This is a genomic window from Stappia sp. G46H5W (assembly GCF_058448995.1).
Genome location: NZ_JBZFLL010000001.1, coordinates 683346 through 739828 on the forward strand (window position 1 = coordinate 683346; position 56483 = coordinate 739828).

52 protein-coding genes (2 of these 52 cut by a window edge) are annotated in these 56483 nt (G+C 68.5%); 17 read left to right on the forward strand and 35 right to left on the reverse strand.

All coding sequences use genetic code 11. From position 1 onward, the window contains the following. On the forward strand, positions 1-60 hold the final stretch of the coding sequence (locus ACVJ6E_RS02665) for a metallophosphoesterase family protein (protein WP_120269009.1). Its footprint begins 807 nt before the window's first position; only the last 60 of its 867 coding nucleotides appear in the window; its start codon lies beyond the left edge, outside the window; its stop codon occupies positions 58-60. Here the strand turns inward: ACVJ6E_RS02665 and ACVJ6E_RS02670 are convergent. Next, positions 18-842 (reverse strand): 4'-phosphopantetheinyl transferase superfamily protein, encoded by an 825-nt coding sequence (locus ACVJ6E_RS02670; RefSeq protein ID WP_120269008.1) that lies wholly within the window; start codon positions 840-842, stop codon positions 18-20. The genes ACVJ6E_RS02665 and ACVJ6E_RS02670 overlap by 43 nt on opposite strands. On the opposite strand from ACVJ6E_RS02670, the gene ACVJ6E_RS02675 reads away from it, so the two are divergent. Then, positions 841-1806, forward strand: coding sequence for an acyltransferase domain-containing protein (locus ACVJ6E_RS02675; RefSeq protein WP_120269007.1), 966 nt, complete (start codon positions 841-843; stop codon positions 1804-1806). The genes ACVJ6E_RS02670 and ACVJ6E_RS02675 overlap by 2 nt on opposite strands. 12 nt (positions 1807-1818) lie before the next feature. Here ACVJ6E_RS02675 and ACVJ6E_RS02680 read toward each other — a convergent pair whose 3' ends face one another. The 4 genes from ACVJ6E_RS02680 to ACVJ6E_RS02695 form a co-directional block, all read right to left on the reverse strand. Then, positions 1819-2268, reverse strand: coding sequence for a type II 3-dehydroquinate dehydratase (locus ACVJ6E_RS02680; protein WP_097175560.1), 450 nt, complete (start codon positions 2266-2268; stop codon positions 1819-1821). 4 nt (positions 2269-2272) lie between these two features. Beyond that, complete coding sequence (locus ACVJ6E_RS02685; RefSeq protein ID WP_120269278.1) at positions 2273-3565, reverse strand: TRAP transporter large permease; 1293 nt, start codon at positions 3563-3565, stop codon at positions 2273-2275. Continuing rightward, entirely contained in the window at positions 3565-4089 is a 525-nt protein-coding gene (locus tag ACVJ6E_RS02690) for a TRAP transporter small permease (RefSeq protein ID WP_067221757.1), read from the reverse strand. The genes ACVJ6E_RS02685 and ACVJ6E_RS02690 overlap by 1 nt, the downstream gene beginning before the upstream one ends. 87 nt (positions 4090-4176) lie before the next feature. After that, the gene (locus tag ACVJ6E_RS02695) at positions 4177-5163 is read right to left on the reverse strand and encodes a sialic acid TRAP transporter substrate-binding protein SiaP (RefSeq protein WP_120269006.1); all 987 of its coding nucleotides are present in this window, start codon (positions 5161-5163) and stop codon (positions 4177-4179) included. A gap of 285 nt (positions 5164-5448) precedes the next feature. Here ACVJ6E_RS02695 and ACVJ6E_RS02700 point away from each other — a divergent pair, with 285 nt between their 5' ends. Both ACVJ6E_RS02700 and ACVJ6E_RS02705 read left to right on the forward strand, forming a co-directional pair. Next, on the forward strand, positions 5449-6135 hold the full coding sequence (locus ACVJ6E_RS02700) for a GntR family transcriptional regulator (protein ID WP_067221755.1): 687 nt from the start codon (positions 5449-5451) through the stop codon (positions 6133-6135). Positions 6136-6249: 114 nt separating this feature from the next. Beyond that, positions 6250-7113 (forward strand): shikimate dehydrogenase, encoded by an 864-nt coding sequence (locus ACVJ6E_RS02705; protein WP_120269005.1) that lies wholly within the window; start codon positions 6250-6252, stop codon positions 7111-7113. Here ACVJ6E_RS02705 and ACVJ6E_RS02710 read toward each other — a convergent pair. Beyond that, positions 7097-8497, reverse strand: coding sequence for an aminotransferase-like domain-containing protein (locus ACVJ6E_RS02710; RefSeq protein WP_120269004.1), 1401 nt, complete (start codon positions 8495-8497; stop codon positions 7097-7099). The genes ACVJ6E_RS02705 and ACVJ6E_RS02710 overlap by 17 nt on opposite strands. A 138-nt stretch (positions 8498-8635) precedes the next feature. Between ACVJ6E_RS02710 and dctP the strand changes: the two genes are divergently transcribed. The 9 genes from dctP to ACVJ6E_RS02755 all read left to right on the forward strand — a co-directional run bounded on the left by dctP (position 8636) and on the right by ACVJ6E_RS02755 (position 19111). Continuing rightward, complete coding sequence (gene dctP / locus ACVJ6E_RS02715; RefSeq protein WP_120269003.1) at positions 8636-9667, forward strand: TRAP transporter substrate-binding protein DctP; 1032 nt, start codon at positions 8636-8638, stop codon at positions 9665-9667. 99 nt (positions 9668-9766) lie between these two features. Further along, entirely contained in the window at positions 9767-10279 is a 513-nt protein-coding gene (locus tag ACVJ6E_RS02720) for a TRAP transporter small permease subunit (RefSeq protein WP_120269002.1), read from the forward strand. Continuing rightward, on the forward strand, positions 10276-11589 hold the full coding sequence (locus tag ACVJ6E_RS02725) for a TRAP transporter large permease subunit (RefSeq protein ID WP_120269001.1): 1314 nt from the start codon (positions 10276-10278) through the stop codon (positions 11587-11589). The genes ACVJ6E_RS02720 and ACVJ6E_RS02725 overlap by 4 nt, the downstream gene beginning before the upstream one ends. A gap of 25 nt (positions 11590-11614) precedes the next feature. Then, on the forward strand, positions 11615-12892 hold the full coding sequence (locus ACVJ6E_RS02730) for a hydroxymethylglutaryl-CoA reductase, degradative (protein WP_120269000.1): 1278 nt from the start codon (positions 11615-11617) through the stop codon (positions 12890-12892). A 24-nt stretch (positions 12893-12916) separates the two neighbouring features. Next, complete coding sequence (locus ACVJ6E_RS02735; protein WP_120268999.1) at positions 12917-13816, forward strand: hydroxymethylglutaryl-CoA lyase; 900 nt, start codon at positions 12917-12919, stop codon at positions 13814-13816. A gap of 439 nt (positions 13817-14255) precedes the next feature. Next, positions 14256-16460 carry a TonB-dependent receptor gene (locus tag ACVJ6E_RS02740; RefSeq protein ID WP_120268998.1) on the forward strand — a complete coding sequence of 735 codons (2205 nt, stop codon included), beginning with the start codon at positions 14256-14258 and terminating at the stop codon, positions 16458-16460. A gap of 4 nt (positions 16461-16464) precedes the next feature. Beyond that, on the forward strand, positions 16465-17733 hold the full coding sequence (locus ACVJ6E_RS02745) for an MFS transporter (protein WP_120268997.1): 1269 nt from the start codon (positions 16465-16467) through the stop codon (positions 17731-17733). Beyond that, positions 17730-18440, forward strand: coding sequence for a class I SAM-dependent methyltransferase (locus ACVJ6E_RS02750; RefSeq protein WP_120268996.1), 711 nt, complete (start codon positions 17730-17732; stop codon positions 18438-18440). The genes ACVJ6E_RS02745 and ACVJ6E_RS02750 overlap by 4 nt, the downstream gene beginning before the upstream one ends. A 104-nt stretch (positions 18441-18544) precedes the next feature. Next, a complete protein-coding gene (locus ACVJ6E_RS02755) occupies positions 18545-19111 on the forward strand; it encodes a TetR family transcriptional regulator (protein ID WP_158592690.1) in 567 nt (188 codons plus the stop codon). Here ACVJ6E_RS02755 and ACVJ6E_RS02760 read toward each other — a convergent pair. The 14 genes from ACVJ6E_RS02760 to ACVJ6E_RS02825 all read right to left on the reverse strand — a co-directional run bounded on the left by ACVJ6E_RS02760 (position 19086) and on the right by ACVJ6E_RS02825 (position 36281). Next, complete coding sequence (locus ACVJ6E_RS02760) at positions 19086-19937, reverse strand: ChaN family lipoprotein (protein ID WP_208996697.1); 852 nt, start codon at positions 19935-19937, stop codon at positions 19086-19088. The genes ACVJ6E_RS02755 and ACVJ6E_RS02760 overlap by 26 nt on opposite strands. Next, positions 19931-22117 carry a hypothetical protein gene (locus tag ACVJ6E_RS02765; RefSeq protein ID WP_120268994.1) on the reverse strand — a complete coding sequence of 729 codons (2187 nt, stop codon included), beginning with the start codon at positions 22115-22117 and terminating at the stop codon, positions 19931-19933. Before ACVJ6E_RS02765 ends, ACVJ6E_RS02760 begins: the two co-directional genes overlap by 7 nt. Further along, a complete protein-coding gene (locus tag ACVJ6E_RS02770) occupies positions 22114-22848 on the reverse strand; it encodes an ABC transporter ATP-binding protein (RefSeq protein ID WP_120268993.1) in 735 nt (244 codons plus the stop codon). The genes ACVJ6E_RS02765 and ACVJ6E_RS02770 overlap by 4 nt, the downstream gene beginning before the upstream one ends. 12 nt (positions 22849-22860) lie before the next feature. After that, complete coding sequence (locus tag ACVJ6E_RS02775) at positions 22861-24231, reverse strand: HlyD family efflux transporter periplasmic adaptor subunit (RefSeq protein ID WP_120268992.1); 1371 nt, start codon at positions 24229-24231, stop codon at positions 22861-22863. Continuing rightward, the gene (locus ACVJ6E_RS02780; protein WP_120268991.1) at positions 24228-25142 is read right to left on the reverse strand and encodes a VOC family protein; all 915 of its coding nucleotides are present in this window, start codon (positions 25140-25142) and stop codon (positions 24228-24230) included. Before ACVJ6E_RS02780 ends, ACVJ6E_RS02775 begins: the two co-directional genes overlap by 4 nt. Beyond that, on the reverse strand, positions 25139-26071 hold the full coding sequence (locus tag ACVJ6E_RS02785; protein ID WP_147421863.1) for a hypothetical protein: 933 nt from the start codon (positions 26069-26071) through the stop codon (positions 25139-25141). Before ACVJ6E_RS02785 ends, ACVJ6E_RS02780 begins: the two co-directional genes overlap by 4 nt. After that, positions 26068-28413, reverse strand: coding sequence for a nitroreductase family protein (locus tag ACVJ6E_RS02790; protein ID WP_158592689.1), 2346 nt, complete (start codon positions 28411-28413; stop codon positions 26068-26070). The genes ACVJ6E_RS02785 and ACVJ6E_RS02790 overlap by 4 nt, the downstream gene beginning before the upstream one ends. After that, entirely contained in the window at positions 28407-29147 is a 741-nt protein-coding gene (locus ACVJ6E_RS02795) for a hypothetical protein (protein ID WP_120268989.1), read from the reverse strand. Before ACVJ6E_RS02795 ends, ACVJ6E_RS02790 begins: the two co-directional genes overlap by 7 nt. Before the next feature lie 14 nt (positions 29148-29161). Next, positions 29162-30502, reverse strand: a complete 1341-nt coding sequence (locus ACVJ6E_RS02800; protein WP_120268988.1) for a YcaO-like family protein — start codon at positions 30500-30502, stop codon at positions 29162-29164. Next, positions 30499-31410, reverse strand: a complete 912-nt coding sequence (locus ACVJ6E_RS02805; protein WP_120268987.1) for a thiopeptide-type bacteriocin biosynthesis protein — start codon at positions 31408-31410, stop codon at positions 30499-30501. The genes ACVJ6E_RS02800 and ACVJ6E_RS02805 overlap by 4 nt, the downstream gene beginning before the upstream one ends. A gap of 43 nt (positions 31411-31453) precedes the next feature. Then, positions 31454-32476, reverse strand: a complete 1023-nt coding sequence (locus tag ACVJ6E_RS02810; protein WP_120268986.1) for an ABC transporter permease — start codon at positions 32474-32476, stop codon at positions 31454-31456. 2 nt (positions 32477-32478) lie between these two features. Beyond that, complete coding sequence (locus ACVJ6E_RS02815) at positions 32479-33510, reverse strand: ABC transporter ATP-binding protein (protein ID WP_158592688.1); 1032 nt, start codon at positions 33508-33510, stop codon at positions 32479-32481. 33 nt (positions 33511-33543) lie between these two features. Beyond that, on the reverse strand, positions 33544-33771 hold the full coding sequence (locus tag ACVJ6E_RS02820; RefSeq protein WP_120268984.1) for a hypothetical protein: 228 nt from the start codon (positions 33769-33771) through the stop codon (positions 33544-33546). A gap of 113 nt (positions 33772-33884) precedes the next feature. Continuing rightward, a complete protein-coding gene (locus ACVJ6E_RS02825; protein WP_120268983.1) occupies positions 33885-36281 on the reverse strand; it encodes an ABC transporter permease in 2397 nt (798 codons plus the stop codon). Positions 36282-36745: 464 nt separating this feature from the next. Between ACVJ6E_RS02825 and ACVJ6E_RS02830 the strand changes: the two genes are divergently transcribed. After that, the gene (locus tag ACVJ6E_RS02830; RefSeq protein WP_158592687.1) at positions 36746-37879 is read left to right on the forward strand and encodes a hypothetical protein; all 1134 of its coding nucleotides are present in this window, start codon (positions 36746-36748) and stop codon (positions 37877-37879) included. Here ACVJ6E_RS02830 and ACVJ6E_RS02835 read toward each other — a convergent pair. The 6 genes from ACVJ6E_RS02835 to ehuB all read right to left on the reverse strand — a co-directional run bounded on the left by ACVJ6E_RS02835 (position 37876) and on the right by ehuB (position 42986). Then, positions 37876-38868, reverse strand: coding sequence for a cyclodeaminase (locus tag ACVJ6E_RS02835; protein ID WP_120268981.1), 993 nt, complete (start codon positions 38866-38868; stop codon positions 37876-37878). The genes ACVJ6E_RS02830 and ACVJ6E_RS02835 overlap by 4 nt on opposite strands. Continuing rightward, positions 38858-39853: a hydroxyectoine utilization dehydratase EutB gene (eutB, locus tag ACVJ6E_RS02840; RefSeq protein ID WP_120268980.1), complete on the reverse strand. Its 996-nt coding sequence runs from the start codon at positions 39851-39853 to the stop codon at positions 38858-38860. The genes ACVJ6E_RS02835 and eutB overlap by 11 nt, the downstream gene beginning before the upstream one ends. Beyond that, the gene (gene ehuA, locus ACVJ6E_RS02845) at positions 39850-40671 is read right to left on the reverse strand and encodes an ectoine/hydroxyectoine ABC transporter ATP-binding protein EhuA (protein WP_067221695.1); all 822 of its coding nucleotides are present in this window, start codon (positions 40669-40671) and stop codon (positions 39850-39852) included. Before ehuA ends, eutB begins: the two co-directional genes overlap by 4 nt. Continuing rightward, entirely contained in the window at positions 40671-41339 is a 669-nt protein-coding gene (gene ehuD, locus ACVJ6E_RS02850) for an ectoine/hydroxyectoine ABC transporter permease subunit EhuD (RefSeq protein ID WP_120268979.1), read from the reverse strand. Before ehuD ends, ehuA begins: the two co-directional genes overlap by 1 nt. A gap of 3 nt (positions 41340-41342) precedes the next feature. Beyond that, positions 41343-42008 (reverse strand): ectoine/hydroxyectoine ABC transporter permease subunit EhuC, encoded by a 666-nt coding sequence (gene ehuC / locus ACVJ6E_RS02855; RefSeq protein ID WP_067221691.1) that lies wholly within the window; start codon positions 42006-42008, stop codon positions 41343-41345. Positions 42009-42134: 126 nt separating this feature from the next. Beyond that, complete coding sequence (gene ehuB / locus ACVJ6E_RS02860; protein ID WP_120268978.1) at positions 42135-42986, reverse strand: ectoine/hydroxyectoine ABC transporter substrate-binding protein EhuB; 852 nt, start codon at positions 42984-42986, stop codon at positions 42135-42137. Positions 42987-43333: 347 nt separating this feature from the next. Between ehuB and ACVJ6E_RS02865 the strand changes: the two genes are divergently transcribed. After that, positions 43334-44041, forward strand: coding sequence for a GntR family transcriptional regulator (locus ACVJ6E_RS02865; RefSeq protein ID WP_120268977.1), 708 nt, complete (start codon positions 43334-43336; stop codon positions 44039-44041). Positions 44042-44059: 18 nt separating this feature from the next. On the opposite strand, the gene ACVJ6E_RS02870 is transcribed toward ACVJ6E_RS02865, so the two are convergent. Further along, positions 44060-45745, reverse strand: coding sequence for an amidohydrolase family protein (locus tag ACVJ6E_RS02870; protein WP_120268976.1), 1686 nt, complete (start codon positions 45743-45745; stop codon positions 44060-44062). 72 nt (positions 45746-45817) lie between these two features. Here ACVJ6E_RS02870 and ACVJ6E_RS02875 point away from each other — a divergent pair, with 72 nt between their 5' ends. Next, positions 45818-46753, forward strand: coding sequence for a LysR family transcriptional regulator (locus tag ACVJ6E_RS02875; protein ID WP_120268975.1), 936 nt, complete (start codon positions 45818-45820; stop codon positions 46751-46753). Positions 46754-46755: 2 nt separating this feature from the next. Here the strand turns inward: ACVJ6E_RS02875 and ACVJ6E_RS02880 are convergent, their stop codons facing one another. The 7 genes from ACVJ6E_RS02880 to ACVJ6E_RS02910 all read right to left on the reverse strand — a co-directional run bounded on the left by ACVJ6E_RS02880 (position 46756) and on the right by ACVJ6E_RS02910 (position 55050). After that, the gene (locus ACVJ6E_RS02880; protein ID WP_199681174.1) at positions 46756-48627 is read right to left on the reverse strand and encodes a TRAP transporter fused permease subunit; all 1872 of its coding nucleotides are present in this window, start codon (positions 48625-48627) and stop codon (positions 46756-46758) included. 217 nt (positions 48628-48844) lie between these two features. Next, complete coding sequence (locus ACVJ6E_RS02885; protein WP_158592686.1) at positions 48845-49792, reverse strand: TAXI family TRAP transporter solute-binding subunit; 948 nt, start codon at positions 49790-49792, stop codon at positions 48845-48847. A 46-nt stretch (positions 49793-49838) separates the two neighbouring features. Beyond that, positions 49839-50729 carry an alpha/beta hydrolase gene (locus ACVJ6E_RS02890; RefSeq protein ID WP_120268973.1) on the reverse strand — a complete coding sequence of 297 codons (891 nt, stop codon included), beginning with the start codon at positions 50727-50729 and terminating at the stop codon, positions 49839-49841. A 284-nt stretch (positions 50730-51013) separates the two neighbouring features. Beyond that, complete coding sequence (locus ACVJ6E_RS02895) at positions 51014-52294, reverse strand: TRAP transporter large permease (RefSeq protein ID WP_097175518.1); 1281 nt, start codon at positions 52292-52294, stop codon at positions 51014-51016. Between the two features lies 1 nt (position 52295). Continuing rightward, positions 52296-52847: a TRAP transporter small permease subunit gene (locus ACVJ6E_RS02900; RefSeq protein ID WP_067221677.1), complete on the reverse strand. Its 552-nt coding sequence runs from the start codon at positions 52845-52847 to the stop codon at positions 52296-52298. Positions 52848-52852: 5 nt separating this feature from the next. Further along, positions 52853-53935, reverse strand: coding sequence for a TRAP transporter substrate-binding protein (locus ACVJ6E_RS02905; protein ID WP_120268972.1), 1083 nt, complete (start codon positions 53933-53935; stop codon positions 52853-52855). Between the two features lie 68 nt (positions 53936-54003). Further along, on the reverse strand, positions 54004-55050 hold the full coding sequence (locus ACVJ6E_RS02910) for a glutamate cyclase domain-containing protein (protein ID WP_067221673.1): 1047 nt from the start codon (positions 55048-55050) through the stop codon (positions 54004-54006). Between the two features lie 167 nt (positions 55051-55217). Here ACVJ6E_RS02910 and ACVJ6E_RS02915 point away from each other — a divergent pair, with 167 nt between their 5' ends. After that, positions 55218-56138 (forward strand): LysR family transcriptional regulator, encoded by a 921-nt coding sequence (locus tag ACVJ6E_RS02915; protein WP_083202414.1) that lies wholly within the window; start codon positions 55218-55220, stop codon positions 56136-56138. Here ACVJ6E_RS02915 and ACVJ6E_RS02920 read toward each other — a convergent pair. Continuing rightward, positions 56128-56483: the 3' portion of an NAD/NADP-dependent octopine/nopaline dehydrogenase family protein gene (locus tag ACVJ6E_RS02920; protein WP_120268971.1), read on the reverse strand. The gene runs 679 nt beyond the window's last position; only the last 356 of its 1035 coding nucleotides appear in the window; the start codon falls outside the window, past its right edge; the stop codon is at positions 56128-56130. The genes ACVJ6E_RS02915 and ACVJ6E_RS02920 overlap by 11 nt on opposite strands.

A 56483-nucleotide genomic window follows, 5' to 3' on the forward strand; every position in this document is an offset into this window, starting at 1 on the left:
GTGCTGCCCGGCCCCGATCAGGTCGAGGACGAACTCGCCGCGCCGAGGTTCCGCAAGTAGTCGAGGGGCGCTTCGCCGATCTCCATCGACAGGCGCTCGGGATGGGGATGGCGCACGCCGACGGCGAGCTTGTGGCGGTCCGTTGGGCGCAGGTGCCGGAAACGCCAGAGCGCTGCATCGTCCGCCTCGATATCGTCGAAGCGGATGACCGGCGGCTCCAGGGTGAAGGCGAAGGCATCGAGCGGCTGCGACAGCCCCTTGCCGATGGCCTTCACATAGGCCTCCTTCAGCGTCCAGAAGGTGAGGAAGATCTCGGTCTTGCGCTCGCTCGGCGTTGCGGCCAGCAGCGCGCGCTCATCCGCAGCGAAGACACGTTTCGCCAGCTGATCGACATCGTTGACCCGTTCCAGCCACTCGACATCGACGCCGACGTCGTTGTCGACCGTCAGGGCGACGGCTGCCAGTTCCCGCGTGTGGGACAGGTTCACCCGAAGACGCGGCAGGCCGGGCGGCGGCGTCACCTCGGGCTTGCCATGATCGCCAGCGGTGAAGCGCCAGTCGCGTGCCGGCAGGTCCGTCCACCAGGTCAGGAGGCCGCGCGTCAGCGCATGGGCGGCGATGTAGACGTCCCGGTCGCGGTCGAAATGGAAACGGGTCGAGCGCTCCAGTTCGCTGTCCTCCAGCAGGCTTTCAAGCAGCTGCCAGTCGTCCTCGCGAATGCTCTTCAGGTCCAGCCACCAGACGGTGACGTGATCGACGCCCGCCTCGAGCTTGTCGCGAAAGGGCGGGCCGTGCGAGATAGAACTCTCCTGCTTCGCACCGCCCTGCCAGGATTCCTGCATGCCGCCTGCTCCGTCGTCCCTGCCGCTCGTCTTCTGCTTCGCCGGCCAGGGCTCCCAGTACTACCACATGGCCGCCGACCTTCTTGCCGAAGAACCGGTGTTCAGGCAATGGATGGAAATCGGCGACGCCATCGTGCGCGACCGGCACGGCGTCTCGCCGCTCGCCGAAATCCATGCGAGCGGACGGCGCGCCAGCGAGCCCTTCGACCGGCTGGAGCACACCCATCCGGCGATCTTCATGACCCAGTTCGCCATGGCCAAGCTGCTGCAGCACAAGGGGATCCGCCCCGATATGCTGCTGGGCGTCAGCCTCGGGGAATTCGCCGCCATGAGCGTTGCCGGGATGGTGCCGTTCGAGACGGCGCTCGCCGCCGTCGCCCGCCAGCCGCGCCTGTTCCTGGAAAGCTGCGCGCCCGGCGCGCTGATCGCCGTCCTCGGCCCGCCGTCCTTGCGCGAGAGCGAAGCCCGGCTCGGCGCCTTGAGCGAGCTTGCCGGCATCAACGCCGAACGCCACCATGTACTGGCGATGCCGACCGAGAATGTCGCCGAGGTGGAGGCGATCCTCACCCGGCTCGACGCGCCGTTCCAGCGGCTGCCGGTTCCCTTCGCCTTTCACTCGAGCTGGATCGAGCCCGCGCGCGCCGCCGTCATCGCCGATGCGGCGGCCGAACGGCTGGAAAGCCCGTTCTGGCCGGTCTGGTCCGCCTGCCTCGGTGCGCCGGTGAAGCCCGGCGTTCCGGATCTTGCCTGGCGGATCGTGCGCGAGCCGATGCGCCTCGGCGCCAGCATTGCGGCCATCGAAGCGCAGGGCGGCGCCCACTACATCGACCTCAGCGCCACGGGAAGCCTTGCGGCCATCATCCGGCAGGACCTCGACGAGGCGTCGCCCTCGCGCATCAGCGCGGTGCTGTCGCCCTTCGGCGGCAACCTGCGGCGTCTCGCGAAGCTGCTGGAAACGGCCTGAGCTGTCGACGGCTCAGGCGGCCTTGCGCCGCGCGGCGAGCTCCAGCACGGCCCCGACCGCGACCGGGTAGCCTTGCGCCCCAAGTCCTGCGATGACGGCTGTCGCCGTGCGCGAGACCAGCGAGCGGTGATAGATCTCCTCGCGCCGGTGGACGTTGGAGATGTGCAGCTCGATGAGCGGCCCGGGAAACATCTTCAGCGCATCGAGAATGGCGATGGAGGTGAAGGTGAAGGCGGCCGGATTGATGACGATGCCCGCCGCCTCCCGGTCGATCGCCTCGTGGACCCAGTCGATGATCTCGTATTCGCGGTTGGACTGGCGGAATTCCAGCGGATGACCGCCGGCCGCCTCGCGGCACATCGCCTCGACCTCGGCGAGCGTGGTGCGACCGTAGATTTCCGGCTCGCGCGTGCCGAGACGGTTCAGGTTGGGACCGTTGAGGACGTAGATCGGTGCAGACATGGTATCAGCCCTGGTATCCGAAGAGGCGTGGCAGGAAGAGAACGAGATCGGGGAAGAGCGTGATCAGCCCCAATGCGAAGAGCAGCGCGTAGAGGAACGGCATCACCTCGCGCACCAGCGCGCTGAGGCTCACCTTGCCGATATTGGTCATGATGAAGAGCAGCAGGCCGTAGGGCGGCGTGATCAGGCCGATCATGATGTTGACGACGCTGACGATGCCGAAATGCACCAGATCGATGCCGAGCGCCTTCGCGGTCGGGATCAGCACCGGCAGCACGATCAGGATGATCGTCGTGCCCTCCAGCAGGCAACCGAGCAGCAGCAGCAGGATGTTGACGAGGATCATGAAGGCGAGCGGCGACAGGTCCAGACCCTGGATGAACACGGTCAGGGTGCGCGGGATGTTCTCCACCGTCACCACGTAGTTGAAGACCAGCGCACCGGCGATCAGCATGCCGATGGAGGCGGTGGTGCGGGCGCTCGACAGGACCGAGCGATAGGCGCTGGCGGGCGTTACCGTGCGGTACACAACCGCCGAGATCAGGAAGGCATAGGCAGCGGCGATGGCGGCGGCTTCCGTCGGCGTGGTCATGCCGGAATAGATGCCGCCGAGCAGCACCACCGGCATCATCAGCGCCGGCAGCGCCCTGAAGGTGATGCCGGGGATCTCGCGCAAGGGGACCGGGGTCTCGACCGGAAAGGCGCGCCGGCGCGCGGTCAGCATCACCAGCAGCATCAACGTGCCGCCCATAAGCAGGCCGGGAACCATGCCGCCGAGGAACAGGTAGCCGATGGAGGCATCGGAGACGAGCGCGTAGAGCACCACGGGGATCGAGGGCGGAATGATCGGTCCGATCACCGAGGTCGCGGCCGTCAGGGCGGCCGCAAAGCTCGCCGGATAGCGCCCGCCCTCGGTCATCATCTTCTGCATCATCTTGCCGACGCCGGCCGCATCGGCGATGGCCGAGCCGGACATGCCGGCGAAGATGATCGACTGGATGACGTTGACCTGCGCCAGGCCGCCGCGGAACCGGCCGACCAGCGCATTGCAGAAGTCGAGCAGGCGCAGCGTCATCGAGCCGGAATTCATGATCTCGGCCGAGAGGATGAACAGCGGCACCGCGAGCAGCACGTAGCTGGTGTACATGCCGTTCAGCAGCTGCTCGGCCGCCGTGCCCATGTCGAGGCCGGCGAGGTAGAGATAGAGGATCGAGCCGGCGATCATCGAGTGGCCGATGGGCAGCCCGAGCAGGGCAAGCCCGAGGATCGCAACGATGCAGGCGGCAAAGGGATCGATCACGCCTGCCCCTCCGATGTCGGCGCGGCACTGTTGCCGTCGCGGTCCCTGCCGTCGCTGCCCGAAACGGCGCGCCAGAGGATCCACAGGTAGCGGACGAGCACGGCCACCGCGAAGACCACATATATCGAGAACAGGTGGTCGAAGCGGATCTTCAGATAGGCGGTCGACTGCACCTTCATGAAGGTCACGTAGTCGACGACGGCCGGCAGCGACAGAAGATAGAGCCCGATCAGGGCGAGAGCGCCAAGGGCCGTCATGATCCGCCGCGCCCGCGGTCCGACGCCGGAATGCAGGAGGTCGAAGCGGATCTCCTCATCCTCGCGCAGGACGAAGGCCGCGCCCCACAGCACCAGCCACAGCCACATCACCACGGTCAGTTCCGAGGTCCAGCCGGTCGGCAGGTTGAGGAGGTAGCGGAAGGCGATCTGCAGCAGGAAGGCGATGAACATCACCGCCAGCATCAGGGCGAGCAGGTTTTCCGCGCGGCGATACAGGAAGCGGCCGATCTGGGCGATCCGCATGCGGGCCTCCGGAGCGTTCGGGGCAAGGGTCGTCAACGGCGCGGCAGACAGGCGGGGGAGGACACGTGCCCTCCCCCGCAGCACCGGTCAAAGTGCGTTGATACGATCGATCAGGCCCTCGGGCCAGTCCTTCGCCAGGTCCGATTCCAGATACATCTTCTGCGCATGGGTGCGGAAGGCATCGACATTCGGCTTGTAGATCTGCAGGCCCTGCTCCTTGAAGAAGGCTGCCAGCTCCTCCTCGCGCTTGATGTGCTCGGCGGTGCTCCAGGCGATGGCCGCGTCGGCGGCTTCCTGCACCTTCGCCTGCTGTTCAGGCGAAAGAGCATTCCAGGTGTCGAGCGAGATCGTCAGCAGGTCATAGCCGACCAGATGCGAGGTCAGGACGATCTGCGACATCACCTCGTAGAACTTCATGTTCTGGACGTTCGGCAGCGGGTTGTCCTGGCCGTCGATGGCGCCGGTCTGGAGGCCCGTATAGACCTCGGCATAGGCCATCGGCGTCGGGTTGGCGCCCAGCGCCTGCCCCAGGAACTGCCAGGCATCGCCGCCGGGCATGCGCAGCTTGATGCCGGCCATGTCGGCGGGCGTCTCGATCTTCTTGTCGACGCGCAGGCCCACCTGCCGCGAGCCGAAATAGGTCGGGCCGAGGATCTTCACCTTCAGCCGCTCCTCGACCATCTGCGACATCTCCTTGCCGACATCGCTGGCGAAGAAGGTGCGCAGGTGATCCGCGTCACGGAAAAGATAGGCCGAGGTCAGCGCCGACCACTCGGGGATCTGGTTGGAGATGTCCTGGGGGGCGATGTTGCCCATCTCCAGGTTGCCGCGCTGCAGGGCGACGAGCTCGGTGCCCTGCTTGAACAGCGTGCCGCCGTAGTAGCCCTGGTAGTCGAAGCCGTCGCCGATACCGTCGGCGAAGCGCTGCATCATCCCGGCCCGGATGTCCTGGTCCGAGAAGACGGCGGAAAAGCGAAGCTGGACCTTGTCCTGGGCCATTGCAGTGGTGGCAAACCCGGCAATCGCCAGCGCAGTGCCGGCCGCGATCAGCGACCGTCGTGTCAAAGTGAACATGGCACTCCTCCCAAGCCATTTTCGTTGACGGAGGCCCGCGTCGCCGGCCCGTCGTAAGGGATTCATGCCACTAGAGGGACGCCGCATCAATAGTCGATTGCAAAAATCTATGATATTTTCGATTACATCATTTATCGAACCGACCCTAAACCTCCACACTGGCGCGCAGATGGCTTTCCTGGGAACCGCAGTCCGCCGCCGCCTCGCGCCTTGCGGCCCCGACCTTCCACCTCCCCGGGCGGCAACCGCGTTGCCTTGCAGGCGATCCGACATTATCACGATCCTATGAAACACGACGCTTCCGCCACAGACGGCGACCAGACCCAGACGATCGGCGAGAACGCCTATCGCCGGATCCGCACCGACATCATCTTCGGCCGGCTGGCTCCGGGCCAGAAGCTCAAGCTCGACCGGCTGCGCGATGCCTATGGCGCCAGCATCAGCACCCTGCGCGAGATCCTGAACCGCCTGTCGTCGGAAAGCCTCGTCATCGCAGAGGGTCAGCGGGGGTTCGAAGTCGCCCCGGTCTCCGTCGAAAACCTCAAGCAAATCGCGGAATTGCGCCTGCTTCTGGAGAGCCATGCGCTGGTGCTGTCCTTCGCCGGCGGCGACATGGAATGGGAAGGCCGGGTGGTCGCGGCCCATCACAAGCTGGCGACGCTGGAGCAGCGGATGCAGGGCGGAGACCGCAGCCAGACCGAGGTCTGGAAGCGCTACGACTGGGAGTTCCATCAGGCGCTGATCTCCGCCTGCGGCTCGGCCGTGCTGATGGAGACCCATGCCGGCGTCTTCGACAAGTACCTGCGCTACCAGATGATCGCCCTGTCCTTCCGCGGCGAGATCGCCGCCGAGGAGCACCGGATCCTGCGCGAATGCGCCATTTCCCGCGATGCCGAGCAGGCCCGGGCAGTGCTCATCCGCCATGTGGAAGGCGGCGTCGAACACGCCCTGGCGACCGGGACGATCCGATAAACACAACCAACGAAACTTAAAATATCGGATAAAAACAAAAACACTCGTTGATAGCTCGCTCACCAGCGACTAACCTCCGGCCATTCGTCACAGACAGCGCCAGAGGGAACCACCATGGCCGTCATCAGGCTCGGCCTCATCGGCGACAACATCGCCCGCTCTCACTCACCCCGCCTGCATGTGGAGGCCGGCCGGCTTTGCGGGCTCGATGTGACCTACGAACGGCTGGTTCCCCGCGATCTCGGGCTGTCCTTCGACGCCGTGTTCCGGCGCTGCGTCGAGGAGGGCTATCGGGGCATCAACATCACCTACCCCTACAAGGAGCAGGTGGTCGTGCAGCTTGTCGTGCCCGACGCGCGCATCCGCGCCATCGGCGCCTGCAACACCGTGCTGTTCGGTCCTGGCCGACCGGAGGGACACAACACGGACCATTCCGGCTTCATCTCGGCCTTTCGCGCCGGCTTCGGAGCCGCCTCGCCCGGCCGCGTGGCGATGATCGGCGCCGGCGGGGTCGGCAAGGCCATCGCGTTCGCGCTTTCAACGCTGGGTGCCGGGGACCTTCGGATCTTCGACCGGGACAGCGCACGCGCGGCGGCTCTTGCCCGCGCCTTGCGCGAGGGCGGCATCCTGCCCGGCGCGCGCCATGTGGAGACGGCGGAAGAGGCGGCGGAGGGAGCCGACGGCTTCCTCAACTGCACCCCCGTCGGCATGGTCGGCAATCCGGGAAGCCCCATCGACACCGGCCTGATGCGCGGCGCGTCCTGGGCGTTCGACGCGGTCTACACGCCCATCGACACCGCCTTCCTGGCGGGTGCGCAAGCGGCCGGCGCGACGATCATCAGCGGCTACGAGCTGTTCTTCCACCAGGGAATCGACGCGTTCCGCCATTTCACCGGCGCCGAAGTCGACCCGAGGGCCCTGCGTGATGCGCTGGCCGCGCAGGACGCTGCACCGGAGACCGTCAGCGCCCGGCCATAATGTCCCGCAGGAACTCGATGAAGCGCGGATTGGTGCCGTAAGCGACATTGATGCGGATCGCCGCCCGTCCGCGCCCTGCCCGGTCCGGCGCCGAACGATCGGGCGTGAACACGCTTCCGGGCGCCAGAAAGATGCTGCGCTCGGCCGCCTTGCGGCAGAGCTCCAGCTCGTCGATGCCTTCGGGAAACTCCGTCCAGAGATAGAAGCCCGGCGTCACGCTGGCGCGCACCGTCAGCCCCAGCGCCTCCATCTGGTCGAGCGAGGCCTTGTGCGCCTCCTCCACGCGCGCCCTCAGCCGGCGCAGGTGCCGCAGATAGTGGCCGTCCTGGATCAGCTTGAAGACGAAGCGCTCGACATAGTCGGACGTTGCGACCGTCGTCAGCATCTTGAGATTGCCGAGCGAGGAGATGATCGACGGGTGCCCGGCGACGAAGCCGCAGCGCAGGCTCGCCGACAGGGTCTTGGAGAAGGTGCCGACATAGAGCACGCGGTTGAGCTGGTCGAGCGCGGCAAGGCGCGGCAGCGTCGCCGGCAGGATGTCGCCGAGCACATCGTTCTCCACCAGCAGGAAGCCCCAGCGTTCGGCAAGCCGCATCAGCCCGAAGGCCACCGCCGGCGACAGCGAGCCGCCGGTCGGATTGTGGGCCAGCGACTGGGTGAAGAAGATCTTCGGACGGTGGATGGCGAGCTTCGCGGCAAGGTCTTCGAGGTCCGGCCCGTCATGCAGGCGGCGGATGCCGACCATTTTCGCCTTGGCCAGCGTCAGCTTGCCGAACAGCGGGTAATAGCCGGGATCGTCGACGAAGACCGTGTCGCCAGGCTCGATCAGGTGCCGGATGATCAGGTCGACACCGTGATTGACCCCGTGGGTGAGCAGCAATCCGTCCGGCTGCACCGCGATGGCCCGCTCCATGAGCAGGACGCGCAGGCGCTCGCGCAAGGGCGCATAGCCCCAGGAGCTGCCATAGCCGAAATCGACGGAGGCAGGGCCGGCAGCCTTGAACACCGAGAAATAGCGCTTGAGCTCCGAGCCCTCCATCCAAAGCGGCGGCGGGCGGCCGTCGCCGGGGCGCACCTCGTAATGCTGGTCGAGCTGTTCGCGCAGCAGGGAGACCACATCGAAGGCGGCGGCGACATGGGCGGCGGGCGGCACCTGGCGCGGCGGTTGGAACTGGGCGACGTAGTATCCGGACCCGGCCCGCGATTCGAGCAGGCCCCGCGCCACCAGCCGGTCGTAAGCCTCGGCCATGGTGTTCTTCGAAACGCCGTGTTCGCGCGCAGCCTGGCGCACGGACGGCAGCCGCTCGCCTGCCTTGTAGGCGCCGGCGGACAGCAACCCGCTGACATGCTGGACGATCGTGTCTGCTCGTGAAAGCCGCGCCATCTGCCGTTTCCCGACCACTGTCCCAGTACTAAAATTGGGACAGTCATCGCAAAATTGACAGCAACTGTCCCTTGATTGTCCCAGTCATTCTTATGACAGTTCGCGGAGATAAAAAACCAGCTATCCGGGAGGATGCACATGAAGGATGTTTCCAGACGCCGTTTTCTCGCCGCTTCCGCCATTGGCGGTGGCGCGCTTGCCATGCCCGCGGTCGCCCGCGCGCAGGAAGCCGTCACGTGGCGCATGCAGGCTCTGTGGGACGGTGGCACCACGCCTTTCGAATTCGAGAAGGCCTTTGTCGCCCGCGTTGCGGAGCTGACCGACGGCAAGTTCGACATCAAGCTGTTCTCGGCCGGCCAGATGGTCCCGGCGGCGCAGGCCTTCGACGCGGTGCGTAGCGGCGCGTTCCAGATGATGAAGACCTTCGACGGCTACGAGGCCGGCAAGATCCCGTCCTTCGCCTTCACCTCGACCATTCCCTTCGGCTTCCCGAATCCCGACCAGTACGAGGCGTGGTTCTACGAGCTCGGCGGCCTCGACATGGCCCGCGAGGCCTACGGCAAGGCCGGCCTGTTCTACATCGCCCCGACCGTCTACGGCGAAGAGCCGATGCACTCGACCGTCAAGATCGAGAGCATTGCCGACATGGCCGGCAAGAAGGGCCGCTTCGTGGGCCTCGCCTCCGCGGTGATGGGCGACCTCGGCGTTGCCGTGACCCCGATGGCGACCGCCGACGTCTATTCCGGCCTCGAGAAGGGCCTGATCGACTTCGCCGACCGCGGCGACCTGACCGCCAACTTCGAGGCGGGCCTTGCCGAGGTGGCAAAGTTCATCATCCTGCCGGGCGTGCACCAGCCGACGACCGCCACCAGCTACGTGGCCAACACGGCCGCCTACGAGGCCCTCCCGGCCTCGTTCAAGGCCGCCCTTGCGGTCGCGGCCCGCGAGATCTCCGGTTCGCTGCGCCAGCGCATCATCGTCCAGGACACGATCGTCCTCGACAAGTATCGCGAGAAGGGCGTCGAGATCATCCGTCTCGACCCGGCCGACATCGCCGAAGCGCGCAGCAAGGCCGTCACCTCGTGGAAGACCGCGACCAAGGGCGACGCGCTGGCGACCAAGATCGTCGAGAGCCAGACCGCCTTCATGCAGTCCCTGGGGCTTCTCTGAGCCTTTCCTACCGGGCGGGCGGCGCGCTTGCGTCGCCCGCCGTTTTGCTGCGTCCTGCCTGACCCACAGCAGACGGTCACCGACAGCAGGCTTTTCTTCATGACCCCAGTCTTCAACTTCGTCACCGGCCTCAACCGGATCCTCTTCGGCATTGCCGCACTCGCGATCTTCGCCGTGGTGCCGATGCTGCTTTACGAGGTGGTGGCCCGCTACGCCTTCAACGCCCCGACCGTCTGGGCGATGGAGGCGAGCACGCTGCTGTTCGGGCCGCATTTCATGCTGGCCGGGCCGTACCTGTTGCACCTGCGCGGTCATGTCGCCGTCGACATCGTCTCCGAGCGCGCCTCCGCGCGCACCCGGCAGGCTCTTGAAATCTTTGGCTTCCTGGTGATCGCCGTCTTCGCCGCCGTCCTCGGCTGGGTCAGCTGGCCGCTTGCGGTCAACGCCTTCCAGCTCGGCGAGACCAGCTTCTCGGCCTGGAACCCGCCGATCTGGTGGATCAAGTTCATCGTGCCCTTCGCCTTCCTGATGCTGTTCGCCCAGGCGCTCGTCGAAGCCGCCATGGCACTGCGCACGCCGCCCGCGGCCCCGGCCAAGGAGGCACGCCCGTGAGCTCCGAACTCGTTCTCATGGTGATGTTCAGCGGCCTCGTCGGCCTGCTGCTCACCGGCCTGCCGCTCGCCTTCGTTCTCGGCTCGCTGGCGCTGTTCTTCACCGTCGTCCTGTGGGGCCCGTCGGCCCTCACCGTGACGGTGCTGAACCTCTACGACACGATGCGCTCGGAATCGCTGCTGGCGATCCCGCTCTACGTAATGATGGCCAGCGTGCTGCAGCGCTCCGGCGTGATCGAAAGCCTCTACAAGGCGATGGAGATCTGGTCGCGGCGCCTGCCGGGCGGCCTTGCCGTCGGCACGGTGGCGATCTGCACCATCATCGCCGCGATGACCGGCATCGTCGGCGCGGCCGTCGCGGCCATGGGCATGCTGGCCCTGCCGTCTATGCTGAAGCGCGGCTACCAGCCGGAGCTGGCCATCGGCACGATCTGCGCCGGCGGCACGCTCGGCATCCTGATCCCGCCGTCGGTGATCACCATCGTCTACGCCGTTACGGCGCAGGCCTCCATCGGCCAGATGTTCATTGCCGGCGTGGTGCCGGGCCTGCTGCTGGCCTCGCTCTATATCGGCTACATCGTGCTGCGCTCGGCGCTGAACCCGTCGATCGCCCCGCGCCCGACGGACAGCGAGGGCATCACCTGGGCCATGCGGCTCGGCGCGCTGAAGTCGCTGATCCTGCCGATGCTGATCATCGTCGGCGTGCTCGGCACGATCTACATGGGCATCGCCACCCCGACCGAAGCCGCCGCCGTCGGTGTCGCGCTCGCCTTCGTCTCGGCGCTGATCGAGCGCCGGCTCAACGGCGAGCTGGTCACCGGCGTTGCCCTCGACGTGGTCAAGGTCACGACCATGATCCTGTGGATCACCATCGGCGCGCGCGCCTTCGTGGCGATCTTTACCGGCACGGGCGGTGCCGACTTCCTGCTCGGTTTCATCCAGGACCTCGACGCCAACCGCTGGGTCGTGCTGGTGGTGATGCTGGCGATCCTGTTCTTCCTGGGCATGTTCCTGGACGAGATCGGCATCATCCTGCTGTGCGTGCCGGTGTTCCTGCCGGTGATCGACTTCCTTGGATTCGACCGGCTGTGGTTCGGCATCCTGTTTCTCGTCTCGGCGCAGATGGCCTACATCTCGCCGCCCTTCGGCTACACGCTTTTCTACATGAAGGGGGTCCTGCCCGCCGGCATCGGCATGGGTACGGTCTACCGCGCCATCATCCCTTTCATGCTCCTCCAGGCCCTCGGCATCCTGATCTGCGCCATGTTCCCCGAGCTGGTGCTGTGGCTGCCGCGTTCCATGATCCAGTAAGAACTCACCCAGGACAGGACTGACCATGAGCGACGCTCGATCCTCCCGTATCGAAGGTCTTCACAAGATGACGCCGGCCGACCGCCTGCAGGCGGTGGCCGCCAAGGCGGGCCTCGGCAACGAGGCCATCGCCAGCCTCGCCCAGGCGGCGGAAGGGCGGATCGAGCTCGCCGACCGGCTGGTGGAGAACGCGATCTCCAGCATCGCCATTCCCATCGGCGTCGCCACCAACATGATCGTCGACGGCCGCGAGGTCCTGGTGCCGATGGCGACCGAGGAGTCCTCCGTCATCGCGGCCGTCTGCAACGCGGCCAAGCGCTGCCGGCCGACGGGCGGTTTCTTCACCTCCTCATCCGGCCCGGTGATGGCCGCGCAGATCCAGCTGCTGGGCGCCAGCGATCCCGAGCAGGTACGCCTCAAGGTCTATGAGCGGCTCGACGAGATCCGGACCATCTGCAACGAGACCGACCCGCTCCTGGTCAAGTTCGGCGGCGGTTTCCGCGACATCGAGGTGCGGGTGATCGAGACGGCCGAAGGGCCGATGACCATCGTCCACATCATCGTCGACACGCGCGACGCGATGGGCGCCAACGCGGTCAACAGCATGGCCGAGGCGCTGGCGCCGCGGCTGGTGGAGTGGACCGGCGCCCGCAGCCTGCTGCGGATCCTGACCAATCTGGCCGACCGCCGCGTGGTGCGCGCCCGCGCCGTGTGGCCGCTGGAGGAGATCGGCGGTGAAGAGGTCCGCGACGACATGATCTCGGCCTACCATTTCGCCGATGCGGACCCCTACCGTGCCGCGACCCACAACAAGGGCATCATGAACGGCGTCAGCGCCGTGGTGCTGGCCACCGGCAACGACACCCGCGCCATCGAGGCCGGCGCCCATTCCTTCGTCGCGCGCAACGGCCATTACGGCTCGATGTCGCGCTGGGAGGAGGACGCGGACGGCAACCTCGTCGGCATCCTGGAAATGCCGATGGCCGTCGGCCTGATCGGCGGCGCGACCAAGATCCATCCGACCGCTCAGGCCTGCCTCAAGCTGCTGGGCGTCGAGACCGCCGACCAGCTGGCGCGGATCATCGTCTCCATCGGCCTGGCGCAGAATTTCGCGGCGATGCGGGCGCTGGCGACCACCGGCATCCAGAAGGGCCACATGGCGCTGCACGCCCAGAACGTCGCCCTGCTCGTGGGCGCGGTCGGGGACGAGATCGACCAGGTGGCGAGCGAACTCAAGGCGCTCGGCAAGGTTCGCCAGGACGTCGCCGAGGAGATCCTCGCGCGGCTTCGCGCCGGCAAGTAAGCCGGCCGGAGCAGGGAGAGCGGAATGAGCGAGCGCATTCAGATCGTCGAAGTCGGCCCGCGCGACGGGCTGCAGGCCCGCAAGGAGCCCATCGCGACGGCAGCGCGCATCGGCCTCGTCGAGCATCTACGTCGGGCCGGCGCAGGGCGCATCGAGGTCGGCTCGTTCGTCTCTCCCAAGGCCGTGCCGCGGATGGCCGACACCGCCGAGGTGATGGCCGCGACCGGCTCGCGCCAGCGGGACGGCGACATGGTACTCGTCGCCAACGAACGCGGCCTCGGCCAGGCCATCGAGCACGGCGCCCGCTCGGTCGCCGTGTTCACCGCCGCAAGCGACGCGTTTGCGGAAAAGAACATCGGCTGCACCGTCGCCGAGTCGCTCGACCGGTTCCGCCCGCTCATCGAAAAAGCGCGAGATTCCGGGCTTTTCGTGCGCGGCTACGTCTCGACGATCACCGACTGCCCCTATGCGGGGCGGATCGCCCCTGCCCCGGTGGCCGATGTGTCGCGGGCGCTGAAGGAGATGGGCTGCGGCGAGATCTCGCTCGGCGAAACGCTGGGCAAGGCGACGCCGGCGCGCATCGCCGCGGTGGTGGAGGCGGTCGCCAGGCACGTGCCGCTTGCCGAGCTTGCCGCGCATTTTCACGACACCTACGGAATGGGCATCGCCAATGTCGCCGAGGCCCTGCGCCTCGGCATCCGGACCGTCGATGCAGCCGCCGGCGGGCTCGGCGGCTGCCCCTTCGCGCCGGGAGCGGCCGGCAACGTTGCGACCGAGGACGTGCTCTACCTGCTGCAGGGCGACGGCTACGAGTGCGACATTGCGATGGAACCGCTGCTCGACGCGGTCGCCTTCATCGAGCGCGAGATGGGCATCCGCCCGACCAGCCGCGTCTACAAGGCGCTGCGCGGCAGTAGCGTCTGAGGCACCCAAAAACCGGTGTAACGGCCTCTCGAAAATTGAGACGGATTTTGCAAAATTCCGTCTCGAAATCGCGTGAAATTGGGAATCTCGTCTCGAAATCGGCAATCGCCGAGGCGGTGGAGACGGCGGCGTGGCGTTGGCGAGGAGGTCGGCGGAACGGACGGCGCGCGGGGCACTTGTCCCCGCTCAATCCCCGTCTGGCGACACATGTCGGCGGCGTCATCTCGGCTCCGACTCGCGTCCGGCCCCGATTTGGAGATATCCCCGCGCGCCATGCCGGCTTATCCCCGAGCGGCTTTTCCCGATATCCCCGCCTCCCCAAAGGCACGCCCTGCAGCGTGGTTCCCGGTGCTTCGCGATCCGCATAAATATGAGTTTGACTCTCATGTTTGTTGGTTGGTAGACAAACCAAAATCGACCGCCACAAGACAGGATCGCCATGCGGAACCGACACGCCAAGGACCTCACCTGCACGCTCCTCTTCGCGGCCCTGGCCGTCTCGGCTCCCACGGCGTCGAAGGCTCAGGACAGCGACGATGACGGCATCGACCTCTCCGCCGTCGACTTCAGCAGCGCGACCCGGCTGGACACCGTCGTCGTCAAGGCGCGCAAGTTCGAGGAGCCGATCCGCGAGGTGCCGTTCTCCGTCGAGGCGCTGCCGGCCGAGGACATCGCGAGCGCGCGCATCAAGAACACGGCCGATCTCGTCGGGCGGCTGCCGAACTTCAACTTCGCCGACACCGGCCTGACCTACGCCAACACGCTCAACATCCGGGGCATCGGCTCGTCGTCGGCGCTGATCTCGCCATCCGTAAACTACTATGTCGACGGCGTCCCGCTGCCGGCGCGGGTGTTCGACCAGCGCTTCATGGACGTCCGCTCCATCGAGGTGCTGAAGGGGCCGCAGGGCACGCTGTTCGGGCTGAACTCGCAAGCGGGCGCGGTGGTTGTCTCGACACAGGACGCCACGCCGGACTTCGGCGGCGAGATCGGGGTCGAGGTCGGCTCGCACGGCGAGCGCAAGCTCGACGCGAGCGTCGGCGGGGCGATCACGGATCGTGTCTCGGCGCGCCTTTCGGGCACGCTCTACGGGTTCGACGGCGACATCCGCAACATCGTCTTCGACGGGCTGGGCAATGTCGTGCGGGACGACATGTCGGTGCGCGAGCAGTATTCGGGCGCGATCTCGGCCAAGGTCGCCGCCGAGCTGTCGGACAGCACCGACGCGGTGCTGTCGCTGCGCCATTCGCGGACCCGCGAGCGGCCGACGACCGGCGTGTGGCTGGACGACCCGCATTTCCCGCGCAACGCCTTCGCCCCGGTTCCCGAGACGACGACCAAGACCACCGGCGGATCGCTGGAGATCACCCACGATCTCGGTTTCGCGACGCTCACCTCGCTGACCGGCATCAGCCATTACGAGCTCGATCTGGACGCCGACCTGCTGGACGGTTTCATCGGCGGCGCACAGACCGGCCTGCCGCCCTCCGCCTTCGGCGCGGCGGGGGTGAATGTGCGGCGGATCGACGAGACCAGCTCGCAGATCAGTCAGGAGCTGCGGCTCAACGGCGAGTTCGGCCAGGGCGGACAGTGGGTTGCCGGCGTCAGCGGGCTGTACTCCGATCTGGAGAGCACCACCGACATCACCAGCCTTGCCATGGCCAATGGCGCCTATACCGGCCGGCTGAAGAAGACCAACCTTGCCGCCTTCGGCGAGGTGACCGTTCCCGTCACGGAGCGGCTGCGGATCATCGGCGGCGCTCGCTACACCTACGAGCGCCAGCAGTTCGACGGCACCTATGCCGGCCGGCCCGGCGGCGTGCCGGGTGTCGCCGCCTTCGCCGAAAGCCAGGAGAGCACCTTCGGCTTCGTCACCGGGCGCGCCGGCGTCAGCTTCGACCTAGCGCCGGAGCTCACCGTCTACGGCACCATCGCCCGCGGCGAGAAGCCCGGCGGCTACCTGTTCTTCAACCAGTTCGCCTCCGCCGGCATTCCGCTGACGGAGTTCAAGAGCTCCGGCACATGGTCCTACGAGGCCGGGCTGAAGGGCCGCCCCTTCGCCGACTGGCTGGAGATGTCGACGGCGGTGTTCCTGAACGACACGAGCGACGAGCAGCTCTTCACCTTCAACCCGGTGGCCGGACGCTTCGACGTGCAGAACGCCGACACGCGCAGCTATGGCTGGGAGCTGACCGTGACGGCCCGCCCGACGGACAACTGGCACTTCGGCGCCGCGGCCGGCCTGCTGCATGCCGAGATCACCTCCGGCGGCGCGTTGCTCGAAGGCAACGAGGTGCCTTACGCGCCGGAGTTCACCGCCTCGCTGTTTGCCGAGTACCGCCATCCGCTGCAGATCGCCCAGCTGGCGGGCTCTGCCTATGGGCGCGCCGAATACCAGCATGTGGGATCGCGCCAGATCGATCCGGCCAACAGCCGGAGGCTGGATGCGTACAACCTCGTCAACCTGCGCGCGGGCTGGGAAAGCGACAGTTTCGACATCTACGGCTTTGCCGAGAATATCTTCGACGAGAGCTACACGACGTCGGCCTATCGCACCGGCAACGCGGTCGGCGGGGGCGGCGTCTTCGCCGGCATTCCGGGAACCGGCCGGACGCTTGGCCTGGGCGCAAGGGTGAGGTTCTGACGTCATGACACGCCCCCTCCCCTCCTTGCCCGCGCCGGCCCGTTCGGCGCGGATCGCGCTCTTCACCGCCCTCGTTCTGAAGGCTGCAGGCCTCAGCCTGTTCGTGGTCCTGATGCCGCCGCTCGGCAGGCAGATGGGCTTCACCGACATCGAGACCGGCATGATCATGAGCCTGTCGGCCCTTGCCGGCATCGTCGCGGCGCCGGTCTGGGGCTTCCTGACGGAGCGGGCCGGCCGCAAGCCGGTGTTGCTCGCCGGCATGCTGGTGCCGGCCGCCTGCCTGGGACTGACGGCGCTGCTGGTCGAGATGCGCCTGTCGCTGGCGATCTCCGCTGGCCTCGCCCTTGCCGCCGTCTTCGCCGTCAGGGTGCTGCAGGCCGCCTTTTCCGGCAGCGTTCTGCCGGCGGCGCAGGCGCATATGGCCGACACGACCGGCCGTCAGCAGCGGGTCCAGGGCATGGGCTTTCTCGGCTCGTCCTTCGGGCTGGGCGCGATCCTGGGCGGCATGGTCGCCTGGCGCATCGGCGGCAGCGCGCCGACCGTCTCCTTCGCCGTGCTCGCCGCGCTCGCCTTCGCCGCCGGGCTCGCCGTCTGGCTGTGCCTGCCCGAAACGCGTGAGCGCCCGACAGCGGGCGGACGAGAGCCCACAGGCGCGGGCGCGGACACCCGTTCGGCGAGCCTGGCGCGGCTGTGGCCGCATTTCGTGATCACGCTGCTGGCGGTCGCGATCTACGGCACGTTGCAGCAGGTCATGGCCCTGCGGCTGCAGGACTATTACGGGCTCGGCGGGGAGGCCTCCGTCTCCCGCGCCGGCTTCATCCTGGCCGCGGCTGCGATCTGCATGATCACGGTGCAGGGGATCGTCATCCGGCACCTTGCCTGGAGCCCGAGGGCCTTTCTGCTGCGCGGCGCGGTGCTGGCGGCACTGGCGATGGCAGGCTTTTGGGCCGCCACCGGGCCGGTCTCCCTGCTGGCAGCGATGATGGTGTTTGGCGCCGGGCTGGGGCTGCTGTTTCCCGGCAATCTCGGCGCGATCAGCCTCAGCGCCCCGGCGCGTGCGCAAGGCAAGGCAGCCGGGATCAACGCGACGTTTCAGGGCCTCGGCATGGCGTGCGGGCCGCTGCTCGGCGCCGTCCTCAACGCGCACTCCTTTGCCGCCGTTCCGGCCCTTTGCATCGCCCTGCTGCTCGTCGCGGCCGCACTGGCGCGTCTAGGCGCGCCGCATCCCGACACCGCCGACACATTCGCAACGCCCGTGGAGCCCCGCCCATGACCTCTTCCAAAACCGCGGCCAAGACCTCGACGCTGTTTTCCGCCGCCTTCGCCGAAACCTACGAAACGCGCATCGACCGCCTGGTGCCCGGATACCGCCTCGCCCACGAGTTGACGCTGGCGCGCCTTGCCGCCGGGCTGCCGGACGAGGCGACGATCCTCGTCGCGGGGGCCGGCACCGGGACAGAGATCCTGATCCAGGCCGGCCACCGGCCAGGCTGGCGCTTCATCGCCGTCGAGCCCTCGCCCGACATGCTGGCGATCCTCAAGGCGCGCGTTGCGGAGGCAGGCCTCGGCGACCGGGTGGAGATCGTCGAGGGAACGGTGGAGGACGCGGATGCGGGCCTTCGTGCGGACGCCTGTATCGCCCATCTGGTCAGCCACTTCATCAAGGGCGATGCCGACAAGCTCGCCTTCTTCCGTGCCATCGCGGCGCGGCTGGCGCCCGGCGCCGGCCTGTTCCATCTCGACTACCTGCCCGAGGGCGGCACGTTCGACCCGGCCTATCGCGCCTGGGCCCTGCTCGCCGGGCAGACGGACAGCGAAGCCGCGACGATGGAAAAGCGGATCCGCGGCAGCTGGGATGCGGCGGAGGCCGAGCGCCTTGCCGAGCTGCTTCGCACGGCCGGCTTCGACGAGCCGCAGCCATTCTTCCGGGCGCTCGACTATCACGCGCTGGCGAGCTACCGAAGCCCCGAGGCGGAGTAAGGCGGGCGGCGCAGCGGGTTCCGTTCGCCGGGCCGATGGCTTACGTGTCGGTCATCCCGCTTTCGCGCCGACGCGGGTGCGCAGATGCTTTCATGGAGGGGTCCATGGCGGACGATCCAGTACGTGAAAAGATCCTGAGGGCCGCGCTGGACCTGATGCAGACCTATGGGGTGAAGAAGTTCACCCAGCCGCAGGTGGCAAAGGCGGCCGGCGTGCGCCAGTCGCACCTGACCTACTACTTTCCCAAGAAGATCGACCTCATCAAGGGCCTGCTGCAGGGCCACCTGCCGCACCACGCGGAGGCCGGCGGGACGCCGCCCGCGCCCCCCGCCCCCGAGGCGATCCGCAAGGGGCTGGCGGTGCTGACCTCCAATCCCGGCCGGATGCGGTTCTTCCTCAGCCTGATCCTGGAAGCGCAGCTGGAACCGGAGCTGAAAGTCCTGGTCGACGAGCACATGGCCCGGTTCGACGCCAGGGTCGCCGCCTATTACGGCCGGCCGGCGGGCGATCCGGACGTGACGATATTTCTTTCGGCCCTGCGCGGTCTCGGCATGCGGCGGCTGGTCGGGGAGCAGGCGGCGGACGGCAACGCGGATGACGGCGTCGACATCGCCCTGATGGAAGCGCGGTTCGGCCTGGTGCCGGTCACGGCGGCGGCGGCCGGCGACTGAGCTTTCCGGGAGCGGCATCGGCCCGAGGGCGGACGGAGCGCGCGCAAGGATCGGCGCGCGGGGTGGCCGGCACCAGAACCGTCTCGTCGAAGGGGGCCCCGTCCTCCGTCTCGACATAGCCGACCGAGTGGACGGTGACGTGCGGGGCGGCACGCGCGATCAGCCGGGGTACGCCCCAGTCCTTGCGGGCATGGCCATGGCCTGTGATCACCACAACGGGTCCCCCGTGCGCCGCCAACGCGGACAGCGCGGCCTGCGCCAGCGCGGCATCGCGCAGGCGCTGCGCCTCGACGAAGCCGCGCCTCAGCACCGGCGGCAGGGCCCCGCAATGGGTCTGCAGCTTCAGCGCCTCGCGCGCGGCCTGCTCCTCCCGCGGCAAAGGCCGGTCCAGCCCGAAACGCGCGCCCTGCGCCCCGAAGACCGCGCTCGCGCCGAGAAACACCGCCTTGCGCGCCTCGCCGGGCGTCACCGCCATGCCGAAAAGCGCCGCCTCCCGGGCCGCGAGAAACACCGGCGCGTAGAGATCGAAGGGCGGCCAGCGCGTCTCGTGCCAGCGCGTTGCCGCCGCGAGTGCGGCCGGGTCCGTCCGGTCGGCCCGCATGGCGCGGTCGGCGGCATCCGGCGACAGCATCTCGAAGACGACGGCAGCGGGGCGCAGCTCCTCGATCCGGCGTGCCTGGGCCAGGTGGGTTTCCAGGTTGTCGTGCACCTCGCCGAGGATCACGATGTCGGCGGGCGCGGACCGGACGGGTGCTGGCTGGGCGAGCGCGGATTGGGCGAGCGCCAGAAGCAGAGCGGCGATGAGGCCCCGCACCGCGCCTACCATGTCAGGCTCGCCTCCAGATGCAGCTCCACCGCATGCGATCCCCCGCCGGCGCGGGCGAGCCGGTCCTGCGGGCCGGGAAGCACCTCCTGGAACACCACGGTCCGGCTCTCGCGCAGGATCCGGCGCAGCAGGGCGACGCAGACGGGATTGGCGATGTCGATCCATTGCGGCTTGCGGTGGCGGTTGGCCATGGAGTTGCTGGCATGCCAGTCCATGCCAGGCTTGCGGGCGACGAAGACCTGCGCCGGCATGCCGCGCTCGTGGAAATATCGCGCCAGCGCGGTCATCGCCATGGCCGTCGGCAGATGCGCCTCGCCCTCACCCTTCCATACCGCGTCCAGAAGGTCCTGCGAGGTTTCGTACCAGGTCTCGCGAAAGAGCACGCAGTCGCCGCGATACTCGCGCGGCCGGTGGCGGCGGGGCGCGGTCTCGTCGCCGACGAAGCCCTTGTCGAGGCCGGGCCGCATGACGGCGACAGGCGCGGTCAGGTGGATCATCCAGTAGTGCAGGCCCCAGGCTGGCGACGGCAGGACGCTGCCGAAATTGACGAACCGCACCGGCAGTCCCTCGCCGTCCGTCACCTGCAGCCGCCGGCCACCGGGAGCAAGGGAGACATGACAATCGGCAAGCGGCAGGACCGGCGTCGGATCTCCCGGAGGGGCGAAGCCGGCGAGATAGCGCTCGGCAAGACCGCCGTGGCGCTGCAGGCTGCTCACCTCGCCGCCGCGCGACAGCCCGACGAAGCGCTCACTGGTCAGCTCGGTCTGCCGTGCCAGCCATGCGCGCAGGCGGCGGCGCATCGCCAGCGCCTTGCCATCCTCGCCCTGGGTATAGCGGGACAGGAGCCAGACCGGCTCGTCGAAAGTGCCGTTCAGCACCAGCCGCAGCGCGCCGTTCTCGCGGAACGGCTGGACATGGGCGCAGAACGGATGGTGGCCGCAGCCCGGGCCAAGGCCTTCGGCGGCAAGACGCTGCGCCAGCGACAGGTCGGAGAGGCGGGCCAGCAGCTGCGGTGCGGCGCTCTCGATCTCGGCGGCTAGGCGCGGCAGCGGAAGGGAAGCGCCCTCGCCGGGCGCAAGGCTCTGGAAGAGGTCGCGCAGCAACCGGTGCTCCGGCGAGGGCATCGACAGGTCGCGCAAGACATCGCAGACCCGGTCGCGGATCGCGGCAACGTCATAATCCGGCCGGTCGTCCAGCCGCATCCAGCAATCGCGGTAGAGCCGCGGCGCATCCTGCAGCAGCGGGTCGGCGGCAAGGCGCCCGACAAGCGCCGGATCGGGCGCGCCCGCCAGCGCGGCTTCGGCGGCCTCGGCGCCGGCCGGGGCACGGCGCACCAGGCCCCTGTCGACCAGGCCGCGGACGAGCCCGGCCGTTTCCGCCGGCGAAAGCCCCGCCTCGCCGCAGGCCGCCGTCAGCTCCTCCAGCGCGAAGGTCCGGCCGGAAAGCGCACGGAAGATCCGGCCGACCGGCGCGCGCAGGGTGAAGCTCTTGCGGCGCCCCGTGCGCCACAAGGTGCCGCGCGTCAGCATCAGGGTGTGCAGCTCCGCGTCGAGCCGGTCCGCATCGGCGGAGAGCTCTCCGGCGAGCTCGAACAGGCCGCCCTGGCCGAGCGCATCGGCATGGCCGTGCCGCAGCACCGCAATCCACTCCTGCGCCAGGCGCTCGCGGCTTTCCAGCTGGAAGCGGACCGGGCCGCCGGCGCTGGCGGCGCCATCGCCCTCGCAGATGCCGACAGCCATGTAGCGCTGGAAGGGGCTGGTCTTGTGCGAGACGCGCGAGAGATAGCGCAGGGCCCGCATCGCAGCGCGGAACCGCCGGCCGGGCTTTTCCGACGGCTTGCCGAGGGTGCCTGCCAGCCGGTCGAGCCGATCCCGCACCTCGTCCAGCACCCACCGGGCGTGGGCATCGAGCGTCATGGCCCGAAGCGCCGCCAGAATGCGCTCGAGCTCGGCGGGCAAGGCGCCGGCCACCTCCTGCCCCGCGCGGCCGTCTCCCGCGCCGGCGGCGGCAAGCGCCGCACGAAAGGCGGGCGACACCAGCCCCTCCAACGCCTCCGCCGGCAAGGGCGCGAGCCGCAGCACCAGCATGTCGGCAGAGGCCGCACGCGGGCCCGCGCTGTCGCCGTGGAGCGCATCGGCCGGGGGGAGCTCCTGCGCCATTTCGCCGGCAAGCGCGCTCATGTGGCGATCGCCTCGACCCAGCGGCCGGAGGACGCCGGCTGGCGGTTGCCCAGCTCCCCGGCCCGGCCCCGCACCACGTGGCCGCCCTGCATCTCGACGACGAAGTCGCCCAGCTCGGCAATGTCCGGATCATGGGTGACCAGAACGATGGTGGTGCCGCGCGCCCGGCAGGCGAGCAGCGCCTCCAGCACGCTGGCGCTGCTTTCCCGGTCGAGATTGCCGGTCGGCTCGTCGGCGAGGATCAGGTCCGAGCGCATCGCCAGCGCCCGGGCGATGGCGACCCGCTGGCGCTGGCCGCCCGAAAGCTGGAAGGGAAAATGGCCGGCGCGGAACCCCAGACCCAGCTCCTCCAGCGCCTGCTCGGCCCGCTGGCGGCACTCGCGCGCCGGCAGCGACATGTAGCGCGCCGGCAGGGCGACATTCTCGGTCACCGAGATCTCCTCGATAAGGTTCAGCGACTGGAAGATGAAGGAGACGCGCTCGCGGCGCAGCTCCAGACGACGCCGGCGGCCGAGACGGGAGACCGGCTCGCCGTCGAAGCGCACCTCCCCCTCGTCCGGCACCTCCAGAAGGCCCATGATAGCCAGCATCGTCGTCTTGCCGCAGCCCGACGGACCGATGACCGTGGTGAGGCGGCCGGACGGGATCTCCAGCGACAGCCCGTTCAGCGCCGTGGTTTCGACATCGCGGCTGCGGAAGCGCCTGGTGACGCCGTGAAGCTCGATCTGCATGACGCGTCCTGCTCACTCGATCCTGAGATAGTCGGCCTCGGACAGGCCGAGATAGGAGGAGACGACGACGGCGCTGCCCGCCGCCGGGCCGGTCTTCAGCGCAACCTCCTCGCGGGTGGTGGCGAGGATCTCGACAGGGACCTTGGCCGCCCGGCCCGTGGTCTCGTCCAGAACGAAGATCCAGTTGCCGCCGGTCTGGGCGAGGAAGCCGCCATTGGCGACGATCAGCACGTCCTCGGCGAGCGCGCGGGTGCGGATCTGGATATCGAGCCGCTGGCCGTGGACGAGCCCGTCGGGCGGCGCGTCGACGAAGTCCATCTCCAGCGTGATCTTGCCGTCGATCACCTCCGGCAGGATCCGCCGCACCCGAAGCGCCCGCCATGCGCCCTGCACATCGCGCCAGCTGGCCTCGTCGCCGACCGAGATGCGGTCGAGATAGATCTCGTCGACCTCCGCCTCGATGATCGGCGTGCCGAGCTCGAACAGCGTCACCAGGTTGCTGCCGCGCTCCACGACCTCGCCACGCTTGACGCTGAAGTCCGACAGGGTGCCGTCCATGGTGGCCCGGATGTTCAGCGCGTCGAGGGACTCGCGCGCGGTCTCCAGATTGCGCATGAGGTTGCCGGACAGGGTGCGGGCCTGCTGCAGTTGGTCGGTCTGCCACTGGATGCGCGACTTCAGCATGGTCACGCGCATTTCCAGAACGGTGTCGAGATGGTCTTCCTGGCGCACCAGCGCCTCCACCTCGAAGGGCTTGTCGTGGCCCCGGCTCAGCAGCTGACGGCGGCGCTCGAGCTGGATCTTGATCTCGCCGATCTCGTTGGTCAGCCGCAGCACTTCCAGCTCGTCCTCCTGGCGCCCGCGCTCCAGGCTCTGCTCGCGCTGGGTCAGGGCGTTGAGCTGTTCGGCGACCTGGACCTCGAGATTGAAGAAGCTCATCTCCGTCTCGGGATTGGACAGCTCGAACAGGAGCTTGCCCGAGCTCACCCGGTCGCCCGGCTTAACGTGGACGGCATCGACCCGGCCCGAAATGCTGTTCTGGAGCGCAACCGAGGTGCGCGGCTTGACCTGGCCGGTGGCATGCAGAACCGGCTGGAAGGCACCAAGGCGCACCCGGTCGAGCACCACATCGCCGCGCGCCACCTCGACCACGCGATCATCGGACCAGTCGAGACGGGCGGCGGCCAGCCCGATCAGCGCGCTGCAGGCCGCCGCAAGCGCGCCCCACAGGAGCACCGCCTTCCACACCGGCCGCCGGACCGGCCGGTCCATCGCCTCCAGCCGCTCCTGCGCCGCCGTGGCGGCGGCAGCGGACGGCCCGCCGCCGGTACCCGGGGCGGGACGCACGAAGGGATGCGGGCGCGGCGCCTCGTGCAAGGTCATCGAACCTCCAGCAGCAGCTCGCTTCCCGGGATCGCGCGCGCGCCGGATGCGGCCGTACCGGCATCCGAGCGGAAGACGATATGGAACGCGCCCTCGCCGCCGGCCTCGATGCGCCGGGCGATCTCCTCGCCGCGCTCGGGATGATCGGGCGAGACGAGGCGCAGGACCATGCCGTCCAGCGCATAGACGCGCTCGCCCGGCCCCTGCTCCTGCGTGCGCGCGATCAGGGCGAGCTCGGCCAGCGAGCGCTCGCTCGCCTCCAGATCGCGAACGCCGAACCAGACCTCGGCCAGTCCGTCGGCACCGTTTCCGTGCTCCTGCCACTTGCGGTCGTCGTATTGGGGATAATCGGCGCGCACCTTCTCGATGCCCTCGGCATCGCGCTGCGCGAAGCTGAAGTTCCACAGCGGGAACTGGAACGAGCGGACGAAGAGCAGGTCGAACATCTTCGGATAGGTCGTCTCGCCGCCCGCATGCAGGGGAACGATGTCCGTGGTCGGAACACCGGTCGCGGCCAGCGCCATCATCGCGGCGGCGATATCGCGCACATAGAGCGACAGGGAGACGGTGCGCGCGCCCTTCATCTCCAGCCGCTCGTAGAACGGGCGGCGGCTGAAGAACTCGACGCTCTGGCCCGACGGCAGCATCACCATGACGCTCTGCTCGCCGCTGGCCCGCTCGCCGATTTGCCAGAGGGTGAAGCCCATCTCGTCCGTCAGCCACTGTGCCGTCGCCGGCACGTCCTCCACGGCGATACGGACGAAGCCGACGGTCTCGACGTTTTCGCTGGCGCCGGCGATGGGACCGGCGGACGGCCCGCTGAGACCGGGAGGCGCGACCGCGTGCTGCGCGAGCGCCGGCGGTGCGACGGCGAGCAGGACGCCCAGCAGGACGGAGACGAGAGCTTTCATCGCAGGATCTTTCCAAGGGTTGCAAGACACAGAAGCGCGGGCAGGACCGCCAGCACCGCGAGATAGAGGCCGGTAAGCCGCCGGAGCCCCGGCGGGCCGACGGGACGCCCGCGCACCAGGCGGCAGGGGCCGTAGTCGGGATCGGCAAGGGCGGCGCGGCAGGCGCCGACCAGATCGCTCCGGGTAAAGGGATTGAGATTGGCGAAAAGGAAGCCGGTCCCCGCCAGCGCACAGGCCTGGAGCCAGGCGACCGGCGCCCCGGCGCGCCAGAGCGCCAGCACCGCCGCCCCGGTGAGCAGCAGGTCGCAGGCCGGCCCGGCCAGATGGATCAGCGCATGATCGCGCGGCGCCAGCTTCCACCCCTCGCGCAGGTCGAGCCAGGGCATCGGCAGGCCGAAGCGCCCGCGATGGAACCCGGCGGCGGAGGGCCTGACCGCAAACAGCCGCGCCGTCAGCAGATGCGCCAGCTCGTGCAGGACGACGAGACCGGGGGCGAGCGCGAGCAACCAGCCGAGCGTTGCCAACGAGAGGGGAAAGCCGCCCTCCCTCGCCGTTCCCGCAAACAGTGCGACGAGAAAGCCGGCGCAGAGCATGAGCGAGGCCAGGGCCAGCGCGCCCATCGCCGCCGACAAGGCAAGCCCCCGGCGGCTGGGCACATGCCGGTCCGCCGGCAGCGCCAGCGCGTGACGGGCGATCAGGCCTTCGGCGGCGGACAGGATCGCGGGTGCGCGGGCTTCACCGGAGGCGGCCAGTTCGTCCAGCACCGCGCCGCGCTCGCGCCCGCCGAGCAGCGCCACCACGGCGCGCGAGAGCGGGCCGCTGACCCTGACATAGGGACCCGACCGGCGCGGGATGATGAAGAGCCGCCCTTCCGCCTGCAGCAGCAAGGGGGCCGAGGGGCCTGCAAGGCTGGCGGTGTCCGGGCTCACGAGACGGCGCCCTCCCCGAAGACAAGTCCGGCAATCGGGGCGATCCGCCAGCGCTCGTCGGCAGAGCAGGCATTCAGCCCCTCGTTGAAGACGCCGCCGAGCAGGGTGCCCTGCAGGCCGCGCGCGCAGGCGCCGAGCCAGGCAAGGTGCAGGCCCGCGCCGACGGCCTGCAGCGCATAGCGATAGCCCGGCGCACCGAAGCCTGTCGCCAGCGGCTCCATCTCCAGCCCGGCGACCAGCATGGCCGGCGCCATGTCGGGCACCGCCTGCCAGAAGATCCGCGTGTCGCCGACGCCCGGCCGCCAGCGCGGTCCGCCGTCCGCCGCATCGGCGACAAGGCTCCGCGCCCGGTCCACGGCATAGATGCGCACATGGCGGGCGATGTCCGGGGCATGGCGGGCAACGCCGGCCTGCGCCTCGGCCAGCAGAGCGAGGATCGTTTCCGGCGGCAGCGGCACCGGTGGCAGCATCCGCACCGCGCGGCGCGCAAGGAGCACCTGCTGCATCTGCGCAAGCGAGCCCAGCGAGGACTGGGCGGCGGGAGCCGGCGCCACCTGCCGATCCGGCGCGGGCTCTCCCGTGCGCAGCGGCGCCCTGCCGAGCGCCGCGATCCAGTGAGGCAGGCGCGGCTCGTGCAGGGCTTCCCGGTCGCCCGGCCGGGCGGGGGGCGCAAGGGTCGCCGGCGCGCGCGCTGCGCCCCTGCCCTCGTCCTGCGGCGGGGCAAGGCACAGCGACAGCATGTGGCGGTCGTCGATGAAGGGCAGCGGCAGGCGGCTTTCGATGGCGCGCATGTCGAGGTCGCTGCGCACGCAAAGGCCGAGGCCGAGCCGCGCCGCGATCTCCATCAGCACCGCGCTGGAGACCCCCACGTCGAGGCCGCAGATCTTGTAGGCCGCGTCCTGATACTTGCGCGCCACCCGCCGCATCCGCGAGACGAGCAGGAAGGCCGGCCCGGTGTCCGGCACCCCGGTCGCGGCCGGGTCGAGCGGCCCGGCCAGCCGTTCCAGCACGTGATCGGTGTCGCGATAGCGGTAGAGCCCCGCCGGCAGGTCGCTGTCGCGCGGCAGGTTGACCAGAAGAGAGGCCGAGCGCAGGTCGCCGCCCGAGGGGGTGATGCGCCGGCCGTCCTCTTCGCCGAACGCCCACTTGCACAGAAGCGACAGCCGCTCCGCCATCGTTCCCACGCTCGTTTCCAGGGGGACATCTTCAGGCAGGGCAAGAGCAGGCGCGCCGAAGAAGGCAGGCGCGGTTCCAGCGGCGAGCTTCCGGTTCTTGCTGGAGTAGTGCATCAGGTAGGTGCGCTGGCTGAGATGCCGGCTGAACGGCTCCTCGATGCCCGATTGCGCGGCGGCGACCAGCATCGCCTCGCCGGGGGCGCCCTCGCCATCGTCCGCGGCGAGATAGGGCGAGACCAGCACGATGTTGCGGGCAAGGTCGCCGTCCGGCCCCTCGCGGCGGAACAGCTCGATACAGTTGAACTTGCGTCCGCGCTCGATGCCGCCGGCAAGACGGAAGAGCTTTGCCGCGCACAAGCTGGCGCGCACTCCGTCGAACACGGGCGCGCGCGGCCCCTGCCCGCCCGCCTCCAGCGCGCCGCCGACGAAGCGCTCGGCCAGCCAGCCGGCGACGGTCGCCGCGCGTTCGGCCGGAACCAGCGGCCCGAGCCGGAAACAGTCCGCGCCGCCCCCGGCGAACAGGACGAGGCCGCCGGGGCGCAGAACCTCTTGCGGGAGCGCAAGATCGCCCGCCTCGTCATAGAGCACCAGGGCGACATCCTGCGTGCCCGCCGCGCCGAGATGCAGACCGGCGGCCCGGAGCGCCGCTTCCGCCGGCCCGCCCAGATGCGCCGGTCCGTGGACGCAGACGCTGAACCGGTCGACCGCAGCGCGCAGGGACGCGCGCGAGCGATGCACGCTGTCGGCCGCGCAGACCTGCTCCCAGAACCGCTCGGTCTCGGGATCGCGCAAGGCCGTACCGCCCTCCGCCTGTGGCGCGCCGTCCTGCAACAGGCCCCGGCGGTCCAGCAGCGTCACCAGCTCGTCGACATTGCGCAGCGCCTCCTCGGTGCCGCCGAAGTCCGGGGCAAGGCCGGCCGCGATCTCGCCGACAGCGCGCGTGCCGTCGCACCGGCCGAGAACCCGCTTCACCAGATCCAGCGGAATGGTGCTGCGCAGGACCTCGCGGCGGCCACCGCACAGGATCGCCAGCCGCCCGGGCCCGAAGGGCAGGACCGGGAAATCCGGCGGGAAATAGGGGGCCTCGACCGACAGGCGCAGCAGTTCGGGATCGGTCACCCGCTGTGCGGCAAGCTCGCGGGCGTGGCTGCGCTCGACCGTCAGCATGACCCGCTCTCCCGCGTTCCGGTGGGCACCGCAACAGGTGCGGCGGCAAGGCCGAGCATGTCCGCAAGGTGCCGGCTGGTCCGCCGAGCGCCGGCGTTGCCCGCAGCATCGGCGCCGGCGGTCCGGCAGCGGCAACCGTGCAGCGCCAGAAGACGCCCCTCCTCCAGAAAGCTGCCGTCGGTCAGAAAACGCAGGAAGCGGCCGTCATTCTCCTCCGCCGGACGGCGCAGGCGCGCGGCGAGAGCACCCGCGGCGAGCGCCGGCAGGTAGGGCGGAAAGCCGGGACGGGCCGACGGCATGCGGGCCAGACAGGTCCGGCTCAGCTTGTCGAGGCGGCCGGCATCGTCATAGCTCGAGATGGCGAGGCGCCGGCGGGCAAAGCATTCCGGGCATCCGGGCCGGCCGGCCCGGAACTGCGGGCCGACGGTCAGCGCATCCTCGAACAGGCCGATGAGGTGGAGACGCGAACCGCTGACCGACAAGCGGTCCCAAAGGCTGCCCATCACGTCCGGCCGGTCGAAATCGAGGATCGCCAGCGTATCGGCGGCCGCAAGGCCGGCCAGGTCCGGCGAGGGTCCGTCGAGGTCAACGGTGCCGGCAATGATCACGCCGGCGGCGCGCAGGGCCTCCAGCACACGCTGGCCGAAGGCGCCGGAGATCACGCATTGCAGCACCGGAGCGGCGGTAGCCGGGGCCCCGGAAACGGGCGAGGACAGCGCCAGGGAATCGGCCATCTCGTCGGCTCCTCTCACGCGAAGGGCTGGGGATAGGGATTGACGGCGGCGCGGCGGAACGTCCCGTAGCCGGCCTTCGGCGGGTAGTCGTAGAGGCGCGCGTGGCCGAGGTATCGGGCCGAGGGCAGGAAATCGAGCGGCATCAGGTCGGGCGTGAAGGCGCGGATGACGCTCAAGCCCTGCTCGCGCAGGTCGTCGGTGGTGAGGTCGACCAGGGTCAGCTCGAAGTCGAGCGCGCGGAAGCGCTGCACCAGCCACTCGAACCGCTCGCGCGCGACGGGCCCGCACTCCGGCGCCAACCGCGAAATCGGGCTCTCCCGGTCGTGACCGGCGAGAAAGTCGAACGCACCCGCCTGCTCCGGGCGGCCCATGTAGGTGGCGCCGTATTCCAGGCGGGTGAACTGGAGCGGATCGTCGGGAATGTCCTGGAAATACGGGATCGCCGTGCGCGCGACGCAGGCCTCGCGCACCACCTTGCCGCAGGCGATCCAGGGGTCGAACTCGGTGCTGCAGCCGACAAAGGTCGCCAGCTGCGGGTGACCCTCGTATTTCTGCAGGAGATAGACCGTCGGCACCCCGAGATCCGTCGTCGCATCGTGGAAATGATGCTGGAGTGGCAGACCGTCGATCCGCCCCAGCGCCTCGCCGACTTCGGCCGGCGGCTCGACATCGAAGGACAGGCGGGGCAACGGCAGCCGGCAGTTCCAGGTCAAGGCGATGGCGTCGCGCTCGATGCTCTCGCAGATCGCCGAGACCGCCGCCTGGTAGGGGCAGCTGTGCAGCGCGATGCCGGTCGTGATCGGCGCCCAGAACGCCTCGCCCGGCAACAGCTCGAACACCAGATGCGACATCACGAGCGGCAGCCAGACGGTGCGCGACTGCGTCACCGAATAGCCCTCGACCCAGCGGATCGGCCGGTCGGGATCGAAGGCATGGAGCTGGCAGCGCGGGTCGGCCAGTTCCGCCGCATCGCATTTCGGCCAGCGGCGATGGTCGAGCGCCGCCGAGCCGAGTTCGCGGGCGCTGGCGACGATGTAATCGCGCTCGTCGAAGATCGCGCTGGAATAGCGCTCCGCCGCCTCCGCCACCGCGCGCACATAGGCAAGGTCGGCACGCACGTCGCCGCCGCTGCCGGCAGTCAGCGTCTCGGCCGTGCTGGATCCGTCGCCGGCGCGGATCCGGGGATAACCCAGCGAGACGTTGCACAGTTTGGCGGTGCGGCGGCGGAAGTCCGGCACGCCCAGCTCCTCGTCGTCGATGCCGGCAACGCTCTGGACGATGCCGCAGGAGGGGCTGAGGATCGACGACCAGGGAAAGCGGGCGCGGAAGTCGCCCTTCTCGAACACGTCGATCATGCAGGCACCCCGTCGAACGCGGCAACGAGGCTGGCGAGATAGGCCTCGTCGACCGCCGGGAAGCCGAGCCGGTTCATCATCAGGTGGCAGAGATTGAAGGCGAGCTGGTCGCGGAAATTGTCGTTCTGCGGGAAATGCCGGCGGGCAGCGCGCGATACCTCGCGGATCGAGGCTTCCCAGCGGGCGAGCAGGTCCTTCTCGCCGGCGACGAGCACCGCGCCCGCGTCGAGCGGGTCGAAGGGGATCGCCCGGATTTCGGCGATCCGCTCGGAGAAGCGGCCGACATGATCCTGCGTGGGATCGGCGCTGCGCATCCAGTAGTCGCAATAGTCACCGAGGAACTGGCGGGGCGAGCGCGGCAGCTCGAACAGGTGTACGCAGCGGGCCATCAGCAGCGGCGCGATCCACTTGCGCGAGCGCCCCTCGAGCAGCTCCGCGGCAATGGCCGCAACGGCGATTTCGCTGGAGCGCTGGAAATGCGTCTCACAGATCTCCAGCATCTCGCCGGTTCCGTATTTGCCGGTCTCCGGCTCGTAGGTGTCGCGCTGCACATGGGCGCGCGCGAAATGCGCAGGCGGCGCCGCCCCTTGCACGGCCTGCGGCCCGGCCGCGGCGACCAGCGGCGTGAACGGGCTTTCGGGCGTGAACGGCAGTTCGGCGACCAGCGTTGCCAGCTGCTGCTGCGCCCGCGCGGCCAACGGCTCCAGCCCTGCCGGATCGGCCGGCAGCAGGCGCAGCCGCAGATGCGGCCCGCCGTCGTCGGTCATGCGCAGGAAGTGCCATTTCGCGACGTCGCCGCCGCCCAGCAGGGACGCCAGGTCATTGGCGACCAAGTGGTCGAAGCCGGACCCGAACACGCCCGGATAGAGCTTGAAATAGGCCCAGCGCGCCCCGTGCGAAACCGTCATCTGCCGTGCCTCTCCTGCACATGTTCCATGCCTTTGGTCGGTCTCATGCCTGTTGCCCCATGTCGAACCGGAAGAAGCGGACGGAAACCGCCGTCAGAAGCACGGTCGCGGCCGCCAGCACGGCCAGCACCAGCGCCAGCGGCAGGGCCTGCGGCTCGCCCGTGGCGGCCTGCCGCAATCCGTCGACGAGATAGGTGATCGGCAGCAGGTCGGAGACCACCGCCAGCGCGCTGTCGCGCGGCACCTGGAAGAAGACGTTGCCGAAGCTCAGCATCAGGAAGTTGATCGCCAGCGTCGCCAGCACCCCGACCTGCTGGTTGCCGATGATGCCGCCGAGCGCGAAGCCCATGGCAACGAAGCACCCGGTGCCCAGCGCCAGCAGCGCGGCGAAGAGCAGGCCGCTGCCCTCGATGCGGAAGCCGAAGAAGCCGGTGGCGATGGCATAGAGGCCGACCATCTGCACCAGCGCGATCGCCAGCCGGGTGACCAGCAAGGCCGAGACGATCTGCACGACCGTGATCGGCAGGGTCTTCATGTGGCGGAACACGCCCCGCGCGCGCTGCTGCAACAAGGGCGTCGAGGTGCCGAACAGGCCGAGCTGCAGCAGCGACATGGCGAAGAAGGCCGGCAGCAGCTGCACCAGCTCCGAGGTCCTGCGCACCGGCTCGAAACTGTAGTCGAACGGCAGGGAGCCGGCCTGTCGCCCGGCGGCGGCGAGCATCGCGGTCTCCAGCACGCGCGCCAGCGAGGGATCGGCCGCCGCGGACAGCGCCACGCGCCCGCCCGCCCCCACGGTGAGAGTGACCGTCCCCGCCGCCTCGTGCCCGGCCGGCAGCAGCCGCACGCCGGGAACTGCGGACAGGGCCTCGACCACCGCCTGCGCCTGAGGCGCGGCGAGATCGCCCTGCAGCGACAGCGGCAGCGCGCCCGGCGCCCCGCCGCCGGAGCTGCTCATGAAAAAGATCACGACGAAGATCAGCGGGAACACGAAAGTGAAGAAGCTGGACGTGAAGTCCCGCAGGTATTCGCGAAAATTGTTGAGCACCAGAATGGCGAGCAGCGGCATGTTCACGGCCGTGTCTCCTTCAGCCCCGGCCCGAGCAGGGCGACGAATACGTCCTCCAGCGTCGAGCGGCGCTGGCTGAGGCGCGCCAGATCGAGATGCGGGCGCAAGGGGGAGGCAAGCAGCGCGTCCAGCCGGCCGGCGTCGAACACCGCATGCACGGTCCCGTCCCTGCCGGCCTCCAGGCTCACGTCCGCCGCCAACTGCGGGTGCGCGGCAAGAAGCTTTTCGGCGGTCTCCACCTCGCGCAGCGCCACGGCCAGACGCGGCGGCGCGCCGTTGCGCGCGATCAACTCGTCCGGCGTGCCGGTTTCGCGCACGCGGCCGTTCTCCAGAATGACCACGTCGCTGCTGAGCTCGGTCGCCTCCGCCATGTCGTGGGTGGCGAGCAGGATCGCCGAAGCGCCCTCGCCCCGGTCGCACAGCCGCCGCAGCTCCTGCCAGAAGGCCAGGCGGCTGAACGGATCGAGGCTGGCCGTCGGCTCGTCGAGGATCAGCACCTGCGGCTCGCCGACCAGCGCGGCGACGAGCGCCAGCTTGCGCTGCTGGCCGCCGGACAGCTGGCCGATCCGCTTCTTCCAGGCGCCCTCGAGCGAGAAGGCCTCGACCAGGTGCATCGGGATGTCGCGGCTGCGATAGGCGGTGCGGACCATCGACAGGTATTCGTCGGTGCGCAGCAGCGGCGGCAGGCTCTGCTGCTGCAGCACGATGCCGACACGGCGCCGGCGCTCCAGCGGCAGGTCGGGAAACGGCGCGCCAAGGATTTCGGCCCGCCCGGCATCGGGCTTGCGAAGCCCGACGAGGATTTCCAGCAGCGTCGTCTTGCCGGCGCCGTTCGGCCCAAGCAGCGAGGTCAGCGACCCCGCCCGGCAGTCGAGGCTGACGCCATCGAGCGCCAGATGGTCGCCATAGCGCTTGCGCAGCCCGTCCAGCATCAGCCCCGACGGGCCGGAACGCCCGGAGACGCGAAGGCGGCCGCGGTCCTGCGCAGCGGAGCTTCCGCCGTGCAGGGCCGCGACACCAGCGGTATCGGTCATCGTCTTCATCATCCCCGGGCCCGGTCCGTCAGCCTATTCGTGGCAGCTGCTGCAGCCCGAGTCGTAGCCACCGGTGCCGGTTATGCAGCCGATGCAGAAGAAGCTGCCGACCGACGAACCGGTGCCGCTGCTGACCGTGGTGCCGGTCGACAGGCAGTCGCTGGTGGTCGCCCGGGCCAGCATCGGCTCCGTTTCCTCGATGTAGCTTTCGTAGACGGCCGCGTGCGCGGACGAGGCCGTGATGTCGAGTACATGCTGCATTCCATTCTCCTTCCGTATCTTCGTTGATGCGGGAAACTCCCTCGTGCCGGCCGGCCCAGACGGTCGAACGGCTTTCATCGGAGATCAGTCCTGGTGATCGGACAGGTCTTGCTTCAGGCTCCTCCCGTGGCAGTGGCGACAAGGTTCGACCCCCGCGAAACCAGCAGCAGCTCGACGGCGATACACGCGGCGAGGGCCAGCACCGACGAGAGCGCCAGCCCGAGGCAGACGGTGGCCAGAACGGGGACCGAGGTGACCGCGATGCGGTCCGCCTGCCCCGCCAGCCATGCCTGCCCGAGAAGGACGGTCGCGGCGGCCGCAACCGGAATGGCAAGCAGCAGCGGCGCCGCAAGGCGGCTCGCCAGAACCGGGGCCAGCTGCAGCGGCCGGGCGCCCAGCAGCTGGCGCAGGCCGAGCTCGCGCCGGCAGCTGACCGAGCGGAAGCGGATCACGGCGAAAAGCACGCCGGCGATGACCGCAAGGGTGGCGATCCAGGCTCCGAGGCTGAGCAGGGCCGCGCCCTCCGCCGGCCGGTTCGCCGCGCCGTAAAGCGCCCCCGGCTCGATGCGCGAGGGTGTCGTCTGGGGCCACAGCCGCCACCACACGGGAAAGACGTCGGCAAGGCGCGCGGGGCCGGCTTCCGCATCGAAGCGGATGGTGGCGACGCGGAACAGGCGCGGATCGTGGTAGACGACCAGCGGCGGGCTCGGCACATGGCGGCCGTTCAGGCGGAAATCCTCGACCACCGCCGCGACACGCAGGCTGACCTGCGGCCCGCCGTCGAAGCTGAGCAGCAGCTGCCCGACGGCTTCGCTCGGCGAGGCAAAGCCGAGCTGCTCCGCCGCGCTGCGGTTGAGCACGGCCTGGTCGCGGCGCTCGGCCCAGTTGGAGGGCAGCGCCCCGGCCAGCGGCACCACGCCGATGCTGCGCAGGAAGCCGTCATCGGCGGCAAGCGCCTGATAGCGCTTCTCGGTCTGGCGCCGGTCGGTCGCGGCGCGCAGCTCCATGTAGCTGTAGTCGTGCAGCGCGCCGGGAAGGGTCTTGGCGAAGCCCACCTCTCGCACGCCGGGCAGGGACAGGAGCTCCTGGCGGAAGGCGTCGTGGCGGTCGCCAAGAACGCCGTCCTGGTCCACCTGCAGGGCAAGGGTACGCTCCAGCGACATGCCGCTGTCGCGGCCCGCCAGATGCAGCTGCTGCATCACCAGCACGATGGACAGGCCCGCCGCCGTGCCGCAGACGACGAATGTCGCCCAGAGCGGCAGGATCCGGCGCGCGGCGCGCGCATGCGCCTGTCGGCGGACCAGCGGCAAGAGCCCCGCGACGGCGAAGGCGAGAAGCGCTGCCCCGGCAAGGGCCAGCCCCTCCGCCGGCGTCAGGGCGAAAGCGGCGGGGTCCATCCGCAAGCCCCGCGCGACAAGACGCGACAGGGCGATGCCTGCGGCCGTGCCGACGATGCAAAAACCGAGCGCCGCCAGCGCCGCGAAGCCGGCAAGCGCCAGCCGGCCGGCCGCAGGAGGCACCGCCAGGCTGGCCAGCGTCTCGGCCAGCGGCGCGAGCTGAAGGCGGGCGAGCCCGACGCCGTGGCCGAACGCGGCGAGCGCTGCGCCCGCCAGCACGAGCGCGCTGATCCACAGCAGGCGGGCGGAGCCGGTCGGTATCGCGGCGACGAGTTCCTCGTAGACGCCGTCCGACAGCCAGATCCCGGCCGCCGGCCGTGCCCGGAAGTCCGGCTCCCAGCCGCCCAGATAAGGCGCGCGGGTGGTGAGGTCGGCGGCGATCGCGTCCGCCTGCGCTTGTCCTGCCTCCCCCCGGAAGCGGACAAAGGTGTAGGCGCTCGGGCGCAGCCACTCCATCGGCAGCTGTTGCAGCGTGCTCGGCAGCAGCGCCCGGTCGATGGCGCCGGGCACCGCATCGACAAGGACGATGTCGGGCCGGAAGACGGCATTTTCGGCGAAGGGCTCGAAAACGGCCGCGACCGAATAGGTGGTGGTCTTGCCCCGGCGGTCGGGCTGGGCCGGCGTGATCCGCTGGCCCACCGGGTCGCGCGTGCCGAAGAGGCGCCGCCCCTCGGCGGAGCTGATCAAGGCCTCGCCAGGACCCAGCCGCTCAAGGGAAAAGGCGCCCTGCCGCAGCCGCCAGTCGAAGACGGCAAGAGAGGGCGGATCACTGCGGAAAAGCGCCCCGCCCGGGAGCGACATGTCGTCGATCGTCAGCTGCGAGCGAAGGGGCGTGAAGCGGCCGGCATGGACGAGCGAGCCGTGGTTCTGGCGGATCAGCCGGGCCAGAGGATCCGGCGAGGTCGCCCAGCGCCCGTTCTCGCCGGAGTGGCTGGAGCTCCAGATGGTGTCGATGCGCCACAGATCGGCGTCGGCCAGGCGGCCGGGCGCGAAGTAGTAGCGGATCGCCCCCAGCAGCACGACGCAGACGGCAACGGCAACGACAAGCGCGACGAAGAGCAGGGCAAAGCTGAGCCATTGCCGGCGGAGCTTCGCCGCAAAAGCGCGAAGCACGGCAACCGTCGGAAATAGTCCGGATACACCCACCGCCACAGCCCCGAAGCACGTGCCGTTGCCCCGGCGGGGCAGACGGACACTGTCGATGGCTGGCCGGAATTGGAGCTGCAGGCGAAAGTCCGCTTGCAATCCGCGCGCGACGGCTGGCTGACGCTTTCAATCTTAAATGGCACACCCAAGGTGTCAACTCGCTATTACTTTCGATGCGACATGTAAAAATTACCTATTTTCGAGACTTACCGCATTTTTCCCCATGGATATTTTTGACAGAGATTGACGATAAAGACGAAAATTCACTCGTCAGATACAAGGAACCACCCAATATCGGTCAGGCACCTTTACGGCAGCCCGGATCGGGTCGCCCGTTCGTGCCCTTGCAGATACCGAAGCTGCGCCGCTAAGGTTTCGCCCCGAAACGACCGCAAGCCATGCGCTCAGGTTCGCTGCGAACACAGGCCCCGATGACCGAAACCCAGCCTCCCCCGCCCTCCACGTCCGGCACCGCGCCTTCTCGCACGCTCTGGCCGGTGCTGTGGCCGCTTGCGGCCGCGCTGGCCATCTATCTGATCGGACTGTGGATCCCGATTCCCGGGGTGGATGCGGAGCGGCTCGACTACCACGACGGCTTCACCAGCGGCAGCTCGATCCGGATGGCCTCGATCTTCGCCCTGTGGACCGGGCCGCTGGTGGTGGCCATCGCCCATGTGGAGATCGCCCGCCTGCTGATCCCGCCGCTGGCACGCTGGCAGGCCGCCTCGGCCCGCAACGCGCAGGTGCTGGTTGCCATCACCGGCCTGATCGCCCTGCTGATGACGCTGGCGCAGGGCGCCGGCGTGCTGCACGGCATGCAGACAGGCCGCTTGCTGCGGGACCTGTCCACCGGCGGAGTGGTCGCCAGCCTTGCCGCCTATTGCGGGGCGACCGCGGTGCTGATCTGGCTGGCCGGACGGCTCCGCCTGCCGGGGGCCGGACAGGGCATCCTGCTGCTGATGGTCTTTCCGATGATCGCCAGCCTGCCGTCGGAACTCGAGCTGGCCTTCTCGCAGTATCGCTCCGGCATGTTCCTGCAGTCGGGCCTGCCGATGGACCTGCTGGTCCCCCTCGCCTTCGTCGTGGTGGCAACGGCCGCGACGATCCACGTCGCCAGAGGCTTGCAGACGACGGCGCGACAGGCAGGCGCAGCACCATCCGCCTGGTTGACCCTGCTGCTGTGGCCGCCGGTTCTCGCCAACACCGCGGCGGGCTATCTGGTCCTGCTGGTGTGGTGGGTGCTGCCGGACAACATCGGCGCCTTGGGCTGGCCGCTCTACACGGCGCATTTCGTGCTGACTGCGCTGCTGGTGCCGCTGTTCCTCACGGCCTATCTGAAAGTGCCGGTCGGCACGCCCGACGCGGCCCGGGGACTGGAGACCATGCCGGTCGCAACCATCGCCGCGTTGCAGATGGCATTGGTGCTCGGTGCGGTGCTGGTCCGCTCGTTCTACATGCTGCCCGCCGCCTTCGGGGCGACGCCGATCCTGGTGATGGTGGCAAGCGCACTGGTGCTGGCCGAGCTGCTGCGGCCGGCAGCCGCCCCTGCCACACCAGCCCGTTAGGTCAGGATCGTCGAACCGGCGCCGGCCTTGCGGGCGGCAGCGATGGTGGAGGTCGCAATCGCGGTGTCCTGCGCGCCCGTGCCGGTGAGATCGCAGATCGTGATCTCGTCGTCCGAGCGGCGGCCGGGATGGCGGCCCGTGACGATCTCGCCGAGCTCCGGCGGCGTGCCGCCCTGCCACAGGCCCGCGGCGATGGCGCTGCGCAGCTCGCCGAGAGCCTCGCACTGGCTGACCCGGTCGCAGACATAAAGGTCCGCCGCAACGAGCGCTGCCGGCTCGATCTCGTTCTTGCCCGCCTGGTCCGAGCCCATCGCCGTGATGTGAAGGCCGGGATGCAGCCACTCGGCCTTGAGCACCGGATGCTCGGCCGGGGTGGTGGTGACGACGAGCTGGCTCTGCGCCACTGCTTGAGCCGGGTCCGCGACGGCCTCGGCCACGATCTTCAGCCGCTCGGCGATGTCGGCGGCGCAGGCTTCCGCCTTCGCCATGTCCCGCCCCCAGACGAGAACGCGGGAGAACGGGCGTACCAGATGGGCCGCCTGGATCTGCAGCCGCGCCTGGATGCCGGTGCCGATGACGCAGGCTGTCTCGACCTTCGAGGGCGCAAGATGGCGTGCGGCGACGGCGCCGGCGGCGGCCGTGCGCACATCCGTCAGGTAGCCGTTGTCGAGCAGCAGGGCCTCGACCAAGCCGGTCTTGGCGGAAAACAGGATCATCAGGCCGTTGAGGCTCGGCAGGCCGAGCTTCGGATTGTCGAAGAAGCCGGGGCTGACCTTGATCGCGAAACCGTCGAAGCCGGGGATATAGGCGGTCTTGACGTCGACCTCGCCATTGGCCTGCGGGATCGCCATCGACAGGATCGGCGGCATCACCACGGTGCCCGAGGCGAGCGCGGCGAAGGCCCGCTCGACCACATCGACGGCGGCCAGATCCAGCTGCACCAGCCCGCGCAGCTCGCCGGCGGTCAGGACGGTCACTTCATGCGCCATAGCTGCGCCCTTTCAGCTCGACCTCGCCGAGGCGGACGCCGCGCCCGGCGACGATCTCGGTGAAGGTGGTCATGTCGACATTGCGGCCCGTGAGGATGGTGGCGACCGGACCGCCGAAGGCCGGCAGGCGGCCCGAGCGCATCGCGGCGATGCCGACGACGCTGCCGCCCTCGGCCACCATGCGGTCCTCGTAGTAGAGCGCCTGCATGGCGTCGTAGATCTCGTCCTCGGTGACGAGGATGCAGTCGTCCAGCAGGTCGCGGCACATGGCGAAGGTCAGCCGGTTCTCCAGCCCGATGCCGCCGCCAAGGGAATCTGCAAGGCTCGCCACCTCCACGACCTCCACCGGATGGCCGGCGCGGATGGAGGCGTGCATCGCCGCGCCGCGGTCCATGGTGACGCCGATGAGGCGGATCGACGGCTTGATCGCCTTCGCGGCCAGCGCAACGCCGGCGGCAAGCCCGCCGCCGGACAGCGGCACGAGGATCGCTTCAAGGTCCGGGCGGTCCTCGAGCATTTCAAGACCGATGGTGCCCTGGCCGGCGATCACCAGCGGGTCGTCGAAGGGCGGGATTTCGACCAACCCCTCCTCGCGCACCAACCGCAGGCTCTCGCCCTGTGCATCGTCCTGGCTGCGGCCGGCGATATGCACCTCGGCGCCCAGAGCGCGGATGCCCTCGACCTTGGCCTTCGGCACCAGCTCGGACATGCACACGACGGCGCGAAGACCGGCGGCGCGCGCGGCAAAGGCAACGCCGCGGCCGTGATTGCCGGTGGAGCAACAGGTGACGCCGGGGGCGCCCGCCGGCACGGCGGCGACGGCGTTCAATGCGCCGCGCAGCTTGAACGCGCCGATGGGCTGGGTCGTCTCCAGCTTCAGCAGCAGGTCTCCATCCACGGCAAGCGAAGGCACCATCGGGGTGCGCGCGGCGACGCCGGCAATGGTGCGGCGCGCGGCGAGGATATCGGCAAGCTGGATGCTCAACTCGCCTCCTTGACCGCGCTGAGGAACTGCTGCGTCCGCTCCTTCTGCGGATTGCCGAACAGCTCGTCCGGGGTGCCCTGCTCCTCGATCCGCCCGCTGTAGAAGAAGCAGATGCGGTCGGAAATGTCCTTGGCGAAGCCCATCTGGTGCGTGACCATGAGCATGGTGAGATTGTGCTCGGCGACGAGCTGGCGGATGACATTGGTCACCTCGCCGATCACCTCCGGATCGAGCGCCGAGGTCACCTCGTCGAACAGCATCACCTTGGGCCGCATGGCCAGTGCGCGGGCGATGGCCACGCGCTGCTGCTGGCCGCCGGACAGGCGCGAGGGGTGCTGGTCGCGCTTTTCCGCCATGCCGACCATCGCCAGTAGCTCCTCGGAGCGCTCGCGCGCTTCCTTTTTCGACATGCCGAGCACATGCACGGGACCTTCCATGCAGTTTTCCAGCGCGGTCATGTGCGGGAACAGGTTGAAGTGCTGGAAGCACATGCCGATCTTCGAGCGCATCTTGCGCAGGTGCCGGCTGTCGGCGCGCACCAGCTTGCCGTCGCGCTCCATATGCGTCAGCGGCTCGCCATCGACATAGATGACGCCCCCATTGATGGTCTCCAGCGTCATCAGCATGCGCAGCACGGTGGTCTTGCCCGAGCCGGACGGACCGATGACGGTCACCATCTCGCCTTCGGCGACGTCGAGGTCGAGCGAGTCCAGCACCACCAGGTTGCCGTAGGACTTGGTGACCTTCTTGAAGCTGACCATCGGGATCGCATCCCCCTCAAGGCGGAGGGGGAAGGCGGAAACATCTGTGGTGTTCATCAGCCCAATCCGAGTTTGCGGCGCACCCAGGTCTCGAAGAGCCGGATCAGAGCCGCCGTTGGCAGCGAGATGCAGAGGAAGATGATGCCGACCAGCGTGAACGGCTCGAGGAAGCGGTAGGTCTCCGAGCCGATGGCATTGGCGGTGTGCATCAGCTCCGCGACACCGATCACCGAGAGCATCGGCGTGTCCTTGAAGATGCCGACAAGGTAGTTGCCCATGCCGGCAAGCGAAGGCGGCAGCGCCTGAGGAAGGATGACACGGAAATAGGTGCGCGCCGTCGACAGGTTGAGCGACTTGGCCGCCTCCCACTGCCCCCTGGGCACGCTTTCCAGCCCGCCGCGATAGACCTCCGACAGGTAGGCCGCATAGTGCAGGCCGATGGCGATCATGCCGGCCGTCCAGGGCGACAGGCGGATGCCGAATTGCGGCCCGACATAGAAGACGAAGAAGATCTGCAGCACCAGCGGCGTGGAGCGGATGAACTCCACCGCCTCGCGCACCGCGATGGTGAGCGGGCGGAACGGCGTGCGCTGCGCCAGCGCGAAAACGAGGCCGAGAACGACCGCGATGGCATAACCGAGGCCGGCGGCCAGCAAGGTGTTGCCGGTGGCTGCGATCAGCCGGGGCAGGATCTCGAAGGTGAAGTCCCAGCGCCAGTCGAACATGGCTCAGGCCCTCCCCATCTTGCGCAGCATGAACCGCTCCAGCCAGCGCATGAACGGCGTGATCATGAAGCGGGCCAGCACGTAGTAGATGATGAGCGCGGTGCCGAAGGTCTCGGCCGACATGAAGGTGGTGCCGTTGATCTGCTTCACCTGGAACATCAGGTCGGCGACGGAGATCAGCGCGACGAGCGCCGTGCCTTTCAGCAGCTCGATCAACAGGTTGCCCCAGGAGGGCAGCATGATCAGCACGGCCTGCGGCAGGATCACCCGGATCATCCGCTTGGCCGGCGACATGTTGAGCGCCAGCGCCGCCTCCCACTGGCCCTTGGGCACGGAGAGAATGGCGCCGCGCACCAGCTCCGCGCCATAGGCGCCGAGATTCATGCCCACGGCCACGAAGCCGGCCGTGAACTTTTCCAGCGTGATGCCGAAGAGCGGCAGCACGAAGAAGATCCAGTAGAGCTGGACGAGCAGCGATGTGCCGCGAAAGACCTCGATATAGACGGTGGCCAGACCGCGCACCGCCATGTTGGGCGCCATGCGCATCAGGCCGGCGGCCACGGCGATCGCCACCGCCAGCAGCGCCGACAGGACCGTCAGCGCCATGGTGATGAGCGTGCCGCTGGCGATCCGGTCGCCATACTGGCCGAGGAATTCGAAATAGGACATGCCGCCCAGCCCTTGCTGTCAGACCTCGATCAAGGCCGCAAAGCCCGGGCAGGAAACCCTGCCCGGATGCGGGAGACGGGGCGAAGGGCCGGCCGCGCCGGCCCGCCGCACACCGTCGTCGTCATGTCAGCGGTTGGCGCAGACCCACTCGGTGGTCTTGTCGCCGGGCAGCGAGCCCTCGCCATAGCCGTATTCGGAAACGGCGGCGAGCATCTCTTCCGAGCCGAGATACTTGGCCTGGGCCTCGTTGAACTTGTCGAGGAAGGCCTTGTCCGCCTTGCGGAAACCGATGCCGGCCCAGTTGAAGGAGTCTTCCGGCATGGCGTTCGGGTCGGACGCCTCGACGGCACCGTTCGAGCTGTCGGCCAGCTGCTTCATGGTGAAGTAGGTGCCGGCACCGGCATCGGCGCGGCCCGCACGCACGGCAGCCAGGATCTCGGTCGGCCCGGGCACCTGCATGATGTTGGCTTCCGGAACGCCGGCCTCCTTGGCCGCCTCGATGTTGGAATAGCCGGCGCCCGTGACCATCACCGCGTCGTTCGCCACGAGGCTCGCATAGTCGCTGATCTTCTTCGGGTTGCCCGGAGCAACGATGAAGCCGTCGCCGACCTTGGCCATCGGCTCGGAGAAGGCGATGTTCTCGCAGCGGCTCGCCAGGATGTTCATGCCGCCAGTGACGATGTCGAAGCGGTTGGCGTTGAGGCCCGGAATGAGGCCGCCCCACTCGGTCTGCACCGGCTCGATGTTCTCGAAGCCCATCGTCTTGAGAACGCCGATCGTATAGGCGTTCACGAAGCCCTTGGGGCTGCCGTCCTCGCCCGGATAGGCGAAGGGCACCTCGTTGGCGAAGCCGATGCGGATCGGCTCGCCCTTTTCGGCGCGCTCCAGCAGCGACTGGGCGTTTGCGCTGCCTGCAAAGCCAAAGGCGAGCGCGGCCATGCCGAGCGTGGCAAGGCCTTTGAAGATCGTGTTTTTCATGGTTGAGCTCCTCTGTTCCACCAACTCTTGCTTCTTATGTTGTGCACAACATCATGCTGGGTCAGACTGTGTCAACGGAATTTGCCGGATTGACCGAGAGACTTCCTTGTGTGGTTTTCTGGACCATCCGCAGATGTACACATTATAAGGAACGAAGCCCCCTCCAGCGCCGCGGCCAAGGCTCTGGACGGATTGTGGAAAGATCGCCCGCCGAACGGGGCGCGGCCAGCAGCGGCAGGCAGGCCCGCCCATGGCGAGACGCTTGCCGGGAGAGCGGAAATGCCGGACAAGACGCGGCCCCGCCGGGCAGGCGGCACGCATGTATGCGAGGGGAGCGGACAGGCCTGATGACGGTGAACGAGGGTGCCGGGCGACCGGCGGAAGAAGGCGCACGCGGCCGCTTCGAGCGGATCTACCAGGCCTTGCGAATGCGGATCTGCCTGCTCGACTACGCGCCCGGCAGCCGGCTGCGCGAGGAGGACCTGGCCGAGGAGTTCCACGTCTCGCGCACGCCGGTGCGGCGCGTCCTGGTGAAGCTGGAGGCGGAAGGGCTGCTGCGCTCGGTGCACGGGGTCGGCACCATCGTCACGGACATAGAGGTCGACGCGCTGGCGCAGGTCTACGAGCTGCGGGTGGAGCTGGCCGAGCTGGTCGGCAAGCTGTCTCCCACCCCGGTCGATGCGGCGCTGATCGCCCGCTTCCACGAGATCCGCGCCCGCTGCGACGAGATGGTGCATGAGGGCGACCCGCGCACCTTCTCGCGGATCAACATGGAGTTCTTCCACCTGTTCAACGCGCTGACGACCAATGAGCCGCTGCGCGAGATCAGCGAGCGGCTCTATTACCAGACCGCGCGGATCTGGCTGAAGACCGCCTCACGGCTGAAGAATTTCGAGGAGCTGATCCATACGGAGTTCACCACCTTCCAGCGCGAGGTCACCGACATCACCGAGGCGGTGGAGCATGGCGACCTTGCCGCCGCCGGCCATGTGCGGCGCGCCCATATCGCCATGAGCTTCAGCCGTATCCGCAAGGCAAGCGAGGCCGCCCACTAGGGGCGACACCGCGCCGGCCTAGCCCTGCCGGAGGACGATCTGGCCGCCGACGAGGGCGAGGCGCGCCTCGAGGTGCCTCAACTCATCGGCCTCCATCGTCAGGATGTCGCCTGGGAAGCCGACGATATCCGCGAGATAGCCGGGCTTGAGCCGCCCGAGTTCGTCCCCCCGCTGCAAAAGCTCGGCGCCGCCGGCGGTCGCCAGCGCCAGCGCCTCGCGGCGGGTCAGCGCCTGATCGGGCGCGACATGTTCGCCCGTGCCGTGGTCGCGCCGCAGCTCAAGGTCGGCCACCGGATGCAGCAAGGACGGGGGCAGATTGTCCGAGCCGAGGGCGACCGGGATGCCGCGGTCGAGGATCCGGCGCATGGGCACGATGTCGTTGCAGCGGTCGCCCCCCAGGCGCGCAAGATGGGCCGAGCCACCCTTGGCGATGTGCCGGTTGGTGTGGGTGACGAGCATCAGGCCCATGTCCTGAATAGCCCCGAGGGCGCGCTCGTCCAGCGTCGCGACATGGCCGCGCACCCAGTTCAGCCCGGCAAGCGGCTGCGACCGGTTCACCTCCTCCATCAGGCCCATGACGTCGTCGAAGATGGTCGAGACGCGCAGGCGCTGGCGGGCCGCCTCCAGCAGCAGCTCGCGGACCATCGCGCGCGGTGCGCCGCTGTCGAGATGAAAGCCCGCCCAGCCGGTGCAGCATCCGCCGCGCGCCCTGACGAGCCCTTCGCCCGTTTCATCGATCTCGGCATAGATGCCCTCGATGCGCAGGCGGTCGTCGTCCGCGAAGCCGCGCTTCGCCCACCGGGTCCAGTCCGCGATCAGCGCAGCCATGTCGGCTGTGGCATCGACGCCCGACCAGGACGGGCTGACGACCAGCGTCGCCCGCATGCCCGGCTTGCAGCGGTCCCGCAAGGCGCCGTAGGCGGCGATGACCTCCCGCGCGACGCCGTGGCCCTCATAGACGCCGGTCGTGCCGAAGCGCGCGTAGGTATCCATCGAGCGGGCCAGCGCATCGGTTCTGGTCGCCACGTCGAAGCCGGGCGCGGCAGACATCAAGGTCGTCTCGACGATGGAGATGCGCGTCGCCTCGCTGAAGCGCCCGTCCGGCAGGCCGTCTGCCGCGCGGTGGATCTCGACCAGCGGATGCGGCGACGGGGTGTCCCTGCCCACACCGGCCAGCGCCAGGGCGGCGGTGTTGGCCACGCAGACCAGATCCGCCTTGTTGCTCCAATAGCCCCAAGCCGGGCGGATCCAGACCGGGTGATCGGGCGCGGCGGCATCGAGATCGTGCCGATCCGGGCAGCGCCCGTCGGCAAGGCCGGACCAGCTGTCGAGAAACAGCGGCGGCGTGCCCAAGGGCGACAGCACGATCCACTGGCCCGGCGGCGTGCGCGCGGCCACATCCCGCAGAATCGCCTGGATTTCGGCAATCGACCGCGCGCCGGAGATCGACGGCAGCACGCTCTTCAGCCCCTCCCGGTCGAGATGCGCGTGGCCGTCGATCATCCCCGGCATCAGGGAGAGGCCCTCGCAACACAGCGAGACGGTCTCGGGCGTCGCCAGGCCCTTCAGCTGCTCGTGCGGGCCGACGCCAAGAATGCGCCCTTCCCCGATGGCAACGGCATCGCCGGCCGGATCGTCTCCCGCAGGGTCGACGAGCCGCGCCCCGTACAGGATAATTTCCGCTGGCCGTGCTTGAGGGATCATCCCGGCTCCTTCCTTGGGCAGGCGCGCGGCGCGCTGCGACACATCGATGCGATTGTCTGATAAACGGATGGCATGAAGATCACGTTCCGACAGCTCAACGCCTTCCTCGTCCTGGCCGAGACCTGCAATTTCTCGCGGACGGCGGAACGCATCGGCCTGAGCCAGCCGACGCTCTCGCAGATCATCCGCGACTTGGAAACGGAGCTCGGCACGAGCCTCTTCGACCGGACCACGCGCCGCGTCGAGCTGACGGAAGCCGGACGCACCTTTCGCAAGGGCGCGGTGCGGACCTTCGAGGAACTGGAGCAGACGTTTTCGGACGTGCGCAACCTCACCGAATTGCGCGAAGGCCGGCTGCGCGTGGCCGCTCCGCCGTTTCTGGCGGCCACCATCCTGCCGCGCGCGGTCGCCGCGTTCACCAGGCTCCATCCCGGCATCAAGGTGGAAATATCCGACGTCACCAACGACGAGATGCTGATCCGGCTGATGGACGGCCGGGTCGACCTTTGCATCGGAACGATGACGCCGGGCCAGACCGACCTGCGGTCGATGCCGCTGTTAAGCGAAGACATGATGGTGTTCTGCCTGGAGGACCATCCGCTGGCGGCGGGCGATGCCACCGACTGGCGCGAGGCGGTCCGGTTTCCCTGCATCACGCTGGTGCGCGGCAGCGGCCTGCGCGAACTGGTGGAGCAGGGCTTCGCCCGCGCGGGCGTCGACTTCCAGCCGCAATGGGAGGTGGAGCAGATCACCACCATCTTCGGCATGCTGGCCGAGAATCTCGGCATCGCGATCCTGCCGCGCTACACGATCCTCGGCGTTCACAACACCCATGTCGTTGCCCTGCCTCTCGGTGAGCCGCACATCGTGCGCAAGATCTCGTGCGTCTATCCTGCGAGCCGCTCGCTGAGCCCGGCGGGGTACACGTTCATCAAACAGCTGCGCGCCGTCCTCCTGCGGGCGGGGGTGCCACCCGACCCGGACCTCGACGCCGAACAGTCCGGCTGAACCTATCCGGCCCGCGTTTCCTGCGGGGCGGATACCGAGACGGACCTGGCTCTCCTGGACAACACCAGCATCGCGATCATGACCGCAAGGCCCGCGATATTGAGCAGAAGCGCGCCCTGGAACAGGTCGGTGGGCATCAGCAATGCGGCGCCGGCCGCGAAGATGAGCAGCCGCGACAGCAGGCCGGCGGCGTCGCGGATGTAGCCGATGCCTCCGGCAGTGATGCACCACACGCCGGCAAGCGCCGTCACCGTCGAGGCAACCACCGCAAGGCTCGGCCCGACGCCCAGCAAGGTGGGCGAGAACACGAAGAGGAACGGCACGACGAAGGCCGGCCAGGCCATGATCGTCGCCTCGATCGCCGTGCGCATCGGCGGGCTGGATGCAAGGGTCGCGGCCGAAAACGCCGCCACGGCCACCGGCGGGGTGATCATCGACATCATGCCGAAGTAGAGAACGAACATGTGCGCGGCGATGGGCTCCACCCCCAGCTTGATCATCGAGGGGGTGACCAGGGTGGCCAGCAGCACATAGACGCCGACGGTCGGCATGCCCATTCCCAGAACGATGGACAGGGCCGCCGACAGCAGGAGCAGCAGGAACAGGTTGTTCTCGCCAAGCGTGATCAGGATGCGCGTGAGCGAGAAGCTGAGCCCGGTCAGGTTGAGGATGCCGATGATGATGCCTGCCGCCGCCGCAATCAGGATGACGGACACCGACGACCGGCCGGCCGCCACGAAGGCGGCGAACAGATCGACCGGGCTGCGCCGGCCGCCCTTCTTCCAGAGGAGGATCGGCAGCAGGGAGACGCAGGCCCACAGGGCCGCTTCCTCGACCCGCAGATGCAGCCAGAACATCGCGACGATCAGGACGACGAAGGGCAGCGGATAGATCCAGCCCCGCGCCATGACCGCGCGCGCCGCCGGCAGTTCGGACCTCGAAAGCGCGCGCAGGCCCCGGCGCGCGGCGGCAAGGTCGACCTGGAAGAAGATGGACAGGAAGTAGAGCAAGGCCGGGATCAACGCGGCCAGCACGACTTCCGAATAATCCACCTGCAGGAAGTCGGCCATCAGGAAGGCCGCGGCGCCCATCACGGGCGGGGCCAACTGGCCGCCGGTGGAGGCGACGGTCTCGACCGCCGCGGCGGTCTGCGCGCGATAGCCGCTGCGCTTCATCAAGGGGATGGTGATGACGCCGGACGAGACGACATTGGCGACCGCACTGCCCGAGATCGAGCCCATCAGCGCCGAGGAGGCCACGGCGATCTTGGCAGCGCCGCCGCGATAGCCGCCGAACAGGGCAAGCGAGATATCGTTGAAGAATTCCGTGCCGCCCGCCTTTTCCAGGATCGAGCCGAAGAGAATGAACGTGACCACGGCGGTCGCGCAGATGAACAGCGCGGTGCCGAGGATGGCGCTCGGATCGAAAGCGATCTGGACCGCCAGCCGCTGAGGGGAGACCTGCTGGCCGGTCAGCGGCGCGGGCATCATGTAGCCCCACAGCCCGTAGACCAGAAAGACGAGGATGATGGCCATCAGGGCGAAGCCGGCAACGCGGCGCACACCCTCCAGCAACAGCAGGATCACGGCGAGGGCGGGAAACAGGTGTGCCATAGGGTTCATGGCGGACGCCATGGAAATCCCTTCGTAGTCCGAGGCGATGAACAGACAGACCCCTAGGCCGATTGCCGCGGCGAGGATGTCGTACCAGGGCGCGGCATGGTCCCGCGCCTTGCCGCGCGGTCCGGTCGACAGGAAGACCAGCGCCAGGCACAGGCCGACCAGAAGCGCCAGGAACTGCTCGTCGTAGATGACGTAACCGAGCCGGCGCGGCGCATCCAGACAGAAGCCGACGGCGAGCAGAGGTATCGACACGGCGAATGCCGTGCGAAGGCCGGCAAAAAGCCGATCGACGCCCGTCCGCGCGTCCGATCCGTCCAGAGATTGCCTCATCTTCAAGACCCTTCCACAAGACCCTTGCACTAGGTCGTGAACTCATAATTTTGCCGGAAACGGCGCCGGTTCGGGCACAATTATGGGTTCACGACCTGGGGCCGGGCAACGGCGCCTCACCGCTGCCCGGCATCCTCGATCAGTCCTTCAGGAGACCGGCTTCACGGAAGAAGGCTTCCGCGCCCGGGTGATACTTCGCCTTCTTCGAGGGGCGATAGATCTTGGCCGGGTCCCACTCCTTGAAGTGCGGCGAGGTCTCGGCGAGCTGCTGCCGGTTTTCGTAGAGCGCCTTCACCAGGTCATGGACCACCTGATCCGGCACATGGGCACCGACGAGCAGGGCATATTCATAGCTGAACATGGTCAGCGGCTTGTCGACGCCGACCAGACCCGGCCCTGGCTCCATCGTGTCGAGATAGGAGCCGGGCGCGATCTCCTGCATCTTCTCCTCGCCGCCCGGCACGGCATTGACGCCGAGGAAGCGGACGCCGACGGAGGCATCCGCCTCGCGCACCTGGGCGCTGGTCGCCGCCGCATAGGCCGCATCGACACGGCCGGCGGCGAGCAGCTCGACGGCCTTGGCGAAATTGGGCACGGCGGTCGCCTCGAAGCGGGACGAGTCCAGCCCTTCCGCCGCGAGCGTGGCATCCTGCATCAGCTCGATCATCTTCATCGCGCTGTACTGGGTCGGCACCGGGCGGCCGGCCAGATCGGCCGCCGTCTTGAACTCGCTGTCGCGGCGCACGAGCAGGCCGACCTGATAGCGCGGCAGCACCGCGGCGATCCGCAGCTCGGGCAAGGGCATGCCCTCGAAATTGCCCGTGCCGGTAACGGCGTAGGACGCCTCGATCATGTTGGAGGTGGCGAAGTCCATCTCGCCGGAATTCACCTGCGGTAACACGAGGTTCGCGCCGCCCGTCGCAACGGCGATAAAATCGTTGCTCGTGTGGTCGCTGGCCGTCGAGGCGATGGCCGCGGCGATGACGTAGCCGCTGCTGCCCTGGGGCAGGGTCCCGATGGAATATTGCTCGGCCAGGGCCGGCGCTGCTCCGCACAGCAAGGCGGCGGCGCAGATAATCGACGTCATTCTCATTGAACTCACTCCCATTTTCCCTCTCCGGTGTGTGGCTGGTCTAGTCCGGTCCTTGCATCTCCTTGGTCCGCGGCGCTTCACAGCGCGGCGTCGACGCCGTCAGCGACGTCAGGGCCTGCCAGAGCGCGCTGGCGGGATCGTTGCATTCCAGAAGAATGGAGAAATGATCGCGGTCCTCGATCCGCAGCATCCGGACATCGTGCCGCATCGAGACCAGCGCCCGGCCGAAGGCCTCCGCCTGCCGGACGAATTCCGGGCTCTCACGCGAGCCGTAGGCGAGGACGATGCGGCCGGGCTCAAGCACCTCGATATGCTCGAGCGGGCTCAGCCGAAGGGCCTCCGCCTCCGTCAGATCCACATAGCTGCGCCGGCTCGACAGCAGCACGGGCTCCATGTCGTAGATGCCCGAGACGAGCAGACAGGCGGACACGCGCTGCGCGATGTCGGAGCCCCCTGCCCCGGTCGCCAGACATGCGGCCAGATGCGCGCCGGAACTGTGGCCCGCCAGGACCAGGCCGCGCCGGGCATAGTCGGGCCGCTGCGCCAGCAGGGCGCGCAGGGCCGCGGCGACCCGGTCGACCATCGCCGGCAAGCCGACCGACTGGATCTTGGGATAATCGGGCACCGCCAGCGGACACCCGGTCAGGTCCAGGTTGCGCGCAAGAAAGCTGTACATGGAACGGTCGCCCGACCGCCAGGCGCCGCCATGCAGAAAATAGATCAGCGGCCCGTCGGCGGAAGCGTTGAAAACATCGATCCCGCCCATGTCGTCGTCCGCATAGCGGAAGGTTTCCGCCGGCGTTTCATGTCGCTGGGCAAGACTTAGCGCGGCATAGGCGGCGAGCGTAGCCGCCATTTCGGGAGCCCAGCACGATTGGTCGTACGCCCGGTCCAGTTCGGCTTGCGAGTAATTCAGATAGACGGCGCTCAACTCTGGCTCCTGACGGGTATCTCGAAATGTGCCAGCGCGAAAACCCGCCGGACACCCAACCCTGCGTCAGAAGGCTTGATCGGATAACCTGCCTTTTTTGGATATAATTATTGGTTTTTCCGATAAAAATTGCAGGTTGTGCGGAGGCAATTCTCCCGTTGCCGCGCGGAGCGGCTGCGATCCTGTCGGGGGCGCAAGGCGGGCACCAAAAAAGACAAAGGCCCGGCCAGCCGCATGACGGCTGGCCGGGCCTCGAGCTTTTCGGCCTCGTAGCGGGACGGTGCCTAGTAGAGGCGCCCCGGCAGCCACAGGGCGAGTTCCGGCCATGCCAGCATCAGGGCGATCATGCCCATGAGCGCGGCGATGAACGGCGTGACGCCGATGAACACGTCCGTCAGATCGCCCCTGCCCCGCACGCCGTGCACGACGTAGCAGAGCATGCCGATGGGCGGCGTCAACACCGAGGTTTCAGCCACCAGCACCATCATGACGCCGAACCAGATCGGGTCGTAGCCAAGGCCGACGACGATGGGCGTGACGATGGGGATGGTCAGCACGATCATCGCCAGCGTGTCCATGAACATGCCCAGCACCAGATAGACGAGCAGGATCATCAACATCGTCGACAGCGGGCTCCAGTTGAGGCCGCTCACGAAGTCGTTGACCACATTGGCCATTCCCGTCGCGCCGATGACGAAGTTGAGCAGGAAGGCCAGCAGCGTGATCAGGATCATCATCGAGGAGGTGCGGATGGTGCCGATGAACACCTCGACCAGCATTTCCCAGCTGAGCCGCCGATAGACCGCGGCGAGCATCAGGGAGACGATGACGCCGATGGACGCGGACTCCGTCGGGGTGGCCCAGCCGGCATAGATCGACCCGATCACCACCGCGAACAGCCCCAGAGGCGGCGCCAATGCCGGCAGGCTGGCCAGCAGGGCCCGCGCGGTCGGCGCGCTGCGGTCGCCGTCCAGCGAGGGCTTGAAGATGCACAGCACGACGATGACCAGCGAGAAGATCGCCGCCAGCACGATGCCGGGGATCAGCCCCGCCATGAACAGGCGCGGGACGGATGTGTCGGTCAGGAACCCGTAGATGATCATGTTGATCGACGGCGGGATCAGGATGCCGAGCGTGCCGCCGGCCGCCAGAGAGCCGAGGAACAAGCGCTCGCTGTAGCCGTGGCGGTCGACCTGCGGCATGGCGGTGGTGCCGATGGTCGCGGCCGTGGCGACGCTGGAGCCTGAGGTCGCCGCGAACAGGGCGCTGGCCCCGATATTGGCGTGCATCAACCCGCCGGGCAGCCAGCCGAGCCAGGCCGCGACCCCGTTGTACATGCGGTCCGCGATGCCCGAGCGCAGCAGGATCTCGCCCATCATGATGAACATCGGGATCGCGATCAGCGTGAACTCGATGCTGTGCGACCAGGCGATCTCGCCGAAGGCCCGCTGCAGGGGAAAGGGCGACAGCAGCCAGTCCAGCAGCACGGCGAGCCAGCCGAGCACCGCGGCGATCGGCAGCCCCAGCGCGATCAGGACGAACAGAAGGATCAGCGCAATGCCCATCTCACCGCCTCCGCAATGCCGATTCCGAGGCGCCCAGCTCGGCCGCCAGGGCCTGGTCGCCCCGGACGAGCGCGCGCATCAGATCGAACAGCAGGGCCGCAAGGCAGATCAGGAAGAAGATCAGCCCCGCCAGCCAGAGCGCCTGCGGGATCCACAGGGGCGTTGCCAGCGGCGTGCTGGCGCGTGCCCCCAGGCGCAGGGATTCCGCCAGCGTGCCCCAAGCGTGAGTGACCAGGATGCCGATGATCCCGGTGAACGCCCCGAGCGCCACGACGTCCAGAAACCGCTGCACCCCGGCCGGCAATTGCAGATAGACGAGGTCCACGCGGATATGCGCCCGCATGAACAGGGCTTGGGCAAAGCCCCAGGCCATGGCGATGGCGAAGGCATAGCCGGCCAGTTCGTCGACGCCGATGAGGCCGAAGTGAAAGAGGCGGCGCGACAGGATTTCCACCGTCATCAGGCCGGCCGCGCCCAGGAGCAGCAGCCCGCTGCCGATGGCGGAAAACCGGGCCAGTCGCGCCAGCTTGCGAGAGACCAGAAGGTTGCCCAACCCCGTCACCTCGCCGCGTTCAGCTGGATGTCCAGGACAGTGCCGACGGTCTCGTTCCAGCGGGCAACGCAGTCGGAGCCGCAGGCCTGCGTGAATTCGGGCATGACGTGCTCGGCGACGATTTCGCGAAGACGCGCGCTCTCGGCCTCGGTCAGTTCCACCAGCTTCAGGCCGGCTTTCGTCAGGTTGCGCGGGGCGGTGGACTCGGGATCGCAGCGGTCGTCGCCGACCGAACACCAGATGCCCTGCTGCGTCGCGACGCGGGCCATCTCCCAGCCCGCCGGCTCCAGCTTGGTGCGCACTTCCTCGCGCAGGAAGGTCTGAACGGCCGGATCCAGCGCATCCCAGGTCTTGGAATTGGCGACGATGAAGTTGACGCCCCAGCCCACGGTCAGATCGACCAGATGCGTTGCGACATCCGTCCATTTCGCGTTGTTGCCCGAGTTCGAGCCGGTGAACGCGCAGTCGATGACGCCGCGCTGCATGGCCGGCACCACTTCGTTGAAGGCCATGGTGACGGGCGTGGCGCCCAGCGCCGCCGTCAGCGAGGAGGTGGTGGTGGAGAACACGCGAACCTTCTTGCCGGCCAGATCGTCGAGGCCTTCGACCGGGGTCGCGCACCACAGGACCTGCGCGCCGGTCGGCCAGAAGCCGAGCGGAACGACGCCGAGGCGCTCGCGGTAGCGCTCCTCCAGCGTCGGGCGATAGGCGTCGATGATCTTCTGCAGCGTGTCGATGTCCTGCGCGAGGCCGGCAAGGTCGATGGAATCGTTCTCCGGCAGCTCGCCGGAAATCAGGGTCGTGCTGCCCGCAACGATGTCCGCAACGCCCGAGGCGGCAAGGCGCATCAGCTCGGGGCCCTTCGCCCCGAGGTCGGTCATGCTGACCGCGTTTGCCGTGACGCGGCCGTTGCTGTCGGCCGGGACCGTCTCGTTCCAGAACGGCTGCAGCACGTTGGTCCAGTTCGGCGAGTTCACCGGCGAGCCGATCACCGAGAGCTTGGTCTGCGGCAGATCCTGAGCCGCTGCGACCAGGGGGAGAACGCAGGCCAGAGCCGTGGCGCCGAGCAGTCTTGCAAGAGTGTTCATGGGAAATCCTCTCTGTCGGGTGGGGCCGGCCCTGCCGATGGTCCGGCAGGGCCCGTGGACGGGCGGCTTTACTGTGCCGCCTCTTTCATCTTGCCGTGCGACAGCCCGCGGTCGGGCGGCGCAATGTTCAGTCGGACCATGTCGCGCAGCAGCTGCACGATGGCCATGGAGCTCTCCCCTTCCGCCCCATCGACGATGAAGCGCGAGGTGCAGTAGCGCATCTCCCAGCCGCCGGCATCCAGACAGGCGCGGATGATGCGCTTTTCCGTCTCCGGATCCTGGACCAGCTCCTTGTCCTTCAGCAGGAAGCCAAGCATCGCGGAGATGCCGTAGGCGCCCCAGTTGGAGATGGAGGCCGGCAGGAAGATGTCCGTGGCCGTCACCGTGATGGCGCCGCCGGGCTTGTCGGTCTGCGTCTCGCGGCCATAGGGGTGGAAGTCCTGCATGAAGGAATGGATGCGGCCGAAGCCGATCTCGTTTCCATTGTCGCCGATGCCGATGCTGAGCACGCCGCGCTCGGCCGCCTGGTCGAACAGGGGACCAAGGTTCACACAGTTCTTCGGCGCAACGCCGGTCGAATAGTGGACGATGCCGTTCTCGTTCGGGCCGAGCCGCTCGATGGCGATGATCGCCTTGGGCTGCGTCCGCTCGAGCAGGTCCTTCGCCCACTGGTCGATGTCGCCCTGCTCCTCGGGAGCGGTCACCTGGGCCGCGCCCATGCGGCGGCCGGTCGCCAGTTCGTAGTCGCGGATCATGATGCCGGCGGCCTCGGACGACGCCTTGATCGGCGGGGCATGGCAGACTTCGGAGACGTAGACCGGAACGGCCTTCAGCCCCCAATAGAGCGCCCGCGCCAGCGACACGGCGCCCGGAGGTCCGTCGCTCTCGCCGTGCGGCACTTCGGGCCAGTAACCCGCGCCCGTGACGATGAGGACCACGTCGCCCTCGCCGACCCGATCCACCAGCGCTTCGGCCGCGCGGGCGGTGATCGGACGGCCGCCGCCCTCGCGCCGCGCCTCGTTGTAGATCGGAGCGATGATATTGTGATTCATGCCGCGGTTGCGCATCTCGACTGTGATCAGACGGTCGACATATTCACCAATGATGTCCGGCACGCTTGGCTCCTTCTCAGGTATCGGAATGACCGTGATCGTAGGAAGCCGCGGCTCGCATTGGCGAATCGAATTACGGAATACGTCATCAGATAATGTTATGCCCCTCCGGGCTCTGGACCTGTCATGTTTGGCTGGCCCCAGAGGATTCGCGGCGGAGGGAAGAGACGTTGCGCTCGCTCAACCATCGACAGATGCTGGCGTTTCGCGCCGTGATGATCAGCGGCAGCATGACGGCCGCCGGTCGCATCCTGAACATCACCCAGCCGGCCGTGACGCGCCTGGTGCGCGACCTGGAGGCGGATCTCGGGCTGACCCTGTTCATCCGCAAGTGGTCCAGCGTGCGCCCGACGGCCGAGGCCGTCGCCCTGTTCCGGGAAGTCGAGAAGTATTTCGAGGCGATGGAGCGGGTGCGCGAGAATGCCCGCGAGATGCGCGAGAAGTCCGAGGGGCGGCTGCGCATCGCCGCCATGTCGACCCTGTCGTCGGGCGCCCTGCCCGAAACGATCCGCCGCTATCGCCAGAAAGAGCCGGACATGGATTTCTTCATCCATTCCGACAATTCGGTGCACATCCTCGACGCCTTGCAGCGCAGCGAGTTCTCCATCGGCCTTGGCCGCGTGCCGCCGGAGCGCACCGATATCGACCATGTCGAGATGCCCGTTTCCACCGCGATATGCCTGCTGCCCAAGGCGCATCCGCTGGCGAAGCAGGATGTGATCTCGGTCCACGACCTGGACGGGCAGCCGTTCATCTCGCTGGGCGTCAGCAGCCTGTTGCGGATGCAGATCGAGGCGGAGATGACGGCGGCGGGCGTCCAGCCGGGCAGGACCGCACAGACGCTGTATTCCAACACGGTGCCCAGCTATGTGTCGGCCGGGCTCGGCATCTCCATCGCCGACATCTTTTCCGTCATCGGCGTCGACCTGGACAGGATTGCGATCAGGCCGTTCACCCCCGCGATCGAGTTCCGCTTCTCGGCGATCTTTCCGGCGATCGGACGCAGCCGCGGGGGCGAGTTCTTCTCAAAGGTGTTCCACGACGTCGTTCGCGATCAGGTCGAGAACATCAACCGGCTTTTCACGAAGTAGCCGCGCCGAGCCGGCCCTGCAGTTCGGCGACGACCGTCTCCAGCATCCCGTTCTGCGCACGGAAATCGCGCCCCAGATAGGTGGAGAGCGTGCCGATCGCCGCCTCGTGCAGGGGCATCGGCACGCCGCAGCGCCGGCCCAGCTCGCAGAGCGGGATCAGGCCGAACGGCACGTCCTCGGTGATGTAGCGCGTCTCGAGGCTGCGGGGGCCCATCGTGCCGGGCGCACGCTCGTAGACCTGCTGGGCCATCTCGGAGACGCTGCCGCGGCGGATGCCGGGGAAGGTCATCATGTAATGGTCGAAGACGTCGCGCACCTCGAACCCGAAGCGGCCGGCCAGCGCAA

Bases quoted from the DNA above. Each gene is read 5' to 3' on its own strand.
- ACVJ6E_RS02865 (WP_120268977.1), top strand. From the start codon at position 43,334: ATGACGGTGAACGAGGGTGCCGGGCGACCGGCGGAAGAAGGCGCACGC.
- ACVJ6E_RS02705 (WP_120269005.1), top strand. From the start codon at position 6,250: ATGGCCGTCATCAGGCTCGGCCTCATCGGCGACAACATCGCCCGCTCT.
- ACVJ6E_RS02830 (WP_158592687.1), top strand. From the start codon at position 36,746: ATGACCGAAACCCAGCCTCCCCCGCCCTCCACGTCCGGCACCGCGCCT.
- ACVJ6E_RS02740 (WP_120268998.1), top strand. From the start codon at position 14,256: ATGCGGAACCGACACGCCAAGGACCTCACCTGCACGCTCCTCTTCGCG.
- ACVJ6E_RS02770 (WP_120268993.1), bottom strand. From the start codon at position 22,848: ATGCAGATCGAGCTTCACGGCGTCACCAGGCGCTTCCGCAGCCGCGAT.
- ACVJ6E_RS02735 (WP_120268999.1), top strand. From the start codon at position 12,917: ATGAGCGAGCGCATTCAGATCGTCGAAGTCGGCCCGCGCGACGGGCTG.
- ACVJ6E_RS02780 (WP_120268991.1), bottom strand. From the start codon at position 25,142: ATGAAAGCTCTCGTCTCCGTCCTGCTGGGCGTCCTGCTCGCCGTCGCA.
- ACVJ6E_RS02710 (WP_120269004.1), bottom strand. From the start codon at position 8,497: ATGGCGCGGCTTTCACGAGCAGACACGATCGTCCAGCATGTCAGCGGG.
- ACVJ6E_RS02805 (WP_120268987.1), bottom strand. From the start codon at position 31,410: ATGACGGTTTCGCACGGGGCGCGCTGGGCCTATTTCAAGCTCTATCCG.
- ACVJ6E_RS02820 (WP_120268984.1), bottom strand. From the start codon at position 33,771: ATGCAGCATGTACTCGACATCACGGCCTCGTCCGCGCACGCGGCCGTC.
- ACVJ6E_RS02895 (WP_097175518.1), bottom strand. From the start codon at position 52,294: ATGGGCATTGCGCTGATCCTTCTGTTCGTCCTGATCGCGCTGGGGCTG.
- ehuD (WP_120268979.1), bottom strand. From the start codon at position 41,339: ATGTTCGACTGGCGCTGGGACTTCACCTTCGAGATCCTGCCCCGGCTG.
- ACVJ6E_RS02675 (WP_120269007.1), top strand. From the start codon at position 841: ATGCCGCCTGCTCCGTCGTCCCTGCCGCTCGTCTTCTGCTTCGCCGGC.
- ACVJ6E_RS02885 (WP_158592686.1), bottom strand. From the start codon at position 49,792: ATGACGTCGATTATCTGCGCCGCCGCCTTGCTGTGCGGAGCAGCGCCG.
- ACVJ6E_RS02905 (WP_120268972.1), bottom strand. From the start codon at position 53,935: ATGAACACTCTTGCAAGACTGCTCGGCGCCACGGCTCTGGCCTGCGTT.
- ACVJ6E_RS02800 (WP_120268988.1), bottom strand. From the start codon at position 30,502: ATGATCGACGTGTTCGAGAAGGGCGACTTCCGCGCCCGCTTTCCCTGG.
- ACVJ6E_RS02765 (WP_120268994.1), bottom strand. From the start codon at position 22,117: ATGAGCGCGCTTGCCGGCGAAATGGCGCAGGAGCTCCCCCCGGCCGAT.
- ACVJ6E_RS02775 (WP_120268992.1), bottom strand. From the start codon at position 24,231: ATGACCTTGCACGAGGCGCCGCGCCCGCATCCCTTCGTGCGTCCCGCC.
- dctP (WP_120269003.1), top strand. From the start codon at position 8,636: ATGAAGGATGTTTCCAGACGCCGTTTTCTCGCCGCTTCCGCCATTGGC.
- ACVJ6E_RS02875 (WP_120268975.1), top strand. From the start codon at position 45,818: ATGAAGATCACGTTCCGACAGCTCAACGCCTTCCTCGTCCTGGCCGAG.
- ACVJ6E_RS02730 (WP_120269000.1), top strand. From the start codon at position 11,615: ATGAGCGACGCTCGATCCTCCCGTATCGAAGGTCTTCACAAGATGACG.
- ACVJ6E_RS02680 (WP_097175560.1), bottom strand. From the start codon at position 2,268: ATGTCTGCACCGATCTACGTCCTCAACGGTCCCAACCTGAACCGTCTC.
- ACVJ6E_RS02810 (WP_120268986.1), bottom strand. From the start codon at position 32,476: ATGCCGCTGCTCGCCATTCTGGTGCTCAACAATTTTCGCGAATACCTG.
- ACVJ6E_RS02870 (WP_120268976.1), bottom strand. From the start codon at position 45,745: ATGATCCCTCAAGCACGGCCAGCGGAAATTATCCTGTACGGGGCGCGG.
- ACVJ6E_RS02695 (WP_120269006.1), bottom strand. From the start codon at position 5,163: ATGTTCACTTTGACACGACGGTCGCTGATCGCGGCCGGCACTGCGCTG.
- ACVJ6E_RS02750 (WP_120268996.1), top strand. From the start codon at position 17,730: ATGACCTCTTCCAAAACCGCGGCCAAGACCTCGACGCTGTTTTCCGCC.
- ACVJ6E_RS02745 (WP_120268997.1), top strand. From the start codon at position 16,465: ATGACACGCCCCCTCCCCTCCTTGCCCGCGCCGGCCCGTTCGGCGCGG.
- ACVJ6E_RS02690 (WP_067221757.1), bottom strand. From the start codon at position 4,089: ATGCGGATCGCCCAGATCGGCCGCTTCCTGTATCGCCGCGCGGAAAAC.
- ACVJ6E_RS02720 (WP_120269002.1), top strand. From the start codon at position 9,767: ATGACCCCAGTCTTCAACTTCGTCACCGGCCTCAACCGGATCCTCTTC.
- ACVJ6E_RS02670 (WP_120269008.1), bottom strand. From the start codon at position 842: ATGCAGGAATCCTGGCAGGGCGGTGCGAAGCAGGAGAGTTCTATCTCG.
- ehuA (WP_067221695.1), bottom strand. From the start codon at position 40,671: ATGAACACCACAGATGTTTCCGCCTTCCCCCTCCGCCTTGAGGGGGAT.
- ACVJ6E_RS02755 (WP_158592690.1), top strand. From the start codon at position 18,545: ATGGCGGACGATCCAGTACGTGAAAAGATCCTGAGGGCCGCGCTGGAC.
- ACVJ6E_RS02760 (WP_208996697.1), bottom strand. From the start codon at position 19,937: ATGGTAGGCGCGGTGCGGGGCCTCATCGCCGCTCTGCTTCTGGCGCTC.
- ACVJ6E_RS02700 (WP_067221755.1), top strand. From the start codon at position 5,449: ATGAAACACGACGCTTCCGCCACAGACGGCGACCAGACCCAGACGATC.
- ACVJ6E_RS02835 (WP_120268981.1), bottom strand. From the start codon at position 38,868: ATGGCGCATGAAGTGACCGTCCTGACCGCCGGCGAGCTGCGCGGGCTG.
- ehuB (WP_120268978.1), bottom strand. From the start codon at position 42,986: ATGAAAAACACGATCTTCAAAGGCCTTGCCACGCTCGGCATGGCCGCG.
- ACVJ6E_RS02790 (WP_158592689.1), bottom strand. From the start codon at position 28,413: ATGCTGACGGTCGAGCGCAGCCACGCCCGCGAGCTTGCCGCACAGCGG.
- ehuC (WP_067221691.1), bottom strand. From the start codon at position 42,008: ATGTCCTATTTCGAATTCCTCGGCCAGTATGGCGACCGGATCGCCAGC.
- ACVJ6E_RS02815 (WP_158592688.1), bottom strand. From the start codon at position 33,510: ATGACCGATACCGCTGGTGTCGCGGCCCTGCACGGCGGAAGCTCCGCT.
- ACVJ6E_RS02795 (WP_120268989.1), bottom strand. From the start codon at position 29,147: ATGGCCGATTCCCTGGCGCTGTCCTCGCCCGTTTCCGGGGCCCCGGCT.